This is a genomic window from Plantactinospora alkalitolerans (assembly GCF_015690345.1).
GTDB lineage: Bacteria > Actinomycetota > Actinomycetes > Mycobacteriales > Micromonosporaceae > Plantactinospora > Plantactinospora alkalitolerans.
Window position 1 is genome coordinate 1 of sequence record NZ_JADPUN010000139.1, and the last position, 48,872, is coordinate 48,872.

Genomic DNA, 48,872 nt, shown 5'->3' on the forward strand with positions numbered 1-48,872 from the left:
ACGGCGTCGTACGCGGCCTTCTTTCCTCCGCTGCCGTTGAACAGCAGTGGGCTCTCGCCGGACCGCCACGAGTCCGAGTCGCGGATGCCCCACACGGTGATGCCCTTGCAGCGGGCCACCGCGAGACAGTCGTTCGTCACGTTGCGGTACGCGTCGGCCGGCGCGTTGCGGATGTCCAGCTCGGTGATGTGCACGTCCACGCCGAGCGCGGCGAAGCTGGACAGCGTGGTCCGGTAGTTGCTCGGGTAGTTCGAGCCGCCGGTGAAGTGTGACTGGAGGCCGACACAGTCGATCGGCACGCCGCGTTGCTTGAAGTCCTGGACCATCCGGTAGACGCCCTGGGTCTTGGCGTCGTTCCAGTTGTCGATGTTGTAGTCGTTGTAGCAGAGCTGGGCGTTCGGGTCGGCCGTGTCCGCGGCGCGGAAGGCGGCCTCGATCCAGTCGTTGCCGGTGCGCTGCAGGTTGGAGTCGCGGCGGGCGCCGCTGCTGCCGTCGGCGAAGGCCTCGTTCACCACGTCCCACCATGCGATCTGGCCCCGGAAGTGGGTGGCTACCTGGGTGACGTGGTTGAGCATGGCCTGGCGCAGGGTGCTGCCGCTCATGTTCTGCATCCAGCCGGGCTGCTGGGCGTGCCAGGCGAGGGTGTGCCCGCGTACCTGCATGCCCCGGCTGCGGGCGTGGCTGACGATCCGGTCCGCGTTGCCGTAGCTGAACTGGCCCTGCTGCGGCTCGGTCGCGTCTGTCTTCATCTCGTTCTCGGGCGTGACCTGGTTGAACTCGCGGTTCAGGATCGTGGTGTACGCGCTGTCACCGAGCCTGCCCGCGGCGACGGCCGTGCCGAAGAAACGGCCCCGCTCCGCGGCCGACGCACCCAGCGTCGTCGCGGCACTGGCCGTGTTGGGCAGGGCCATGGCACCGGCGGAGGCGAGGACGGCCACCGCGCCGATGACGACCGCGAACCGGCCTCGGAGTCGTGCTCTGGGGCCCACGTCGGCACCGAGGAATCTCTTGATCATTTGTGCCCCTTCTTAGGAGGCCGGACGGATCGTTGGTGGTGGACCGTCCGGGCGTCACGGTGTGCGAGCAGTCAAAGCGCCGCGGGTACGCCGCGCTGCGGCCGCGGCTGCGCGGCGATCGATGCTGATGGATTGAGAGTCTTGCACCGGTCGATGGAACGGTCAACATTTCCGGAAAATTCGGCCGAGACTTCCGGTGAGTTTCTTCGGCACTCCGCTCGATGACCAGTAGATAGTGGACCCACTTGGCTGTGCCGGACTCCGATGATCTCGGAACATCGAACGGCGAACCCCGAAATCTTTCAGCACCGGTGCCGGCTGCTCTGGCGGGTCCCCGGTCAGCGGCCGGTCGGCCTCCGGTGTGCCACGACGAAGGTGCTGCGGGCGGCGGCCGCCGCCACCACCAGGGTCGCGAGGACGGACAGCGTCATCGGATCGACCACCAGGCCGAGCGGGGCCAGGGCGAGGAGGACGACCGCCGCGATGAGGTGCGTCTTCGGGCGGATGTCGAAGATGGCCTTCTTGAACAGCACGTACCCGATCAGGAACAACGCCGGGCCACCGAGCACGTTGGCGATGACGGCGGGATCGGCGGCCCCGGTCGGATGCTTCAGCGCGAGGTCGTCACCGACCGCCGTGACGATGATGCCGGCGACCATCGGGATGTGCGAATAGGTGTACGCGGACCGACCGAGCCGACCCGGCTCGTCGGACTCGTTGATGACCGCCTGGGCGGCGTCGGCGCTGCGGTCGAAGTAGATCCACCACAGCGCCACGGTGGCGAGGAAGGCGGCGGCGAAGGTGGTGAGGGTGGCTGGATCGCGGGGCAGATCGCCGAAGACCAAGCCGGTGACCAGGATGGACTCGCCGAGCCCGATGATGATGAACAGTCGGGCCCGCTCGGCCAGGTGGGCACCGCTGATCGACCAGTCGGACGGCCTGGACCAGCCCATCCTGGGGATGTAGAACCCCGCCACCGCCGCCGTGGTGTCGATGGCCAGGGCGGCCGTCCACAGGGCCAGCCGGGCCGAACCGTGCACCATCCCGCCGACCAGCCAGAGCGGGGCGGACGTCACCCGCCAGATCAGCATCCGCAGGAAGTTCTCGCGCAGCGCCGGCTGCTCACCGAGAGTCGCGACGACGAAGATGCACCGGCCGACCTCGAGCGAGACGTACGCCCCGGCGAACCAGAGGCCCCGATCCCCGTACGCCTGTGGGATGGCGGAGGACATCACCAGGCTGATCCCCATCAGCGCGATCAGCATGACGCGTACCACGGGGCGGTCCGGATCGAACCAGTTCGTGATCCAGGCGGTGTCGACCCAGACCCACCAGACCGCGAGCATGAGCACCGCGACCTGGAACGCGCCGAGGGGTGTCAGTCGGCCCAGCAGCAGCTCGGTCAGCTGGGTCACGGCCAGCACGTAGACCACGTCGAAGAACAGTTCGATGTGGGTGACCTGGCTCGACTCCCGCTGCCGCAGGACCCTCCACCGGTTGTCCCGCCTGGTCAACCTGCCTCCACCGGGGGTCGTCCGGCTCCCCGTGGTACATCAACTGGGCGATAAGCCGTAATGAATGCTAAAAGCGTGTTCTAGTATAAATCATCCAACGTAGCCGGGATACCGGACGACACGGACACCGGGCGACGTGGTCGTCCGAGGCGTACCAGGCGGGCTCCGGGGTGGCTTCCGGGGCCACCCAGTCGCTCCGCCGGAGCTGTTTGCGGGTCGGTCAGGACGGGGATGCGAAGCACTCGATCGCCGGTTGACCCGTACCGGGTCGGGACCGACGGTTCGCCGGACGAGCGGGCGGACCCGAGGTTCGCCCCGATCGAGGGCCGTACCGACCGCAGGGGCTGCTCGCACCCGCGGACCGGATCCGGCCGCGCCAGCTCTCGTGACAGGCGAAGTCGACCAGGTCGTACGAGACGGGGGATCGCCCCAGCGGAGGAAAGATGCCAGTTCTTGCCAAGAAGATCCTGACCTGGCTGTTCGTGGGGTTCCTGGTCTTCTTCATCGCCTTCCGGCCGGACGGCGCCGCCGACCTGGTCGAGACGATCGGGGGAATCCTGATGGCGATCGCCCAGGGAATCGGCGACTTTCTCACCCGCCTGATGGCCTGAGGTCGGGTGGGGGAGTCACCGCAGCGCCGCGAGGGTCTCGGTGGCCACCTGGAGATCCTCCCTGGGCTCGATGACCAGGACCGGCACGCCGGCCCCCTTGGTCGAGACCACCGAATCAACCTCCGGGTTGCCACCGGAGGGCGGTCCGACACCGAGCAGGCCGAGCCCGGCACAGATGTCGCGTCGCACCTCCGGCTGGTCCCAGCCGATCTCACCGGTGAAGACGACGGCGTCCAGCCGGTCCAGGCTGGTCGAGGCGGCGGCCAGTTCCCGGCGTACCCGATGGGCGTAGACCGCGAGCGCGAGCGCCGCGGCGGGATCCTCCGGCGCGGCGGCGACCAGGTCCCGGGTGTCGGAGGACCGGCCGTCGGAGAGGCCGAGCAGTCCGGACCGGTGGTTCAGGCCCTCGCTCAGCTCCGCCAGGTCGAGCCGGTCGTCGCCGAGCAGCCAGAGCAGCATCCCGGGGTCGACCGCGCCGGACCGCTTCGACATCGGTATCCCGTCCAGCGGAGTGAATCCCATCGAGGTGTCGACGCTGCGGCCGTCCCGGACCGCGCAGACCGATGCGCCGCCACCGAGGTGGGCCAGCAGGAGCTGGACCCCGTCCACCGGTCGGCCGAGCAGTTCCGCGCTCCGGCGCAACGCGTACGCGTAGGAGAGGCCGTGGAAGCCGTAGCGGCGTAGCCCCCAGCGTCGGCGCCACTGCGCGGGCAGCGGGTAGGTGGCGGCGGCGTCCGGCAGGTGCGCGTGGAAGGCGGTGTCCGGGCACAGCACCTGCGGCACGCCGGGAAGCTGGTCCCGGATCCGGTCGAGCAGGTGCAGCGCGGGCGGAAGGTGCAGCGGAGCCAGGGTGTCCAGCCGGTCCAGGTCGGCGCGGACCGCGTCGTCGACCCGGGTCGGAATCCGGATGAGGTCGCCGCCGTGCACCAGGCGGTGGCCGACCGCGTCGGGCGGGTCGTGTGCTCCCACGAACTCCCGTACGGCCCGGTCGGCCCCGGCCGAGCCGGGGGGTTCCGCGCGTTCGAGCCCGTCGACGACCTCACCGTTGCGGACGTAGTCGAGCCGGAGACTGGCCGAACCCGCGTTGACGGTCAGTACCACCGGGAGGTCCGGGGACCGACCGGCCGATCGATCGGTTGCCGCGGCCGACATTCGCCCGCCCCCTTCCCGCACGCCAACGCCGCAAACCGTCCGGCGCGCCGTCGTCGTGATCACCCGTCGCGCGTCCGTCGCGTCGGACGTCGCGCGTCCGTCGGACGTCGCCTTACCCAGCGACGTCCGGTTCACTCCTGCGCGCCGAGCGGCTTCAGGGCGGCCGGGTGGCACCGGACCCGTGGTGGGATCATGGGTGCCGGGTAAGGAGGGCGCAGCCATGTCCCAGCCGAACACGCAGGAGACCTGCCAGGCCGAACAGACCAGCGCCTGTACGGTGCGCGAGGTTCTCGACCGCGTGGGCGGTAAGTGGAGTATCGGGATCATCATCGCGGCCAGCGACGGTCCGGTCCGGTTCACCGAGCTGGAGCGATCCATCGAGGGAATCAGCCGACGCATGCTCACCCTCACCCTGCGTCACCTCGAACGGGACGGGCTGCTGACCCGTACCGTCTATCCCACGGTGCCGCCGAGGGTCGAGTACGTCGCCACCGAGATGGCCCGGGAACTCTACGAATCCCTGGTCAGCCTCACCGGCTGGGCACAACGCCACCGCGAGGCGATCGCCGCCGCCCGGGAGGCGTACGACCGCGAGCGTGGGCGGGCCGGCTGACCCGCCGATCCCGGCCGGGCCAGCCCGCCCCGCCCCCAGCCGGGCCAGCCGGCAGCTCGACTCAGCTCTCGTGGCTGTCGATCCGGGCCCGGACCTCCGCGTGCTCGGCGAGCAGGTGCAGCAGGTTCGAGCCGTCGATCAGCTCCAGCGGCTTCCCCGAGGCGAACTCGAACGACTCCGGACCGTAGCCGCTGGTCGTGACGAGGATGCCCTTGGTGGCCCCCTCGCCCAGCACGGTGCCGAAGAGGTCCCGCACCGCCGAGACGTCCATCGGGCCACGGTGCCGTCGCGCCTGGATGACCACCTTGCCACCGAAGATCGGCCGAGGATCGAAGGCCACGAAGTCGACGCCGCCGTCCGGCGCCGCCCGGGTCGTCCTGGTCTCCAGGCCGAGCTTGCCGAACAGGTCCCGGATCACCTTCTCGAACTCGGCGAGACTCATGGTGAGCAGGTTCGCCCGCTGGTCCAGGTCGGCCAGCACGTCGACCTCGTCGACAAAGCGCTTGTCGACGACGTCGAACTCCAGCACCGGCCGGACCTCCACCAGATCCTCGGGCCGGGTCGACATCGTGGCCCGCAGATGCCGCAGGCAGGCTGCCGGAAGCACCTTGCCGAGGTTGATCGCGGTGAACGAGTCCCGGCTGGTGCGGAGCGTCACCAGGCACGGGCGCACCGCCTGGCCGGTTCCCGGATGGGTCGTCTCGACGATGCCGTTGAAGACGATCGTCTCCACCAACCGGGTCCGGTCGGCCTCGAACAGCTCGTGCACCGTACGCAGCGCCACCTGGGTGATCACGTCCGCGTACCGGCGGTGGGTGTCGTCCGCCGACCGGGCCGTCACCTGCACCTCGTCGCGCGCCTTGAGGTACCGGTACTCCTGGATCCTCGGGACGACGTCGACGGTCGGCAGCAGGTACTCGACGACGATCAGTCGGGAGTCCGGAACGTACGCGAGCCGGTAGCGCTGCGGGAAGTCGTCCGGGTAGACCGAGTTGCCGAGTACCAGTCCGAAGTACTTGACCACGGCGTTCGGCTCGGCGGCGGCCAGTGCCGCACCGAACTGCTCGATCTCGGCGTTGTGGCTGGCCACCTGCGCGTCGAGCTGCTGGCAGTGCCGCTCGTACTTCCGCCTGGCCTGGGCGAGTCGCTGCTCCCGGGCCGCCTCGGCGGCGGCGTACTTCGCCTTGGCCTTCTCGAACGCCTGTTCCGCCTCGGTCAGCAACTGCTGGTACCTGGCCTCGCCGCCGAACATCTTGCCCAGGGCCTTCGGCTCGGGCGGCGCGAACCGCCGCCAGTCCGGCGCCCGCAGCGGTACGCCGAGATCACCCGGCTGGAACTGCGGATAGCTGGCCTTCTTCTTCAGCCGTTCGAGGTCGATGTGGTCGTCGATGTCCAGCGTCGTCTGCAACAGGGTGTCGAGCTCGTCCAGCTGGGACTGGAGATTCGCGTTGGCGGCGGCCACCCGCGCCGACCGGGCCTCGATGTAGAGCCGTTTGCGTTCGCGCTCGTCCGTCTCGGCCGCGCGTTCGGCGGCCCGCCGCGCGTGTTCGGCCTCCCAGAGCATCTGCTGGTGCTGCTGGTACGGGGTGGTCGACGCTCGTTGCTGGGCGTGCACCTGCTGCGCGTGCGCCCGTTGCATCTGCCCCATGATGCCCATGTGCGTCCCCGATCGCCGTTCGAACACCGGTTACCGCGCGTTACCGGTGCCATCCCTTCCCCCGAGTTGCCGTCCCTTCCCAGCCCGACGTCGACCGTCGTCCTCGACGCATGCACATTTTGGTCCAAGGTGACGGGTCCGTCCAGCGGGGACCCCAGGGTAGCGCCACGGGGCGAAGCGGTCGCTGCGAACCGGAACGCCCCAGGTGACGCCGGGGGTGGCCAGTCTCCGGGCCCGGTCGGGCGGTGCTAGGGTGCCGCGCGTGACCGACGCAGACGTGCACCTCGTCGCCCAGCCGCGCCTCGACACCGTCGTGACGGAGTTTCAGACCGATACGCGGCGGCTCCGCAGCGACTATGCCGGGATGGCCTGGATCGGCGACCGTCCAGATCCGGAGAGCGGCCTGCAGGGCCCGGACTACCGGCAGCGGAACGTGGACTCGCAGCTCTTCCTGCCCGACACCCACTGGTACGACGTGGACGCGCTCGACGACGTCGAGGTGCAGGTCACGGTCGGTTTGCTTCAGGTGGCCAGTACGGCGCTGCGGACCCAGGGACTGGTCGGCGCCGTCGCCGAACCGGTCGTCGAGTTCTTCGAGCACCCGGAGGGGCTGCCGGGGGTGGGACTCTGCCTGGGCCTTCGCGGTCAGATCTTCTCCAACCTCGGCCTGAGCTACCGGGTGACCGTGCTGTCCGGTCCCGACGCGGTACTCCGGCGGGGCGACGTCGACCAGTCCGAGGACGAGGACGCCGCCACCGACGAGTGACGAGCGGGCACCGGGGAACCTCCGGTCACTCCCGTAGTCGCCAGCCCTTTCCCCGGTCCGGTGCCGGGGTCGGCGCCGCCTCCGGGTCCGGGTCCGTATCTGGGTCCGTATCCGGGTTCGGGTCCGGTCCGCCGGTCGCGGCGGCGACCCTCGGCCGGCGGACGTACAGCCAGCCGGCGACCGCCAGGCCGCAGAGCAGGCCGATCGCCAGTCCGACGGCGAGCGGACCAAGTCCCTGCCCACTGTCGTCACCGACCGGGGCGGCGTCGTCCGGCGTGTCCGTTCCGGTGCCCGCCGGGCTGGCCTGTGCGGGCGGCGCGGCCGGCGGCGCCAGGGTCAGCACCGGGGCCGGGAACTCCGGCCGGGGAACCTCGGCGGACGGTGGTTGGTTCCAGTTCGTCACGTGGCCGTCCGAGTACGTCTGCACCACGCCGAACGTCATCTGGTCGGTCTGCGGCATCGGTCCCAGCGACACGATCAGTTCGGCTCCGCCGCCACTGGCCGCCGGGGCACCGGAGCGGGTCCAGACGATGCTGGCGACCACCTCGGTCACCTGTCCGTGGTGGATCCCACCGATCGTCTGGTCGATCTTCCGCATCGTCATCCGGGGCGCCCAGTCGGGAACCGACAACGGATACGTCTCCGCGACCGGTGCCGACTCCGGCATCAGCAGCTCGACCTTGGTGGTGTACGCCGGCGCCCGGTCCTCGGTCACCCGGAAGGTCAGCTTCGCCGCGTCGCCCTGTACGGCCTGCCCCGGTGTCATCGTCACGTCCGCCATCGCGGGCGCGGCGCCGAGGGTCGCCGCCACGACGGCGGACGCGACGACGCCGAGGACCCCGCACAATGCCCTGTGACCCACTGAGACAGTCCCTTCGTCCGGCCGACACTCCAGGTAGTTCGGCCCCGGGGCGGAAAAGGTTCAACCGACGGGCCGGTATGTTACGCCGCCGTTCCGGCGAGCGGCTCCGCGCCGGTCAGGGGTTCTCTTCGGAGGATTCCGGATCCATCTGACAATTACGGGTACGCCCGGATCCTGACTCGAAGTCCACCGTTAGGAAGAACGTGCATCGACCCGTACGCGCACTCTTCGCCGCGGCCGTCTCGCTGGCCGTCGTCGTTCCGACCGCGTCCTGTGCGAGCGGGCCGGAACCCGGAGCGGCGCCGTCCGCCTCCGCCTCGGCCAGCTCGCATGGCGGGCACGTCGGCCCGCTCCGGGTACCGGAGGCGGCGCTGCGTAGCGGTGAACGGTTCGTCGACCTCACGATGCCGCAGCCGTACCGGCCGGTGGCGCGCAACGGCGGCAGCGACGAGTACCGGTGTTTTCTGGTCGACCCGAAGCTGACCCAGCAGGGGTACCTGACCGGCAGTCAGTTCCTGCCGCAGAACGCCGACATCGTCCATCACGCGATCTTCTTCCGGCTCAGCCCCGCCGACACGGCGCCGGCCCGCCACCTCGACGCGAGCAGCCCGGAGCCGGGCTGGACCTGCTTCGGCAATGCCGGCATCGGCGACGCGGCGTGGGTCGCGCACTGGGCACCGGGGGCGAACGAAACACTGCTCGAACCCGGCATCGGCTATCCGATGCCACCGGGCAGCCAACTTGTGATGCAGGTGCACTACAACCTGCTCGGCGTCGGCGGCGGTGCGGTCGGGAGCGACCAGTCGGGCATCCGGCTGCGGCTGCTCGACGGCGCCACCGCCGTGGATCCGCTGGTCACCGAGCTACTGCCGGCGCCGGTCGAGCTGCCGTGCACCGAGGACGAGCACGGCGAGTTGTGCGCGCGCGAGGCCGCGGTGCGGGACGTCCGGCACCGGTTCGGCGCGGAGTCAGGCGAGCAGGCGGAACAGCTGAACAACCACTGCAACCAGGGTCGTGCCCCGGTGGCCGGCGACACCCAGCACTGTGACCACGAGGTCCGTGCGGCCGGCAGGATCCACGCGCTCGCCGGACACATGCACCTGCTCGGCCGTGCGATCAAGATCGAACTCAATCCCGGTACGGCGGAGGCGCGGACCCTGCTCGACATCCCGACGTACGACTTCGACGAGCAGTCCATCCGGCCGCCGGCGACGCCGGTCGCGGTCAGGCCGGGCGACGTCTACCGGGTCACCTGCACCCACGACGTCACGCTGCGCCAGCGGCTGCCGCAACTCCGTGCCCAGCCGGCCCGGTACGTCGTCTGGGGCGAGGGCACCAGCGACGAGATGTGCCTCGGGCTCGTCATCCTGTCCCGACCGGCGTGAACGCCTCCGGGCCGGTCTGAACGACTCCCGGACCGGCCTGAACGAACCAGCGGACTCGGCTCGGGTCGGATCGAAACGATGTCGCCCTCAGGACACGTCGCTTCAGGACATGACGACGTCGAAGGCGGTCGAGCGGACGTCCGGGACCGGATGGCGCCGAAGCTCGTGCAGGAGGTCCCGCCACGGCTGGCTCCAACCGTAGCGGCCGCCGGCCCGGCTCAGCGACACGGCGAACAGCCCGGTGGCGAGGTCGCCATGCCCCGCGAGCCGACCGGCCGCGCCGAGCAACGTGGAACCCGGCCACCGGTCCCCGCCGGTCCGTACCCGTCCGGCAAGACCCTCGGCGAGCCGGTCGGCCAACGCAGGCCGCTCGGCCACCAGTTCGACCACCTCGGCGAGATCCGCCGCCAGATCGTCCGGTACGGCCGAGTCCAGCCGGGCGAGATGGCTGAGCAGCAGGCCGGCGGCGGGTACGAACTCCGGGTGCCCGGCCAGCATCCGGGCGGCTTCGCGTACCGGCTCCCGGTCGGCCTCGGGCCCGGCGTCTTCGGCCCACCGGATCGTGTTCTCGACCAGGAACTCGACCCGGCGCCGGGCTGATCGGTCGGCGGACGGTCCACCCGGATCGGCGTCGAGGCCGTCGAGCCGGACCAGCGCCGCGAGCGCCGCGCCCAGCGGGCGTCTCACGGTCGCTGCGGCCGAGTGTGCTGCTGGTGATGTCGTCGTCGCCGGGGCCGGGCGTGTCGAAGTCGTCGCCGTCGGCGCGTCCGGCTGGCTGTCGAGCAGCCGGGTGATCGCGTTCGCCACCGTGGGCCAGGTCCGTTCGCTGTCGAGTTGGGACACCGCCGTGACGACGAGCCCGACGAGGTCCGGAGCCCAGGGAGCCCAGTCCGGCAGCATCCCCCAGGCCGCGCGCGCGACGACCGGGTCGGAATGGTCGCAGGCCCGGACGACCAGTGCCGCGTACCGGGGGCGGTCCGGGGCGGCGGTGGTCCGGACCGGATTGCCCAGCAGCGCGAGCACCTCCTCCCGGCCGCCGGTGACGGCCTGTTCGACGATCTCCCAGCACTGTGGCCGGTCCAGCCGGAGCCGGGCGGCGGAGACGATCGCGGTGCGGACGTCACGGTGCTGCTCCGGCTGTTGCCACGCGTCGAGCAGCAGGTCCATCGCCTCCGGCCCGCCGAACCGGGCGAGGAGTCGGATCGCCTCCTTACGACTGGTCACCTTGCCCCGCCGCGTCGCGATGTCACCGAGGAGGCGGGGAAGCCGGGACGGCGCGGCGAACTGCACCGCCCGGCTGGCCGCGTACGTGGCGACCCGGGCGCGGTCACCGTCGGCCCTGGCGAGCAGGATCGGCAGTGCCTCGGCCGGCCGGTCGGTCCAGGGCAGTGCGCCGAGGGCGGCCTCGGCGAGGGGAACGTCCGGCGAGTCGACGTAACGGGCGAGGAGTTGCCGACCATGTTCGGGTACCCAGGCCGCGGTGGCGACCGCCAACGCACGGTCGTGGACGGGCGCCTCCGGATCGGCGGCGCGCCCGGCCAGCAGCTCCACCACGGCCCGCTGCTGACGCGGCAGCCACCGCCGCGCGTACCGGGCGTACCGGGGGCGCCACCGCTGGCCGGCGTTGAGGAACCTTCCGGGCGACACCGGGCCCGCCAGCAGCAGGTCGAGCAGATCGGTGCGGCGGCTGGCGACGACATGCTCGACCTCGGGGATCGTCATCGCCGAGAGGTCGATCCGGAGGACCTCCGCCACCCGCTCGGACCGGGTGGACGGGTCGTCGAGCCAACGTCCCACGGCCTGTTCGAACACCCTCGGGATGACGTCGGGGCTGATCGCCTGGCGCAGCATGTCCTGCAACCCGGGCAGCCGCCAGCCACGCCGGCCCAGGCTCCAACTGACGGCGAACAGCGACTGGTAGTTGCCGCGCGCCATGTCGGCCGCCAACCACGGCCGTACGGTGGCGAAGAACTCCTGCTCCTGGCCCCGCCGCAGCCCGGCGGCCAGCTCGCGTAGCGGTGGCTGACCGCGCAGTTGGAACAGCCGGTCCAGCGTCCGCCACGACCAGTCGCGGAGGGCGGACCGGCCCGGATGGTGCCGCAGCACCGCGACCGCCAGCCGGCTGAGTGCGGAACGGGTGGCGGCGGAGGCGTCCCGGGCCTCGACCGCGGCCACGACGATCTGGTCCAGGGTCTCGACCGAGCCGGAGCCGAGCAGCCGGGGCAGCTCGGCCAGGGTCAGCAGGGCGCGGACCCGGACCGGATCCTGGTCGTTGCGCAGTCGGAGCAGGCGCTCGACGGCGACGGCGACGGCCTCCGGGTCGGCGCTGCGTTTGGCGGCGAGCAGCAGCAACTCATAGCCGGTCCCACGATCGTCCGCGCTGGCCCGCCGGGTGGCGGCGGTCAGTACCGGTTCGGCGTCCGGCCACGGCAGGTGGGCGGTGTACCGCAGGGTTGCCGCCTCGTCGTCCTGGATCCGTGCCAGCCCGAGGATGCGCCTCGCCTCCCGGTGCCGCCAGCGGTGCGGCAGGACCGTCAGCAGCCGGTCACCGGATACCAGGTTCTCCACCTCCACCTGCGCCATCGCCGCGTCGTAGAGCGTCCCCCGCCGGCTCGGTGGCAACGCTTCGAGCAGGCGGGCGAACGCCGCCTCGTCGTCCCGCAGCCGACCGGCGAGTCCGACCAGGTTGACCGGGTCGAGCCGGCTCAGCCGGTCGAGCAGGGCGGTGGGCAGGGTGTTGCGACACAGCCAGGCCGCCCGGCCGGGGGCGGTCAGCAGCCGTACCATCCGGTGCGGGTCGGCGGCGGTCAGCACCCCGTAGTCGGCGAGGTTGCCGGGCAGGTAGGTCGACGGGGCGAACCGGTCCAGCAGGTCGAGAACCTGCCGGGGCGCCGTGGCGGCCCCCTTGAGCAACTGCTGGCCGCAGTGCTGCCACCAGCGGTCCAGGCCGGCCTTGTCGAGCCCGGGAAGCAGCTCTTCCGCGTGCCGGAGCACGACGTCGCGGTGTCGACGGACGAGCCGCGACCAGCTCGGGATCGCATGGTCGAGTTCGGGTAGCAGCCGCTGCACGGTGTCGGCGCCGCAGCTGGGCAGCAGCCGGGCGGCCTCCGGCTCGCCGTACCGGTTCCGGACCAGTTCGACGAGTGCGTCGGCGAGGTCGGGCCGCCGCACTCCGGCCAGCGTCCGGTAGACCAGTTGGCGGGTCAGCGGGGGCGCGTCGGCCATCAGTTCGACCAGGTCGGGGACGGTCAGCCAGTTCGACCGGAGCGCGGCCCGGACCGCGAGCGCGTGGATCTGCGGGTCGTCGTCGGCCAGCCCGGCCCGGACCGCTGCGGCGTCCTGGCTGATCAGCGCCATCATCAGCGCCAGATGGCGCTGGTAGTGGTCGCCGTCGCGCAGCTCGGTCAGGATCCGATCGAGCACGCCGTCGGCGGCCATCGCCGTGACGATCGGTGCGAGCCGGCGACGCCGTTGCGAGTACGGCAACGGTTCCAGTTCGCGCAGAAATTCATCGGTCGAGGTCGGCACGGTGATCATTGTGCCCACCGGCCGCCCTGGACCGCCTCTGGGTTTCTTCCCAGGGGCGTCGCCGGGCCCGGAGTCGTTCATACTCGACACCCGGACCGGCGGCGCGGCACCTTCCGGCGGTTCCTAGCATTGTGAAGGCTCTCCGCCCGACTGGCGGTGGAGGGCGGCGAGCGGCTGGACGTGACGGACCAAGGGACAGATGGCAAAGACCGGTAACGACGGGAGTACGTCGGCGCGACCCATCCGACTTCCCGATCAGCAGGGTGCGGTGGACCGTGGCGCGACGAACAACGGTGCGGCGACGCTCGTCGGCGGGATCATCGAACGGGCCGGTCGGGTCGCCCGGCCGAACCAACGGCTCGGCCAGGTCATTCCGCGCCGTCCCGAGGGAATCACCGCCAACCAGTGGAACTCGGCCAGCCGAAGCAGCTTCGATTTCCTGGTGTCGGACCCCGGTGGCCGGGCGGCGTCCTACGCCGTCGAGTTCGTCGACCCCGACGACCAGACGGTGCAGGCACAGCGCGGCGACCGGATGAAGCATGCCGTGTGCGAGGCGGTCGGGCTGGAGCTGTTCCGGATCGAGTCCTCGACGCTGCGGCCGGAGACGCACGGCCGGCGGATCGTCGAGTACGTCGTCGACGCGCGTGCCTTCCTGGAGGCGATCGGCGACCCGGCCGAGTTCGCCGAGTTGTCGCCGAGCGGGCCGAGAAGTTACCGGGACATCGTCGGGCGGCTGCCGGATGGGCGTGACGGCCACGTCAACGATCTCGGCGCGGTGGCCCGGGCGGCGGCGGTGGACGCGTACGTGAATCGGGAACTGGTCGACCCGATCCTGCGCAGCCTGCAACTGGACTGGAAGGACGGCCCGGCCGAGGGCTGGGCGTGGCTCCAGGTGCGGCCCGGGGCGTACCTGTTCGAGCGGGTGCGGATCTGGCAGCACCGGTTCACCTGCGGCATCGAGCCCGCTCGGCTGGCCGAGGATCTCGCGACCCTGGCGGTGGGGGAGCGGCTCCGGCAGCGGGACGGTGTCGACGCGCCGCTCGTCGACCGGGATCGGCTGACCGGAGAACTCGACGTGCTCCGGCGGCGCCGGAACGAGCTGGAGAACCCGTACGCGTTCGACCACGTCTCGTTCGGCTGAGGATCGCCCCGGTTCTCGGACAGCCTGGAGCCGGGCCCGCGTGGACACGGACCCGGCCCCAGGTGTCTGACCTCCGCCGAGCGGGTCAGACGGCGGCGCAGCTCACGGTCGGCGCGGCATTACTGCCGGTTTGCGATCCGACGAACCCGAACGTGGTGCTGCCGCCGGCACCGAGACTGCCGTTGTAGTCGACGTTCCGGGCGGTGACGCCCGATCCGCTGGACGTGATGTTCGCGCCCCAGGTCGAGCTGACCGTCTGGCCGTTGGCAAAGGTCCAGCTCACCGTCCAGCCGCTGATCGCCGAGCTACCGGCGGCGACGCGTACCTCGGCCTGGAAGCCGCCGGCCCAGGTGCCGGTGACGGCGTACGTCGCCGAGCAGCTCCGCGCCCCACCGGCAGGAGTCGTCGGCACCGGGGTACGGGTCGGCGTCGCCGTCGGCGTGGCGGTCGGCGTACGCGTCGGGGTGGCGGTCGGCGTCGGGTTGCTGCCTCCGCCCGGGAAGTTCACGTCACTGCACCAGTAGTAGTTCTGGTCGGAGTGGCTGGCCTTCCAGATCACGTAGACGATGTGTCGTCCGGTACGTCCCGGTGCGCTGACGGCGATCGTGTTGGATACGCCGTTCAGTACCGGGTCGCCGGTCTCCCGGGTGCCCGCGCCCGGTGCGTACCGGCCGGTCTCCTTGACCAGTTCGAGGTTGCTCCAGCCCAGCCGTTGGGTGAGCGGGTTGAATCCCTGCCGGCTGACGTAGATCAGGAAGTAGTCCGCGCCGTGCAGGGCCTGGTCGTGGACGGTGACGTTGAAGTTGTTGCTCACGTTCGTGGCCTGCCAGTTGCCGGGATTGTCCAGTGCGGCGTACCGGACACCGCCGGTCTGCCCGGCGCTGCACAGTTGTCCGCTCGGAACGTGTCCCTGGTGGTCGCCGGCCACCCCCTCCCGGAACAGGCCGTTCCAGTTCCACATCGCGTTCGGGTCGGCCTGCCACGCCTGCCAGCACATCGGGTCCTGCGTCGCCATGTTCGGGTTCTGGAAGTCGTTGCCCCACCGCTTCCAGCATCCGTAGTTGCGTGATGCCGGATTGATCGTCGAGCCGTGGGCACCCGCGGTGTCCTGCGTGACCACCAGGGCAACGGCGAGCGCGACGGCCCCGGCCACCGCGATGGCGAGGATCCGCAGGACCGTCGGCGCGCGGTGCCGGGCTGGGTTGGAATGGTGAGCGAGAGATGACATGGGGATCCCCAGACGTCGATTGCACGAGCGAGTACGCGGGAGGCTGCCCGGCGCTCCCGCACCGACCACCCGGCTCCGGCGGCGGTGTCCCTGGACAGAGATTCACACCGTTGGATGGTGCTTGTCAATAGTTGGGAAGGCAAACAAAGTAAGTGCCCAGACCACCGAGCCAACGCGTGGTCGTCCGGTTCGGTGTGGACCCCGCCCGGCGGCTCCTTCTGCGGGCCACCGCCCCGGCGAGCCAGCCGCTGCCACGTCCCGTTCCGCTGCCGCTTCCGAACAGCCGGTACGACGTCTGCCACGGCGCATACTCCGCAGGCACGTCCCGCCACGGCGGCAGATCAGTACCGCGCTGCCTTGTTAACGGGCATAGATCTCCGGGATGGCGTCCTTGATCCGCCGCACGGTCTCAGGGACGTCCAAACCAGTCGTATCAAGGCCGACGTACCGGTAGTCAGGATCGGCGGCCTGTCGGATGGTCAGATCTTCCGGAATCAGGTCGACCATGTCCCGCCACTCCTGCGTCGTCAGCTTCGCTCGGGTGACCCGCCGGCCGTCGCGCACGTCCTTGTCGACCACGAGCTCAACCAGGAACACCGCACAGGGCAGGCGTAGCAGCTCGCGGAAGGCCAGGTAATCGGGGTAGTCGCGCAGAAAGCTGCCGGCGATGACGTTGGCGTAGCCAGCGGTCCAGAAGTTCTCCACCAGGCCGGCGACGTTGCGGCGAAGCAGGTTGAAAAACTCGTCGTCCATCAGGCACGGGTTGGTCTGCCCGAGGTCCTCAGCGTCGATTCGGGCACCGTTGGGGGTGTGGGGCAGCAGCGCACGAACGATGGTTGACTTGCCGGCGCCCTCCTCACCATTGACGAGAACGAGACGATTGTGCCGAACTGTGGGGGGCATCCGGGCACCTTAGCTCTGTTCCTCCGAGCGCGTGCTGAACGAGCACTTGAGCGACTTGGTGCCGCCGATGAAGTTCGACACGAGCCGACTTGGTTCGCCCTCGGCGGTGATGTCGGGGATCCGGGCCAGCAGTTGACGGAAAATCGCAGTGATCTCCAAGCGGGCCAGGTGAGCACCGAGGCAAAGATGGGGGCCGGGCGCACCGTATCCGATGTGTGGGTTCGGGGAACGGGTGATACGGAACGCATGCGGATCCTCGAAGATTCGTTCGTCGCGGTTGGCGGACCAGTAGAAGAGGAGGAACTTGTCTCCTTCCCGGAATCGTTGCCCGTTGAGTTCGGTGTCGCGGGTCGCGGTGCGCCGCATGTACAGAATCGGGGAGGACAGTCGAACGATCTCCTCGACCGCACTTGTCGCGTACGCCTCGAAGTCTGAACACCAGAGCTGCTTCTCCGCTGGGTGCCGGGTTAGCAGTTCGAGGCCGTAGCTGATCGCATTGCGGGTGGTTTCGTTGCCTGCCACAACCAGCAGGATGAAGAAGGAGGCGAGTTCCTGGGAGGTCAGCCGCTCGCCGTCGACGTTGGCGTGCACGAGCCGTGTGATGATGTCGTCGGCCGGTTCGGTCGCACGCACCTCGGCGAGTCGGTTGACATAGTCGGCCAGTTCGCCGCCGGCGGTCAGCAGTGCGGCGGCGGAGTTGGCCAGGTCCGGCACGTAGTCGGGATCAAATGCCCCCACGAGGATATTCGAGCGGCTACAGATGAAGTCGTAGTCCTCCTCGGGGATGCCAAGCAGGTCACATATCACGATGATCGGCATTCTTGTCGCGACCCGCTCGACGAAGTCGCCGGGCCCGTGCGCGCTGAGTTCGTCGACGATGCGCCGGGCGGTGTTCTCGATTGTGCCCCGCCAGCCGTTGACCGCTTCACGGCTGAACTGCCGGGCGACGATGCGCCGCAGTCGTGCGTGCTTCGGATCGTCCATGCTGATCATGGAGCCAAAGAACTCGTTCATCTCGGGTGGCAGGTCGATGATGCTCGTGGCGCCCTTGCCCGAACAGAAGTCACGTGGCCGACGGCTCACCTCCACCACGTCGGCGTGGCGCACGAGCGCGTAGTACCCGGAACCGGCGGGAAACCCGACGTCGGCCAGTTCGGTCTCGTGGAAGAACGGGGGCCGTTCGAGCCCGCGCAGCTCGGCGAAGGCGGCCTCCCTCGCGGGTATCGAGCGGGTCCAGAAGGAAAAATCCGAAAGGTCAACTGTCGGCATCGACAATCCTCCTCTTGGTTGCGGGTAGGCCGAGGCGGGCGCAAATCTTCTCGGCAAGATCGTTCGTCGTGCCGGCGCTGCCGTCGAACACCTCCCAGTCGTGACGTTGTGACATGCGCAGCAACTGCTTCCGGACCAACGACTGGAAGGAGGTGAAAGCCGCCACGTGGCCGTTCGGGTGGTTACGGTGCTCGCCAAGCTCACTGGGGTCGAACTCGGGCTTCCGACGTGCGGCGAGTGACGCGGGAACGTCTAGCAGGAAGACTCTGTCCGGAACGCGGACTCCGGTGAAGTAGCTTTCGGTATCGTTCAGTGAGGCCCCGTTGGAAGTAAGTTTGGCGATGAACTTGTAGAACCAGCCGTCGGCGACGACGACGTCACCGGCGCGCAGGGTCGGACCGACGACGCAGTGGTCGACCAGCGCGTAGTAGCTGGCCCGGATCAGAGCCCAATGGGTGTCGCCGAGCGTCCGGTAGGGACCTTGCAACGACTGCATCTGCAGTTCCCGAATGCTCCTGAGGTAGTTCGCGAGGTAGGGGTCGGCGTTGTGGACCCCGCCGTGCCTGACGAAGCGGACAGACACGCCACCGGTTTGCAGCAGGTCGATCAGTCGTTCCGCAGTCGTCGTCTTGCCGGCGCCGTCGATGCCCTCAAGCGCGATGAACATCGGTCGCTCCGGAGAGGTGGGGCTGCACGCCGCCGGTCGTGAACACGTCCCGGGCCTCCTCGATGGGGAAGTCGGAGTCGAGATAGGCACCGACGCGGATCCAGTCGTGGCCGATCTGGATCGTGCGGTCCCACGCGTCAGCGGACGTGAACGACGCCGGAAACAGGCTCGCGCCGGTACCCTCTCGAACTCGGCGGATGAACTCGTCGAGCGAGTTGGCAACCGCCGCGACGGATGCCGGCGAGTCCGCCGACGTTATGCTGTCGTCGATGGCGTCGGCGGCCTTGGCCAGCTCGTCCGGGATCACCCGGAGCTGGCCCAGCCTCGGGATCAGCCCACTGTCCGGTGGCAGTGGGCTTACCCCGTAGGCGCTGAGCAGAGCGCGGCAGGCGCTGATGAGCATCCGCCGCCCTGCCGTTTCGGCCACCCGCCACTGCTGGTTGGCCTGCGCCCCGGTGAGATCTTCACGGGCGTTGTCCACCATGATGTTGGACCAGACGTGCGCCATCCCGGCGGCAGCGAACCGTTGCGCCGGAAGCGGTAGGAGCGCGACGATCGGAGGATCATCGTCCGGACGTACCGCGCCGTGTATTCCCAGAATCGGTAGGGACGTGCTCGGTATCGGTGTGGAGGGTTGCTCGGCCCCGTACGGTTGGGCGATGGTGATCGCGGCGCCATTACGCCACCGCAGCCGCAGCAGGCCGATCCGGTAGAACTCGGCGACGATTGCCCCGACCACGGCTGGATCAGATCCGCCGCACCTGAGCAGGTCGTTGAGGGGCATTGGCGCGACGACTGAGCGCCATACCGCGGCGGCCTGCGGGCTGAGCACGAAGACGTCCCGCCGGTCGCGAATGACGTGCAGTTGGGTGCCGATCGCCCAGGTGGTGACCGCGGGAGTCCCGATCACATCGATCATGCCCGAATCGGCGGTGCAGCCGGCGACGCCGAAGTCATCGACCAGCTCCGCGGCGGCCATGACCCTGGCGGACTGCTGTGTCGTCCCGGGCCGCATCGTGCCGTCGTCGGTCCCCTTCCGGGTCAACGACCAGTACCGCTCGGCAAACTCGGCGGAATCCTCGCCGATCCGGTCGAACTGCTGCGAGAGCCACTTCGATTCGACGTAGGTTTCGCCGTGGGCCGCAACCCACGCCTTGGCCGCCTGGGTCAACGCGATCCGGGTCCAGGCGGCCGCTTCGACGGTCTGCCGCATCGCGTCGAGAGCAACCACCTGACGCATCGCCTGGCGTGCGTGATGGGCGAACCATGGTGCGACGATTCCAGGAAGCTGGTCGGCGGGCAGCGCGCGATGGGCACGGTCGACGACGTCGTGCCCACGCAACGGGAACGAGCGGCTCAGGCGTTGGCATCGGTTAAGAAGATCCACCGGTATGCGGGGAAGCCCGGCCCCGCCTCTGCTGGCCAACCGCGTCACCAACTCGGCCTGCTCGCGTGCCTGGCGTAGTGACCGGGTCCGCACCTCGACCCGCCGTCCATCGACGAACAGGATCGACGGCATCGTCGGGTACTCGTGTTCGTCGTCGTACAGGAGCAGCAGGTCGATGTCAGAGGAGGCATTGCCGAACCCTTCGGCGATGGAACCCTCGAGCACGACCCCGGCTCCGGAGGGCACATCCACCACGGCGAGGGTCTGGTCCAGCAGCCATTGCAGGTACTGTTCGTCGAGAATCACGTCGACTCCAATCTCATTGCCTCAGCTGGTTCTGGCGTAGAGCTCCGGTAGACGACGAGGTCGGCGTAGGCGCCTGAGTGCAGTTGATGCCACATGTACCGCCTTCGGATCTTTCCGCTCGACGTCCGCTTGAGCAGACCGCTCGGCCCGGCGATTATCGTGATGGCCACGTCCTCGCCCAGCTCGCGGCGAAGCGCGTCCGCCGCCTGTGGCACCCACTCGCCGCCGCGCGTCTCGACCAGCAGCGCGATTCCGTTGCCGCGGTCGTCCGAGGTACTGACCGCCGCGCACCGTCCGCGTGGCAGCCCGGCAGCTACGGTGAGTTGTGCCTCGAGCCCTTCCACGTAGACGGCGCGGCCACGGACTTTCAGGCTTTCACCCATCCGGCCGAGGACGAACAGCTCACCGTCAAAGAGAAGGCCCGCGTCACCGGTTCTGACTGCACCGTCGACGAAACGTGTCGACGTCTCGTCCCGGTCGTCGGCGTAGCCGCTGGCGATCGAGACGCCTCCGACCGCGACCTCGCCCAGGTATCCGTCGGGCAACTCCTTGCCGTCCTCGTCGACGATGGTGACCGAGGCGCCGGCCGCCGCACGACCGGAGCTGACCAGCCAGCCGGCCGCCGCGTCGCTGGTGTCGTCTCCCAGCCGCGCGGTCCCGACGACGGTGACCGGCCGGCCGAACTCGAGGGAGTCCCACCCGGGACGCACGATGAGCGGTTCCCGCCCGTCGTGGGCTCCGGCGACGAAGAGCGTCGCTTCGGCGAGCCCGTAGGCCGGCGCAAAGGCACGCCGGTCGAACCCACGGTCCGCCAGGAGCCGCGCGAACGTCTCCAGGGCTGCGGCGTCGAGCAGTTCCGCGCCGGTGACCGCGCTCTTCACCCCGGACAGATCGAGCCCGTCGAGTGTCAGCCCGGCCAGGCGCTTGGCCGCGTACGCATAGCCGAACGGGGGAGCAGAGGTTCTCACCGCCCTGCCCGCGTTCAGTGCCTCGAGCCAGCGGCGCGGATCGCGAACGAACTGGTCGGGCCGCATCAGCCAGAGATCGGTCTGTGCGGCGACCGTGCTGAGCATGCATCCGATCAGGCCCATGTCGTGATAGAAGGGGAGCCACGACGCGGTGCCCTCGTGGTCGTCCCAGCCCAACCACGTGCGAATGGCATGCACGTTGGCGTCGAGATTCCGCCACGACACCCGAATGCCGCGCGGACTGCCCGTCGAGCCCGAGGTGAATTGCAGCAGCGCGAATTCGCCAGGTCGTTGAACGGCCACATCACCGTGTGGCGTGGGAGCCCACGGCACGCCCGCCATGCCCGCTTCGACCATCGCCGCCGCTGTCACGTCGTGCAGCAGTTCGGGTGCCAACACCGCACTCGGGCGCGCCTGGCGCAGGATGGCAGCGACGTGGGCCACGTATTCGCGGCGCGGCTGGACCGCGGGCGGTGGGATCGGGCAGACGACCGCTCCGGCGGCCCAGACTCCGAAGAAGGTCGCCAGGCTCGCATGGTCTGTCGGCAGGATCAGGCAGACCACGTCGTCGGCCACAATGCCCCGCCGCACCAACTGGTTTGCCACACCCCGGGCATTCGCGGCGATCCGCTCGTAGCCGGAGAACTTCCAGTCACCGGCGTCACCGGCGAGGTGAACGCCGTGGTCAGTACTGGGCATGTCGATCCATCGGGTGAGATCAGACTTCATCGCGTTCCAATCGGTACGCCGGGAAGACGGTGTCAAGTGGATGGATGATCGGTGGATGCCACCTCGTCGGGCAGGATCTGGATCTGCCCGGTGCCACCGTCCATGTAGAGGTGCATCCCGGTCTCGACGTGGTGGGTCAACTGCTTGATCTGCACGACGGTGGGTACGCCGAGTTCGCGGGCCACGATGGCGACGTGCGTGAGCGGGCTGCCCCGCTCGATGAGCAACCCAGCCGCGGAGGGCAACGCCGCGACCCAGCCCGGGTCGGTGCGATAGGTGACGAGAATGTCCCCGTTGACGTCCCCGGGAGCGTCCACCACCAGCGCCCGCGCGCGGGCCGTGCCGGGACTCGCCGCGATGCCGCTCAGCGTCTGTGGAGCGGCCGAGTCCCGAGTGCCCTTGCCAAGGCCGCGCCAACCCGCGTCGTCGAGATTTGCCAGCCAGTGGACCGCGCCCCGCGTGGTGAACCTGGATGGCGCTGTCATCTCGCGGTTCGCCGTCTCCTGGGCCCGGCGAGCGGTGACCAGGGATTTCAGGTCGGGGTCGATGACTGTGGCTTCGAAGCAGCCGCGGATCTCGTCGATGCTGAGGTAATAGACGTCCGTGGGGCTGTTGAGCGCACCGCTTCGGGCCAGGTCCGTACCGATGGCGCGCATCATCTTCTTCGCGGTGCCGAAGGCGCGGGTCCGGCAGAACCGCAGGTTCTCCCGGGCTGCGAGCGAGCGGCGCACCTTGCCGCGGATCCGTTCGTACACCCATCGGCGCGGCCATGACAGGTTCTGGTGCAGGTATTCGTCGGCGTCGTGGCCGCCGTCGCGGTGCACCGCGTTTTCCGCCAGCGCGTTGCGTAGGAGCACGAAGAACGCCGCCGGGTCTTCGCGCAGATCGGGCACCTCGAGCTTGAGCTCGTCGAGGCTGCGGTACCCGTAGGTGCTGATGTAGGCGTCGACCTCGTCGAGGAACTGTCGGTACCCCTTCGCCGCCAGCGCCTCGTAGACCTCGGTCGGCTCGGTGTCCCGGACTACGGACTCCATCGCGGGGTCTTCGAGGACCTGCCGCGCCAACTGCACGATGCGGTGTGCCGGCTCAATCGACTCGATGGCGGTCCCTGGGCTGCTGACTGCCCAGCCGAACCAGGCCGGTGCGTCCGGCAGCCAACGCTTGGTCAGCACGTTCAGTACGCCGAACGAGATGCCGATGACCGAGTCGAGGATCGCGACCCTGCCCCATTTGGCAACCAGGGTCCGCTCGAGGGTCTGGTAGCGCTGGAAGACCTGATCGGCCGGGAGCAGGTGGTACTCGATACCGTCGAACGCCGGCTGCCTGCGGTTGAAGTAGCGCAGGAAGTTCTTCACCGTCCGCTCCACACGCAGGAACTGCCAGAAATAGGCGATCCGGGTGCGTATCGTCACCCGCACGGCCTGTCCGCGTGAGGAGCAGGTGTAAGGGTGCTGCTGCTCGGCCAGTTCGGCGTCCAGGCTCTCCTCGACGCCGAGTGAGATTTCCAGACTCTGCTTTCCGATCCCGTACAGCGGTGACAGCCGGACCAGCCGGTACCAGTTCAGCAGGTTGTAGTACACGTGCCCGTGGAAGTATCCCAGCAGGTGCGGAAGCCAACTCTGCATCTGTTGCTGCTGCTCCGCCGGGACCTTCAGGGTACGCGCGTACTCGGCGTACACCTCCTGGTAGACGCGGCGCGCAAAGCTGTAGGTCAGCGGTGAGGTGATATCCCGGAAGCTCTCGATGATGTTGGAGTTGTCCCAGATGCGCAGCTCGGAGTCAGGCCGCCGCGGGTCGCCGAGCTCACCCGCCGGTTCGTCCGGCAGGGTGGTGATCGGCCGCGACTGGAGCACCCACAACGTGCCGGCGTTGTCGATGGCCCACTCCACGTCCTGCGGCGCGCGGCAGAGGTGTTCTACCCGGCCAGCGAGGTCGCCGAGTGCGCTGATTTCCGCATCGGACAGCGCGACCTCCAGATGACCCTGGGCGGTCTCTGTCACCCGGCAGCCGGCGGCCGCCGGGTCAGCGTCGAACCGCTCCTGCTTGTCGCCGACCACCGTGTCCAGCACGGTGTTCGTCGCGTCGAGCACGACCGTGTCGGCGTCGACCGCGCCGGACACCAGTCCTTCGCCGAGGCCGAAGACGGCGCTGATGACACGTTCGCCACGTGTCCCGGTCATCGGATTGGCGGTGAACAGCACCCCGCTCTTGTCCGCCACCACCATGGTCTGCAGGATCACCGCCACCCTGGCGCTGGTGGGCGGAAGGCCGTGCCCGAGCCGGTAGTGCAGCGAGCGGGCCGAGAAGGCCGACGCCCAGCATTCCCGTACGGCGTCGATGACCTGGGCCAGGCTGGTGACGTTGAGAACGGTGGTGAACTGTCCGGCGAACGAATGCTTCGGCCCGTCCTCGTCGGCGCCGGACGAGCGGACCGCGACCGCGCCCTCGCCCACCTCCCGGTACGCGTCCCGGATGGCGAGGCGGGTTGCGGACGTCAGCTCGCTGGCGGCGATCCATCCGCGGATCGTGTCGGCGACTGCCTCGGCCTCGCCCGTGTCGCCGGCGCCGACGCGCTGTAGTGCTGTTGTGATCCGGACATCCAGACCGGTCTCCCGCAGATGCTCGTCAAAGACGTCGAGGCCGATGACCGCCCACGGTGGTACGGCGAAGCCGGCCTCTGCGAGCAGACGCAGCGACTGGCCCTTTCCACCGGCCAGAGCAGCCATTTCGGGAACGTCGCTGCGTAGGGTCAACACACTCATGCACGACTCGCTTTCTGGGATGGAAGCTGACGGGCGGGCCGGCGGTCATGCACCCGCGGTCGCGAGCAGGCCGACCTGCAGCACGAACGCAAAGCTCAGGCCAGCCCAGGCTGGGCGAGGTCGACTTCCTGGGCGACTGCCCGACCGTGCCGTGCCGATCCACGCCGCGATCCACGCCCCGAACCCCAGCGGCACCGCGGCGGCGTATCCGACAACGATCGGCGGTAGCGAATGGCTGGCGTAGATCAGCGCGACGCAGCATTCCGCGACGGCGAGCAGAACTGCCAGCGCCACGAGCCGGCCCCGTGGCCCCAGGCCGTAGGGGCGGTACCCGGCATCGTCGAGCTTGCGCGAGAACTTCCAGAATTCGTACGCGGTCCAGTACAGCCCGGTGACACCGAACACCAGGACCGGGGACGCAGCCGAGTCCGCGTACGTGCGCCAGCCGGCGTAGGCGTAGACCATGATCAGCAGCGGGGCACCCTCGTACACGATCGGCAACAGGATCCGGTGACCCGGCAGTCTCGGATGGTTGACAACCCGGGGGGCGAGCAGCATCGCCGCGGTGGCGGCGAGCGCCGTCAGGAGGGCCGGCCAATGCCGCATCGTGAGTAGGACCGTGAGACCGATGGTGGCGACCAGTCCGGCCTGGAGGTGGCTCCTTCTCCCGGCGGCCGGCGAACGATCGGTCGCAGCGTCGCGGTGGAAGTCGTCGATGTCGTCGACGAGTCGCAACTGGACGAACAACAGGACGAATGTGGCAGTTGTCGCTGCCACCGCCAGTAGGTCAAGCTCGGGGCTGGGCACCGCCCGTAGGTAGAGCGACTGCAGGCTGGCGAACGTCAGAACGGTGGCAAGGCCGACGGTGTGTGGCGGAAACCGACGCAACAGGTAGCGGATCATCGGGCCTCGCGTGCGTCGAGCAGGCCCAGAACGGAGTCGATGCTCTGTTGCGGTGCGCCCAGGTAACCGGTGCGCAAGCCGTGGTTGAGCAGTCTGCGCAGGAAGGGCAGGCCACGGACGGTTGGTCTGCGTGGCATGAACACCTTGGCTGCGGTGGCGTCGAAGGTTACGGAGCGGCGGAAGTAGCTCTCGTAAAGGGCGACGACCCGCTCGTAGTAGGCACGTTCGCCGAGTGGCATCCGCGCGGTCGAGAAGCTGGCCGGCGAGACGAAACGGGGCACGTGAAAGGAAGGATACTCGGCCAGGACGTTGCTGAAGTCCAGCAAGTTGTGCTCTTGCGCCCCCACCGCATGAAAAGTGCGCCCGACGGCGTCCTCGAAACGGACGACTGCCTGGCTGATCAACTCGGCCACATAGTCGACCGGTACCAGGTCCAACGTGGCGTCGTAGTTTCCGGCCACGGAACGCACGCGCCCTTCGGTAAACGCCTTGAGCACCACATAGATGTTCTTGAAGTCACGGATGACGCCATTGCGCTCGGTGCCGACGACGATACTCGGTCGTACCACGACGACCGGGAGGCCATTGCCGGCGGCGCGGTGGACGGACTGCTCGGCGACAAATTTGCTGCGCTCGTACGCTGTGCCGAAGCGTTGACCGGCGTCCAGTTCGTCCTCACCCACCACGCCGATGCGCTCGCCGCAAACATACGCAGTGCTTACGTGGACGAGCGGAATCGGTGAGCTGGTCGTCCTGCTCGCAAACTCCAGGACCTGTTCGGTGCCGGCGATGTTGATCCGTTCATATGTGTCCGCGGGCAGACCGAACGTGGTGACCGCGGCGACGTGCACCACCCGGTCCACGGTGCGGAGAGCGTCGTACTGGTGATCGGAGAGGCCGAGCCGCGGTTTGGTGATGTCGCCGTTGACGCGCACGACCGAACCACGGGGTGCTGCTTCCCGCCAGTCGAGTGTCTTCAGCCGCCGCCCGTTGTTCCGGACCACCTCGGAGTTCGCGTGCATCAGTGCGAACACGGTGTGGCCCGCCCCGCTCAACCGTGCCACGACCTCGGATCCGACGAGGCCCGACGCACCAGTTACGAGTACCGTGAGCGTCATCAGGTACCTCCCTCGCCAGTCTGCGCGGCGACAAGGGCCACCAGGTCGCGCACGGTCGTGACGGCCAGCGCATGGTCGAGATTGATCGGCGGCAGGGCGAACCGCTGCTCGACCACCACGGCAAGCTCGATCAGGCGCAGTGAGTCGAACCCGAGATCGAAGACCAGTCGGGCGTCGTCGTAAACCGATGCTCCGCCGGTCGGCGCCATCAGGGCGACGATGTCGTGTATCGCCTCCCGCAATGGTCCTGATGAGAGTGGCACGGTTGTCATCTGCGGATGCTCTCCCTTGCGTTGGCAAGCCGAATGTGCTGCCACAGCAGCTACGTCTTGGTACGCTTTGGCGCCGCCAGTTCCATTCAGGGCTGACTTGACAATCTGCGTCCCGCCACCACCGGTTCCACTCGCATGCCGCGCTGGCCTACATCGGCGCAGGAAATAGCCAACATGGCGGCGTGGCGAGTCGGGCTGACAGGACCGACATTGCATGCCTCTTCATCGTCTCTCCCTACCCGTACCGTTCTCCGCTAGTGTGGTGGACGGATCATGGAAGTGGCTTGCCAACGGCTTGCCACGCCGTAGCCCCCAGTGACACGTGGAGGTCTCTGTGGAGTTCCGCCTGCTGGGTCAGGTCGAGGCTGAACACAACGGTGTACCTGTCGCGCTCGGTCGCCGTGGCGAGCGGCGCCTGTTGGGTGTCCTGCTGTTGCTGGCCGGGCAGGCGGTGACCGTCGATCGACTGGCCTCGCTGTTGTGGGACGACGCTCCGCCAGCCAGTGCCCGGACCAGTCTCCAGGCGCACGTCTCTCGGCTGCGCCGGCGACTGGACCCGGACGGTAATGGCACATCGGGTGTGCGGCTGATCAGCCAGCACGGCGGCTACGGGGTCGAGGTGGATCCGGCCCACGTGGACGCGCACCGGTTTCGGCTGGCGGTTGACACGGCGCGTGGGATCGACGACCTGATGGCACGCTCATCTGCCCTACGTAGTGCCATCGGCCTGTGGAAGGGTCCGCTGCTGGCAGGTGTGGCGTCCGACCGGCTCCGCGAACGGGTCGGCGCCGACCTCATCGACCTGCGACTGAGCGCAATGGAGCTCGCGGTCGAAACCGATCTCTCGCTCGGACGCCACCAGAAGGTCGTTGGTGAGCTTGGGGTACTGGCCGCCGAACATCCGACCCGCGAGCGGTTCACCGCGCAGCTGATTACGGCCCTGTTCCGATGCGGACGCCAGCACGAGGCGCTGGACGCGTACGAGCGGCTGCGGGTACGGCTCGCCAACGAACTCGGCGTGGACCCGGATCCAGATCTGCAGCGCCTGCGGGCCGCACTGCTCCGTCATGACACCGGCCTACGCCTGACGGCCGGGCAATCAGCTACGCCGACACCGGCGCAACTGCCGGCCGACATACTGGGCTTTGTGGGGCGCCGCGATGCGCTCGATCAACTGGACGCACTGCTCAGCACCAGCGTCCAGGAGCCGACGGCAGTCGTCATCTGCGCGATGTCGGGTACGGCGGGGGTAGGCAAGACCGCGCTCGCCGTGCATTGGGCCCACCGCGTGGCCGACAGGTTCCCCGGCGGCGAACTCTACGTAAACCTGCATGGTTTCGATGCCACCAGGTCAGCCACCAGCCCGACCGAGGCACTCCGGGGGTTTCTCGATGCCCTGGGCGTACCGCCGCAGCGAATTCCGGGCTCCCTTGATGGACAGGTCTGCCTGTACCGCAGCCTACTGGCCGGACAAAAGATACTCGTCGTGCTGGACAACGCACGAGACGTCGATCAAGTACGGCCCCTGTTGCCCAGCTCAGCGGGCTGCCTGGCGGTGGTCACCAGCCGCAACGAGCTTAGCGGCCTGGTCGCCGCCCAGGGAGCCAACCTGCTCACCCTGGACCCACTCAGCCAACCGGAGGCACACCACCTGCTGATGCGCCGCCTCGGCGCCGGCCGGCTCGCGCGCGAGCCGGCCGCGGTCGACAAGATCGTCGCTCGGTGCGCCGGGCTGCCACTCGCTCTTGCCATAGTGGCCGCCCGCGCCGCAACCCGTCCGGGCTTCCCGCTGGAACTGCTGGCGACCGAGCTTCATGACGCGGACAGTGTGCTCGATCCGCTCGCCGTCGGATCCGCCGACACCGACGTGCGAACCGTGTTCTCCTGGTCATACAGAGTTCTCAGCCCGGAGGCCGCCCGGCTGTTCCGACTGCTCGGCCTGCATCCCGGTCCCGATGTCTCGTTGCACGCCGCCGCCAGCCTCGCCGGAATCACCCGGCAGCAGGTACGCCCGCTGCTGGCGGAACTGAGCCAGGCGCATCTGGTCACGGAGCAGAACTTCGGCCGGTACACCCTGCACGACCTGTTGCGCGCATATGCGATCGAGCTGACGCGGTCCAACGATGACGCCGCGGAACGGCGCGCCGCGACGGGCCGCCAGCTCGACCACTATCTGCACACGGCCTGTGCCGCAACGCGGCTGATGGATCCACACCGGGTCGCGATCGCGCTCTCGCCACCGCGCGCCGGGGTGATTCTCGAGGATCTCTCCGGTGCCGACGCGGCACTCGCCTGGCTCGTCTGCGAACGCCGGGTGCTACTCGCCGCCATCCACCAGGCGGGCGCCGGCTTTGAGGCGCACGTATGGCAGTTGGCCTGGGCGGTCGCCAGCTTTCTGCACCGGCAGGGCCACGGCGAGGATCTCCTGGCGGTCGAGCGGCGCGCGCTCGATGCCGCGATGCGGCTGACCGACCCGATCGGAGTGGCGCACAGCCACAACGGTCTTGGTCTGGCGTACTTCGTGCTGGACCAGGAAGACAAGGCACAGTTGCATCTCGAGGAGGCATTGGTCGCGTACGGCCGGATCGGTGACCACGGTGGCCAGGCCTGTGCACACCTCAACCTCGGGGCGGTGCTTGACCGGCATGGCCAGCACGGAGCGGCTCTGCGGCACGCTGAGCAGGCGTCGACCCTGTTCCGGATGGCGGGCCAGCGGCGCGGCGAAGCCAGGGCGCTCAGCGGGATCGCCTGGTCCCGGGCCAAGCTCGGTGACCATCGGAGTGCGCTCGAGGATTGTCGCCTTGCGCTTACCCTGTACGCGCAGCTCCCGGACCGGCATGGCGAAGCAGCGGCCTGGGACACCCTCGGTTCCATCCATCGACAGCTCGGTGCGTACGACGAGGCGGTGACCTGCTATCAACGCGCCGTGCGGCTGTCCCGGGAGGCCGGTGAGCGCCAGCGTGAGGCGGCCGGGCTCACCAAACTGGGCGACACACACCAGGCGGCCGGTGACCCGGCAGCGGCGGGTATTGCCTGGCGGCAGTCCTTGACCCTGCTGGCCGAACTCAATCATCCCGAGGCGGATCAGGTCCGTACCAAGCTGCTCGCGACCGTCAACCCCGTGACCTCCTAACCCGTGGTTGTAGACCGAGCGGACGTGTTCGTCGAAGAGTTCCCTGAACGCGTCCGGATCTCCGGCGTGCACGCGGGCACGCATACTCATCTCCACATGCTCGGACTGTCCGATCGGGTACCAGGAGTTCCCGTCGGCCGCGTACGTTCACCTCGTTGACGCGTTCGGCGAGTGTCTGGTGGTCGGCCGGCAGATGCGGTTGGGTGTCGGACAGCGGCCGGACCAGGGCGGCGGGGTCGGGTCCGCCCAGGGCGTCGTGCAGCCGGTCCAGGCTGGGCCGCGCTGCCGGGCGGCGGCGATCAGTCGCGGCTCCCAGTTCTCCAGTTCGGCGCGTAGCTCGCGGAGCAGGGCGAGGGCGCTGAGCACCTGGTCAGCCGTCGCGCCGGCGTCGCCGTCGATCCGATCGGTGCACGAGGCGTTCGTCGAGCTGGTTCAGCACGACGACGGCCTGATGCGGGCAGAGTTCGACGCGCTCATCGACGCCTGCTGGCACCGGCCGCCACCCCCGCCGCGGGCCCGGCCGCAGCCGGTCCCGCGGCCGCCGCTGTGGCCGGGCGGGCCCCTGGTCTAACCGCGCCGAAACCGTCTGGTCGTCGGGCACGGGTCCAGCCCGCGTCCGCGCCCCGGTCGAGATCTCGACCATGACGTGGAACCGCTTCGTCACAACTCGTCTTCAGTCCGTCGCGAGCAGGTGGAACAGCACATGATCCTGCCAGCTGCCGGCGATTTTCAGATACGACGGTGCCACACCGTACGGCCGGAACCCGTTGCGGAGCAGCACCTGCTGTGAGGCCGTGTTGTGCAGCAGCGTCTCCGCCTGGAGCCGGTGCAGGTCGAGCTCGCGGAAAGCGATGGCGACGGCATCGGCAACGGCCATCGTGGCGAATCCCCGGCCCTGGTGCGACGGGCTGACCCAGTAGCCGAGCACCGCGGACTGCAGTGCGCCCCGGGTGATCCCGTTGATGTTCAGTCGGCCGATCACCTCGTCCCCGTCGAGAATGACGAGCGGAACCATGGTTCCCTGGGCATGCGCTTCCAGCGAGGTCTGGAGGATCGTGCGCTGGGTGTCCAGCGTGAACCACGGGTCGTCGCGCATCGGCTCCCAGGGTGCGAAGGCCTCCCGGTTCGCGCGCAGCAGCGCGGTCACAGCAGGGGCATCGTCGACCGAGGCAACGCGGGTGGTCGGCATCTCGGAACTCCGTCTTCATGGCGAGCTGACCAGCGCGAACCATACCAGCGTGCGACCGGTGCGACGCCGTCGCTCAGCGGGCGGCCGTCTCGACCGGCCCGGGATCGGGATCTAAGCCGCCTAATCCACTCGGCGGTACGCTCGTCGTCGGAAGGAACATTTCGGCGCTCCGATCAACACTCGAGATGGGAGATTGCGCCATGCCCGACTTCCCGGTGCTTCCCCTGACCCGCACCTGTCCGTACGCGCCGCCGCCCGAGCACGTCCAACTACAGCGGGAGCCGGTGGCCCGGGTGACGCTGCCCGACGGCTCGCAGGTCTGGGCACTGAGCCGGCTCGACGACATCCGTACGATGCTGACCGATCCGCGGTTCAGCGCCGACCGTCAACGCGCGGGGTTTCCCCTGCAGCCGTCCGGACCGCGCCCCAGTGCTCCGATGCGACAAACCATGATCGGGCTCGACCCGCCGGAGCACGGTGAGGCCCGGCGCGCGGTGGTCGGCGAGTTCACCATCAGGCGGATGAACGCGCTGCGCCCGCGCATCCAGCAGATCGTCGACGAGTCGATCGATGCCATGCTCGCCGGACCGCGACCGGCCGACCTCGTCCCGGCGCTGGCGCTGCCGGTGCCGTCGCTGGTCATCTGCGAACTGCTCGGCGTGCCGTACGCCGATCACGACTTCTTCCAGAGCCGTTCCGCCAAGCTGTTGCACCGCGGTGTCCCGACCGCCGAACGTCATGTGGCGGCCAACGAGATCCGCGAATACATGGCCGAGCTGATCGTCCAGAAGGAGAAGCAGCCGGCCGACGACCTGCTCGGCCGCCAACTGGTCAAGGGCGCCGATCGGGAGGACCTGGCGGGTCTCGGATTCCTGCTGCTGCTGGCCGGGCACGAAACCACCGGAAACATGATCTCGCTCGGTGTGATGACGCTGCTGGAGCGACCGGCGGCGCTGGCCGCGCTGAGGGAGGACCCCGCCACCACGCCGGAGGTCGTCGAGGAACTGCTCCGCTACTTCACGATCGCCGAGTTCGTCACGTCCCGGGTCGCCCGGGAGGACGTCGAGATCGGCGGTGTGCTGATCCGCGCTGGCGACGGTGTTCTCACGCTCGGCAACGTCGCGAACCGTGATCCGGCCGCGTTCGTCGATGGCGACACCTTCGACACCGGGCGCGGCGCCCGCCATCACATCGCGTTCGGCTTCGGCCCACACCAGTGCCTGGGTCAGAACCTCGCCCGAATCGAACTCCAGATCGTCTTCGACACCCTGTTCGCCCGCATCCCCGACCTCAGGCTGGCCGCGACGTTCGACGAGCTGTCGTTCAAGGACGACTCCACCGTCTACGGACTGCACTCCCTCCCGGTGACCTGGTAGGAGACATGATCCGGGTAACCGCAGACCTGGCCCGTTGCGTCGGCGCGGGCCAGTGCGTACTCACCGAGCCTGCCGTGTTCGACCAGGACGAGGAGGACGGGACCGTGGTCGTTCTCGACAGCACTCCGAAGGACGAGAAGACGGTCACCCGGGTACGCCAGGCCATCCACATCTGTCCCGGCCGGGCACTGGCCCTCGTCGAGTCCGCCGCTCCCGCTCGTGCCGACACGCGCGTTGACAGCCACCTGAACCGCCCGGCGGTTGACGGGTAGGGTGGGGGACGTGCGCCTGCTGATGATGGCGGACACCCACGTACCGAAGCGGGCGCGTGACCTGCCGGTGCGGTTGTGGGCCGCGGTCGACGAGGCCGACGTGGTCATCCATGCCGGTGACTGGGTGCACGAGCCCCTGCTGGACGTTCTCGACGCGAGAGCACGCCGGCTGATCGGCGTGTACGGCAACAACGACGGACCCGAGCTGCGGGCCCGGCTGCCGGAGATCGCCCGGGTCGAACTGGCCGGCGTGCGGGTGGCGGTCGTGCACGAGACCGGCCCGGCGACCGGGCGGGAGCGCCGCTGCGCGGCCCGGTTCGACGGGTACGACCTCCTCGTCTTCGGGCACTCGCACATCCCCTGGGACAGCGAGGCTCCGGGCGGCCTGCGCCTGCTCAACCCCGGCTCGCCGACCGACCGGCGACGCCAACCCCACGCCACGTTCCTCACCGCCGAGATAACCGCCGGTCGGCTCGACAACGTGGTTCTGCACAACCTGTCGCGCTGACTTCGCCGGCCCGGGCGTGGATTCCGGGGCCGCCGGTGGGGTACCGGCCGTTCGGGCTGGAGCGTTTGGATCAGAGTGCTGCCAGACTGTGGGGGTGCATGATTTTGACGTGCTCGTGGTGGGCTCGGGTCCAGGTGGTCAGAAGGCCGCGATAGCAGCGGCGAAACTCGGTCGGCGGGTGGCGGTGGTCGAGCGGCAGCACATGGTCGGCGGCGTCTGCATCAACACCGGAACCGTGCCGTCGAAAACCCTGCGGGAGGCGGTGCTCTACCTGACCGGGCTCAGCCAGCGGGAGGTGTACGGCCAGAGCTACCGGCTCAAGGACGACATCACGGTCGCCGACCTGACCGCCCGAACCCAGCACGTGATCGGACGCGAGGTCGACGTGGTACGCAGCCAGTTGGCCCGTAACCGGGTCCGGCTGCTCACCGGCACGGCCCGGTTCCACGACCCGTTCACCCTGGCGGTGACCGATCCGGCCGGGCGGGAGTCGAAGGTGACCGCCGAGAACATCATCATCGCCGCCGGTACCCGTCCGGCTCGACCGGCCAGTGTGGACTTCGACGAGCGTACGATCGTCGACTCGGACGGCATCATCAACCTGGAGAAGGTGCCGAACTCGATGGTCGTGGTCGGTGCCGGGGTGATCGGCATCGAGTACGCCTCGATGTTCGCCGCGCTCGGCACGAAGGTCACGGTGGTGGAGCGACGCGACCGGATGCTCGAGTTCTGCGACCTGGAGATCGTCGAGGCGCTGAAGTACCACCTGCGGGACCTGGCGGTGACGTTCCGGTTCAGCGAGGCGGTGGCCGCGGTGGAGCGGCACACCCGGGGCGCCATCGCCGTGCTGGAGAGCGGGAAGCGGATCGCCGCCGACACGGTGATGTACTCGGCCGGTCGGCACGGGATGGGCAGCGAACTCGCACTCGAGAACGCCGGGCTGGCGGCGGACGATCGCGGCCGGATCCAGGTCGATCCGCAGTTCCGGACGACGGTGCCGCACATCTACGCGGTCGGTGACGTGATCGGCTTCCCGGCGCTCGCGTCGACCTCCATGGAGCAGGGTCGGCTCGCCGCGCACCACGCCTGCGGCGAACCGGTCCGGGCGATGCCGGAGTTGCAACCGATCGGCATCTACACGATTCCGGAGATCAGTTTCATCGGCCGGACCGAGGACGAGCTGACCCGGGAGAAGGTGCCGTTCGAGGTCGGCATCTCCCGGTACCGTGAACTCGCCCGGGGTCAGATCAGCGGCGACTCGTACGGGATGCTCAAGCTCCTTGTCGCGCCGGACAGCGGTCGACTGCTCGGGGTGCATATCTTCGGCACCGGAGCCACCGAGCTGGTGCACATCGGACAGGCGGTGATGGGCTGCGTCGGCACCATCGACTACCTGGTCGACGCGGTGTTCAACTATCCGACCCTGGCCGAGGCCTACAAGGTCGCCGCCCTGGACGCGATGAACAAGATGCGGCACATCGCCCGACTGCGCGACTAGGTGGGCGTTTCGGGGCGGTCATCCCGGCAAGACCGGCTGGCCCAGGTCAGGAGTAGCCGGAGGCGGTTCGGGAAGCACACGGTGACACCTGGGGCGGTTGCTCGTGAGCCGGCCTCGCCACGTCTGGCGTGAACGGAGAACTCAAATGCCGTACATCACCGTTGGTACCGAAAACTCCGCTTCGATCGATCTGTACTACGAAGACCACGGAACCGGACAACCCGTCGTACTCATCGCCGGGTTCCCGTTCGGCGGCTCGACCTGGGAGAAGCAGGTGGGTGAGTTGCTCCCGGCCGGGTTCCGCGTCATCACCTACGACCGGCGGGGGTTCGGCAAGTCCAGCCAGCCCGCCGAGGGCTACGACTACGACACCTTCGCGGCCGACCTCGACACCATCCTGACCGAACTCGAGCTACAGGACATCATCCTCGTCGGTCACTCGATGGGCACCGGCGAGGTGATCCGGTATCTCGGTACCTACGGGTCCGAGCGGGTGAACAGGGCGGTCGTGATGGCCCCGCTCGCGCCGTTCCTGCTGAAGACGGCGGACAACCCGGAAGGGGTGGACCAGAGCCTCTTCGACGGGTTCAAGCAGGCGGTGGTGGCGGACCGGTTCAAGTACCTGACCAGCTTCGTGACGGCCTTCTTCAACTTCGACGAGAACAAGGGCAAGCGCGTCAGCGAGGAGGCGTTCAGGGGGCACTGGAACATCGGTGCGGGGGCGTCGGCCGTCGCCACCCTGCATTCCATCGACGCCTGGTTGACCGACTTCCGGCCGGATCTGCCCCGTATCGACGTACCGGTGCTGATCATTCAGGGGGACAAGGACAACGTCCTGCCGTATCCGGCGACCGGGCAGCGCCTGCATCCGATGCTTCCCGGAAGCGAACTGGTGACCCTCAAGGGCGCTCCGCACGGTATCCCGTGGACCCATGCGAAGGAGTCCAACCAAGCGATCATGAACTTCCTGGCAAAGGTGCCGGCGATGTCCGGAAAGCGGTAGGTTCGTCCGGCCCCGCCCAGGTGGCCGGTACGCGACGGTCCAATGTCGTTCATTACTCTTTGTCCACGATCCGTCACTGATCTGTCGTGCCCCAGGCGGCGCCGAGCCCGTTGACCAGGGTGACGAGCACCGCCTGGCACGACAGAGGGGGGCGGGACGATGATGATCGGACGATGGCGTGGACTGGCGGTCACCCTGATCGCCGTACTGGCCGCCGCCGCCGGAACCGCCCGACTTGCCTACGGGCACGCCGAGCGGCAGGGCGAGGACGACGATGACCGCCGCTGGAGCGTCCAGCGCGAGCGGTTGACCGGCTACCAGGAAACCCCGCTCGCGCTGTCCACCACCGGCACCGGCCGGTTCGCGGTGGCGATAGACGAGCAGGCCCAGGAGATCGAGTACCAGCTCAGCTACGACGCGCTGGAGGGTGACGTCACCCAGGCGCACATCCACTTCGGTGTACGGGCCCAGAGCGGTGGGATCAGCGCCTTCCTCTGCACCAATCTCGGTAACGGACCGGCCGGCACCCAGCCCTGCCCCGCCGACCCGGCGACGGTCACCGGCACGATCCGGCCGGCCGACGTGATCGGACCCGTCGCCCAGGGAATCGCCGCGGGCCAGTTCGGCGAGTTGCTGGCTGCCCTGCGGGTCGGCGCCGCCTACGTCAACGTGCACAGCTCGCTCTACCCCGGCGGTGAGATCCGGACCCAGCTCGGCCGTCGCCACTACCACTGACGTCCCGGCAGCCACCAGGTCCGGTCGCTGCCGGAGGCGGCGGCCCGGCTGCGGACGGCGCTCCAGCTTCCCGCCGACCGTTGCGCGCCGCCGAATGCCCGAGACGCGACAATGCCCGAGCCGCGACAATGCCCGAGCCGCGACAATGCCCGAGACGCCGACGGGGCGCGATCCCGTCGCCGCGAGGCGTCACGTTCCCTGACGCCGCCGCGCTACGGGAGGGCACCGGGGCGCGCCGTCCACAACCGACGATCGCTCGGGCGTGCGCGCATCCACCGACCGGGCGGAGTTGTGGCTGCCTACCACCGGTGCTCTTGACGGAACGTTGCGTCATGGTTAATGTCCGGTAACTTTGTGATCCGCGCCACAACCACAACCGGGGGTGCCCGGGATGCTGCAGGTGCGCAATCTGGAGGTCGTCTACGACGACGTGATGCTGGTACTGCGCGGGGTGAGCCTCACCGTGCCACCGGGTGGGATAGTCGCGCTGCTGGGTGCGAACGGCGCAGGCAAGACAACTCTGCTCCGGGCGATCAGCGGCCTCCTCGAGGTACACGACGGCGCGGTGACCAAGGGTTCGGTCACCCTGGACGGGGACCCGATCCACCGGCTCCGGCCGGCCGCCGTCGTACGCCGGGGCGTCTGCCAGGTGATGGAGGGGCGCCGGATCTTCGCCGAGCTGACCGTGGAGGAGAACCTGCGGCTCGGCGGCCACACCGCCCACCGGCAGATTCCGGCGCGGCTCGACCACGTCCTCGGGCTGTTCCCGGTGCTCGCCCAGCGCCGCCGGCACACCGCCGGCTATCTCTCCGGCGGGGAACAGCAGATGCTCGCGATGGGCCGGGCGCTGATGGCCGAGCCCCGCTACCTGCTGCTGGACGAACCGAGTCTCGGCCTCGCGCCCCGGCTCGTCGCGCAGGTCCGGGAACTGATCGCGACGATCAACGCCGGTGGCGCCGGGGTGCTGCTGGTGGAACAGAACGCCACCATGGCGCTCTCGCTGGCCACCCACGGCTACGTGCTGGAGACCGGACAGGTGGTGCTCGACAAGCCGGCCGAGCAACTACTGGCCGACGACGACATCCGGGAGTTCTACCTCGGCCTGGGTGCCGCCGCCGGCGCCGGCCGCCGGTCGTTCCGGGACGTCAAGCACTACCGGCGACGCAAGCGGTGGCTGTCGTGACGGCCACCGAGCCGGACCTCGCCGCCGGCACCGCCCCGGACCGGAACGGTTCCGCCGGGGCCGACGCCGACCCGATTCTGCGGTTCGAGGACGTCCGACTGCACTTCGCCGGGGTACGCGCCATCGACGGGGTCAGCTTCAGCGTCGGCCGGCACGAACTCTTCGCGATCATCGGCCCCAACGGCTCCGGCAAGACGTCCATCTTCAACGTGCTCTCCGGGGTCTACCGCCCGCAGACCGGTCGGGTGGTCTTCGACGGCACCGATCTGGTCGGCCGCCGACCGCACGTGATCGCGGCGCTCGGTCTGGCCCGGACCTTCCAGAACGTCGAACTGTTCGCCAACCTCACCGTGCTGGACAACCTGCTGCTCGGCCGGCACCACCACCTCGGCTACGGCACGCTCGCCGCACTCGGCTGGCTGGGACGGGCCCGGCGCGCCGAGATCGCCAACCGGGCGGCGGTCGAGGAGATCGTGGACTTTCTCGAACTGGAGCGGTGGCGGCGGCTGCCGGTCGGCCTGCTGCCGTACGGGGTGCAGAAGCGGGTCGAACTGGGCCGGGCGTTGGCCATGGAACCGAAACTGCTGCTCCTGGACGAGCCGGTCGCCGGAATGAACCTGGAGGAGACCGAGGACATGGCCCGGTTCGTCCTCGACATCCGCGACGAACTCGACATCCCGATCGTGCTGGTGGAACACGACATGGGGCTGGTGATGGACCTGGCCGACCGGGTGATGGTGGTCGACTTCGGCCAGGTGGTCGCGACCGGCAGCCCGGCCGAGATCCCACACCACCCGGACGTGGTCCGCGCCTACCTGGGGGAGGTGCCTCCGAGATGACCGAGGCCGGTACGACCCCGTCCGCCACGACCCCGGACCCTGCGACCCCGGACCCTGCGACCCCGGACCCTGCGACCCCGGACCCTGCGACCCCGGACCCTCCGACCCCGGACCCTGCGGTGCCGTCGCCGGCGACCTCGGTGCGCACGGTCGCCACCCGGGTCCGCGAGCGTGCCCGGACCACTCCGGACGCGGTGGCGATGCGGGAGAAGGACCGGGGCATCTGGCAGGAGGTGACCTGGGCCGAGTACTGGGACACCGTACAGACGGTGGCGCACGGGTTGCTCGCCCTCGGTGTGCAGCCCGGGGACCGGGTCGCGATCCATGCCGAGAACCGTCGCGAGTGGCTCTACGCCGATCTGGCGACGGTGGCGCTCCGCGCCATGACGGTCGGGCTCTACCCGACGAACCCGCCCGCCGAGGTCGGATACCTGCTCGCCCACTCCGGTGCCCGGGTGCTCGTCGCCGAGGACCAGGAGCAGGTCGACAAGGCACTGGAGGTTTTCGACCAGTGCCCGGAACTGCACCGGATCGTCTACCTCGAACCACGCGGCATCCGACGCCGCTACCAGCATCCGGCGCTGCTCGACTGGACGGAACTGCTCCGGATCGGCACCGAGCACCGGGCCGCCGAGCCCGGAGCGGTCGACGGGCGGATGGCGAAGGCGACCGCCGAGGACATCGCCACACTGATCTACACCTCCGGCACCACCGGTCCGCCGAAGGGCGCGATGCTGAGCGTCGCCAATGTGGACTTCGCGATCCGGACGCTGGTCCAGTCCGGCGGCTTCACCGATCCACCCCCGGGGCCGGCCGACGTCCTGCTCTCGTACCTGCCGCTGTGTCACGTCGCTGAACGGATCTTCACCACCTGGTTCAACGCCGGTGCCGGAGTGCAGATCGCGTTCGCCGAGTCGATCGACACGGTGCAGGCCAACCTGCGGGAGGTACAGCCGACCATCCTCTTCGGGGTGCCCCGGATCTGGGAGAAGATCCTCGCCGGGGTGACCATCCGGCTGGCCAACACGTCCCCGGTCAAGCGGTGGAACGCCCGGCTGTGGCTCGGGATCGCCGACCGGATCGCCGGCACCCTGATCCGGACCGGCGGACGACCCACCGCCGGCACCCGGCTGGCGTACGGGATCGGCTGGCTGTTCTGCTACCGGGCGCTGCGGGCGCGGATCGGGATGCGCCGGGTCCGGTACGCCGCCTCCGGTGCCGCCCCGATCGCCCCCGACGTGCTGCGGTTCTTCATGGGAATCGGCATCCGGATGCACGAGGTGTACGGGATGACCGAGAACACCGCCGTCGCCACCGCCAACCGGCCCGGCCGGATCCGGCTCGGTACGGTCGGCGAGCCGCAGCCCGGAATCGAGCTGCGGATCGAGGCGACCGGAGAGATCCTGACCCGGCATCCCGGCGTCTTCACCGGCTACTACCGCGACCCGGTGGCCACCGCGGCGGCGTTCACCGACGACGGCTGGCTCCGGACCGGCGACATCGGCGAGTGGGTCGACGGCACCCACGTCAGGATCACCGACCGGGCCAGGGACATCATGATCACGGCCGGCGGAAAGAACGTCGCTCCCTCGGAGATCGAGAACGCGCTGAAGGCGTCGCCGTACCTGAAGGAGGCCATCCTGGTCGGCGACCGCCGGCCCTACCTGACCGCGCTGATCGGCATCGAACTGGAGACCGTGGGGGAGTGGGCGCAACGCCGGGGTCTGCCGTACACCACCTACCGGGACCTGTCGGAGAAGCCGGAGGTGCGGACCCTGGTCGGCGAGGTGGTCGAGGCGGTGAACGCCCGGCACGCCCCGGTCGAGCAGGTCCGGCGGTTCGCGCTGCTGCCGAAGGAACTGGACCACGTCGACGGTGAACTGACCGCGACCCAGAAGGTGCGCCGGTCCGCCGTCGCCGACCGCTTCGCCGAACTGGTCGAAGCGTTGTACCCGCCCAGCGCCGGTTCGCGATCCGGGCACGGCGGGGAGGCGGCGTGACCGAGTTCCTGGAGAGCGTGCTGCGCGGGCTCGGCACCGGCAGCGTGTACGCGCTGCTGGCCCTCGGCTTCGTCATCATCTACAAGGCGACCCGGGTGATCAGCTTTGCCCAGCCCGCGTTCATGCTGGCCGGCGCGGTACTGGTCACCTACCTCGTCGGGCCGGTCGGGTTCTGGCTCGCGGTGCTGATCGCCGCACTGCTCACCGCCGGGCTGGCGCTCGGAGTGGAACGGGTCGCCGTCCGCCCGATGGTCGGCCGCCCGGCCTTCGTGGTCGCCATCATCACCCTCGGGGTGGACGTCGCGGTCCGGGTCGTGGTCAACGGCTTCATCGGGCTGGACGTCCGGCACGTCGGTGACCCGTGGGGGCTGCGTACCGTCGCCATCCCCGGTACCGGCATCGACCTGCAACAGCGGCACCTCGGCGCGTTCCTCACCACCGCCGTGCTGATCGCGGCCCTGTTCGCCTTCTTCCGGTTCACCCGGATGGGCCTGGCCATGCGGGCCGCCGCCTACGACCAGGAGGCGGCACTGGCCCAGGGCGTGTCGGTCGGCGCGGTCTTCGCGCTCGCCTGGGGGTTGGCCGGTGGCCTGGCCGCGGTCGCCGGAACCTTCGCCGCGGCCGGAGCGAGTGTCGACGCGGGGCTGTGGCTGATCGCGCTGACCGCCCTTCCGGTGATCATCCTGGGCGGACTGGACTCGCTGCCCGGTGCGGTGGTCGGCGGGCTCGCCGTCGGCACGATCCAGGAACTCGCCGCCAGCTACCAGCAGCACGCGCCCTGGCTCGGCGGCAACGTCTCGGTGATCACCCCGTACGTGCTGATGCTGCTGGTCCTGCTGGTCCGCCCGTACGGACTGTTCGGCACCAGGGAGGTGGAACGGGTATGAGCGCCACCGGACGGCGTACCCGGCTGCGGGGACGGCCGCTGTTGCACACCTCGTACGCCAGCGAACTGGCCCTGTTCGACACCCCGGCCAAGCGGACCTCGGTGGGCATGCTGCTGATGCTCGCCGTGGCCCTGCCATTCCTGCTTCCCGACGAGGTGCTGCAACTGCTCGCCGTCTGCTGTGTGGCGGCGATCGGGGCGATCGGGCTCGGCCTGGTCACCGGGTACGCCGGTCAGGTGTCGCTGGGGCACGCGTTCTTCCTGGCCATCGGCGCGTACACGGCGGCGGCGATCAGCGGCGACCCGGACGGACGGGTGATCGGGTTCGGGGTCACCAACATCGGAGTCTGGCTGCCCGCGGCCGGCCTGGTCGCCGGGCTGGCCGGGGTGCTGGTGGCGCCGCTCGCCACCCGGCTGCGCGGGCTGTATCTGGCGATCGTCACCCTCGGCCTGGTCTTCATCGGCCAGCACGTCTTCAGCGAGTGGTCGGCGCTGACCGGCGGTGCGGGCGTCGGCCGTCCGGCGGCCACCCTGGAGTTCTTCGGCCAGCCACTGGCCGCCACCGGTGCGCTCGGCACCCGCGACCAGAAGCTCTACTGGCTGATGCTGCTGTTCCTGCTGATCTTCGCGCTGGCCGCGGCCAACCTGGCACGGTCGAGGATCGGCCGGGCGTTCACCGCGATCCGGGACCGGGACATCGCGGCCGGGGTGATCGGGGTCAACCTGGCCCGGTACAAGGCGATCGCCTTCGCGGTCTCGTCGGCGTACGCGGGCTGCGCGGGCGCGCTGCTCTACACCGTGACCGGCTTCTTCGACCCGAGTTCGTTCAGCCTGCTGCTGTCGGTGCAGTACATCGCCATGGTGCTGATCGGTGGGGCGGGCACCATCTCCGGTGCGATCGCCGGGGCGTTCTTCATCACCCTGCTGCCCCGGCTGACCCGGGAGATGCAGGCGTGGGTGCCGTTCCTCAGCGCCCAGCCGAACGAGGTGCCCAATGTCTTCCAGGTGGAGACGATCCTCTACGGCGTACTTCTCATCGTCTTTCTTCTCTTCGAGCCCCGGGGCCTGTTCGGGATCTGGGTCCGGGTCCGCAACTACTGGAAGGCATGGCCGTTCTCCTACTGAGCTGCTCCCTTCTCGACCCCTGTGAGGTAGCCATGGGAAGGCACAGATCATCCATTTCCGACGTACGCCGGATCGGGTCCGGAACCCTCGCCCTGCTGCTCTGCGGCGCGCTCGTCGCCTGCCGGGGCGGCGACGCCGAGACCGACGCGTCCGGGTTGAAGACCGATGTCGGCGTCACCTCCGAGCCGTGCCCGGAGGCGGTGGACAAGAACAAGGGCTGCATCTACCTGGGCATCATCTCCGACCTCACCGAGGGCCCGTTCCGGGCGCTGGCGGTGCCGATCACCGACGCCCAGAAGGCGTTCTGGAAGCGGGTGAACACCGCCGGTGGGATCGGCGACCACGAGGTCGACGTGACCCGGTACATCCGGGACAACAAGTACAACCCGCAGACCCACAACCAGGTGTACCAGGAGATCAAGCCGAACGTGCTCGCCCTGGCCCAGACCCTCGGCTCACCGACCACGGCCGCGATCCTGGCCGACATGAAGGCCAGCAACGTGGTCGCGGCCCCGGCCGCGTGGACCTCGGCGTACGCCTTCGAGGACGTCATCGTCGAGTCGGGCGCCAACTACTGCCTGGAGTCGATGAACGCGCTCGACTACGCCCGGGAGGCGTACGGCGTGAAGTCGGTGCTGGCGGTCCACCTCGCCGGGGACTACGGGGACGACGCCGCGGCCGGGGCGAAGCTCGCCGCGCAGTCCCTCGGGTTGACCTTCAACGCCGTGAAGACCGACTCGGGCGCGGACAAGCAGGCCGGCGCCATCGGGGCGATCCTGTCCGGCCGACCGGACCTGGTGATCCTGACGATGGGCCCGGCGGACGCGGCGGCGATCGTGGGACAGGCCGCCGCTCGGGGCTTCACCGGACGGTTCATCGGCACCAGCCCGACCTGGAACCCGGCGCTGTTGCAGAGCGCCGCCGCGCCCGCCCTGCTGGCCCGCTACGAGCAGACCGCACCGTGGGACTCGTGGGGCACCGACACACCCGGCCACCAGGCGCTGCGGGCGGCGCTGGGCGGGGTGACCCCGAACGAGGGGTACACCTCGGGCTGGGTGTGGTCGTACCCGATGAAGGCCGCGCTGACCAAGGCGGTGGCGGGCGGCGATCTCACCCGAGCCGGGCTGGTCGCCGCGGTCAAGTCCCTGACCTCGGTGGACTACGAGGGGATGCTGCCGGCCGGTGCGGGCAACTACGCCGCCGGCCCGAACGAGGGGGCGGTACGGGTGACCGCCGTCTACCGTCCGGACCGGGCCGCCCCGACCGGGACGAAGCAGGTACGACCGCTGTTCACCGGCCCGACCGCGAAGGCGTACACCCTGGACGGACCCTGCTACGCGAAGTTGTGAGGCTCCCGCCATGATCGACCGGCTCGGCGGCGGCGGACGCCGTCGCCGACGAGCCGGGACGAGCTGGCCGCGGTCGGCCGGTCAACGGGCCAGCCGGTCGACCGCGGCCACCACCGCGCCCGCACCGTCCTCGCCGGCCAACCGGTCGGCGAGGAGCCGGGCCCGGTGCCCGAAGGCCGGCTCGGTGACCGCGGCCCGGATCGCGGCGCCGAGCCGGTCCTCGCTGATCCGGTGGAACGGGATCACCTCCGGGCTGACCCCGAGGGCGGCCAGCCGGGCGGCCCAGAACGGCTGGTCGGCGAGGATCGGCACCGGCACCGCCGGAATTCCGGCCCGGAGCCCGGCGGCGACGGTGCCGCAGCCGGCGTGGTGGACCAGGGCCGCCATCCGGGGGAAGAGCCAGCCGTGCGGCACGTCCCCGACGGTCAGCACCTGGTCCGACCCGCTCCCCGATTCCGGCCGGACGACGCTCGCCGGGTCTGCGCCGTCCACGAGTCCGGCGCGGAGGTCCCGCATCGATTCGCTTCCCGGGTGCGGTCCGGCGCCGATGCCCTGCACCACGCCGCGTACTCCGGCGCGCCGGAGCGCGCGGCTGACCAGGCTGTGCAGCTCCCCGCCGGTGTCGGCGAGGCTGCCGAAGCCGACGTACACCGGCGGCGGGCCGGCGGCGAGGAAGTCGAGCAGGGCGGCGGGCGGCCGCCACTGCGGGGCGGCCAGCGGCCACCAGTAGCCGACCACGTCCAGGCCGGAGCGCCAGTCCACTGGCCGGGGCAGCACCGCCGGGCTGAAGCCGTGGGTGATCGGCCAGCCGGTGGCCTCGGCATGCCGCTCCAGGGCGGCGATGTCGGCCGGCGGCAGGCCCAGCCGGGCGCGAAGCCGCCGCGAGGCGTCCGCGTAGACCTGGCGGACCAGCCGTTGGCCGAGCCATCCGGCGGCCCGGTTGCCCCAACTGCCGAGCGACCGTATGCCGAGCAGGATCGGTGGAAACGCGCGGGTGGGATAGGTCGGCTGGAGGAAGACGCCGAGGCTGGGGATGCCGTGGTGCTGCGCCACCGAGTAGCCCAGCGGTGCGGTGGTGCTGGAGAGCAGCAGCAGGTCGGTGCCGCCCTCGGCCGCGGTCGCGATGCCGGCACCGAGGTCGCCGACGAACCGGCCGCCGAGCCGGACGAACTCGACCACGCCCGGTGCCCCGGGCAGGGACGACAGTCGTCGTCCGGCGGCCGCCGTCCGGAGGGCCGGGAGGTCGCCGGGAATCGGCCGGAACTCCAGCCCGCAACCGGTCACCAGGTCGGCGTACCGGGCGGGTGCGGCGATCGCCACCCGGTGGCCGGCGGTCAGCAGCCGGGCGCCGAGGCCGGTGTAGGGGGCGACGTCCCCCAGGGAACCGGCGGTGACGATCAGAACCCGCATCCGGACCTCCCGGCGGGCCGAAGAGGTGTTCGCTGGTGGCGCGGGGCGCCTGAACCCGCTGGCCACGCGGGGTATCCGGAGTCTACGCCGGTGCCGCCGCCGTTGACCGCTGTCGGCGGAACGGAGGCGTACCGGTCCGGCCGGGAACGGAGGCGCGCCGTCCGCCGGGACAGAAGGCGTACCGGTCCGGCCGGGAACGAAGGCGTACCGGTCCGGCCGGGTCGGGTGGCGGACGAGCCGGGGCCGGAGCGGACGAGCCGGGGCCGAAAAGGTGGCAGGACGGTGGTGGTCCGAGGATTCTTCGCACTTTCTCCGGGTAGATGGCCGGATGACGTTCAGTCCCGGGCGGTACCAGGTCAGCCGTAAGGAGGCGTCCGAGCCGCCGATCGGCGGTTCGGGAGGGCGACGTCCCCGTGTGATGATCATCTACGCCAGCGCTGGTGCCGGGCACGACGGCGCGAGCCGCGAACTGGCCCGCCGGCTCCGCGAGCGTGGACTACGGGCGGACTGCGTGGACCTGGCCGACATCTTCCCGTGGGGACTCGGACGACTGCTCCGTGGCACCTACCACGGGATGTTGAGCCGGCTGCCCTGGATCTACGGGCTGCTGTTCTCCATCGGGGGCAACTTCAGTCGGGCCGCGCCGATCACCCGGGCGTTGCTGCGACCGGTGTGGCCACGGGTGCTCCGGATGCTGCCGCCGGACACCCGGGCCGTGGTCTCGACGTACCCGGTGGTCAGTCAGATCGTCGGGCCGCTGCGCCGCGAGGGCCGGCTCGCCGTACCGGTGATCACCTATCTGACCGACTTCGCGGTCAACCCGATCTGGGTGTCCCCGGGTATCGACGTGCACTGCGCCGCGCACGACACCACCCGGACCGAGGCGCGGGCGCTCGGCGCCGGCGAGGTCCGGGTGGCGGGTCGACTGGTCTCCGCCGGCTTCCGTCCCGGAGCCGAGGAGGACAAGCGGAACGCCCGCGAACGGCTCGGGCTGCCCCTCGACACGCGGCTCGCGCTGCTGGTCGCCGGCTCCTGGGGAGTCGGCGCGGTGGCGCGGACGGCAGCCGAGATCGCCCGAACCGGGGTGGCGGTCCCGGTGGTGGTCTGCGGCCGGAACACCGCGCTGTACCACCGGCTGAAGCGGAAGCGGATCGGACACGTCTTCGGATGGGTCGACGACATGCCCGAACTGCTCCGGGCGGCGGACGTGCTCGTGGAGAACGCCGGCGGACTCACCGCGCTGGAGGCGATGGCCTGCGGATTGCCGGTGGCCACCTACCGACCCATCCCCGGCCACGGCAGGGCGAACGCCGACACCATGAGCCGAGCCGGGGTGGCGACCTGGGTGCGCCGCTCCGCCGACCTGGGCCCGATCCTGGTCCAACTCGCCGACGGTGCCGAGGGCCAGCGGCAGCGGGCGGCCGGACTCGCGCTCTTCGACGCCGACCCGGCGGCGGTGGTCGCCGACGTCGCCCGTGGCGTCGAGGCAGCGTCGTCGCCCCGGAAACCGGTGCCGGTCGACGATCCGGTGCCGGTCGACGATCCGGCGTTGGTCGACGATCCGGCGCTCGTCGACAGCCCGGTGGCGGTGCCGGCCGAGGTGACGACGGGACTGACCGCCGCGCCACCGCGTCGAACGCTGACCCGCTGGGTGGGACTGCGGGCCAGCATGGCGAAGAAGCGGATCGGCGCGGACGAACCAGGGGCCGATGGCGGCAGCCAACCGGCCAACCGGCCGGACCGGCAAGGCTGAGGTGCAGGTCGCCGACCCGCCTCCCTACCTCGACGGCAGCGGAACCAGGACGGCGCCCCGCCGCCCCGGCGTCCCGACCCTGGATTCGGAGGTCGCCCGATGAACAGCATCGCCATCGTTCTGGGGTTGGCCTCGGCCGCGTGCTTCGCGGTGAGTTCGGTGCTGGAGCAGCGTGCCGCCAAGCGGGAACGGCCGACCCGGACCATCGACCCACGACTGCTGATCCGGCTGCTGCACCGCCGACTGTGGCTGCTCGGCTGGATCCCGGACGCCTTCGGCACCATGCTGCAGGCGCTCGCGCTGCGTTTCGGCGCGCTCGCCCTGGTCGAACCGCTCCTGGTCAGTGGTCTCTTCATGGCGATCCCGCTCGAGGCGGCGCTCGAACGCCGCCGGGTGCACCGGCGGGACATGCTGGTGGTGGTGATCGGGGTCATCGGGCTCACCGGCTTCCTGGTCGCCGCCAACCCGCGTGGCGGTGTGCAGGAGCCGAAGGCGTTGGCCTGGGTCGGCGTCGGCATCGCCGTCGGAGTGCTGGTCACGATCTGCCTGCTGCTCGCCTGGCGGACCCAGGCGGCGACCCGGGGGCTGATGCTGGGAATCGCCACCGGCCTGCTCTACGCCACCGCCGCGGCCCTGCTCAAGAGCGTGATCGAGAAGCTGCCGGATCATCCGGCCGAGGTCTTCACGGACTGGCATCTCTACGCCCTGATGGTGGTCGGCGGCGCGGCGCTGACCCTGAACCAGAACGCCTTCCAGGGCGGCCCGATCGCCGCCCCGCTGACCGCGATCGCGCTGCTCGACCCGTTCGCCAGTGTGCTGATCGGGGTCACCGCGTTCGAGGAGAAACTCTCGCTCCAGGGGCCACGCCTGATCGTCGGCCTGCTCGCCGTCGCGGCGATGTGCACCGGTATCTGGATGGCCCGACGTACCCAGTCAAGCTGACACGCCGACCGGGCGGGCGTGGCCGGGCGGACCGACCCGACCCGATGGGACGCAGGTCATCGGGGGGTCGAACACGCCGAGAGGAATTCGGCGGCCCGCACCGCCGAGGGTGGGAAGTTGGGTACGCTCGGTGAAGATTACTTAGCGCGAGCGATGGGTTACTACCAATCCGGCGCGGCGGTCTGGCTGGGCCCGGGCTGACAGATTGACCTCGCGAGAGGCGGCAGCGTGCTTGATCTGACCGACGATGTTCCGGGCCGTCCATCTGCGGATCGGCCGGGCGGACGCCGGCAGCCGGACACCGTGGTGGCCGGGGAGAACTTTCCGGTCGCACTCCGGGTCCTACCGGCGCGGACCCGTCGGCACCTGCTCGCCCTCTACGGGTACGCCCGGTTCGTCGACGACCTCGGTGACGAGCCGGACGACGCCGGCCGGGACGAGCCTCCCGCCGTCCGACTCGCCGCACTGGACCGGTTCGAACGCGAGGTGCGTGCGCTGTACGCCGGCCACCCGCCACGGCATCCGGTGCTGGTCCGACTGGCGCCGACCGTGGTCGACCGCCGGCTGCCGCTCGACCCGCTGCTCCGGTTGATCGAGGCGAACCGCCGTGACCAGGTCACGACCCGTTATCCGACGTTCGGTGCCCTGGTCGAGTACTGCCACTTCTCCGCCGACCCGGTCGGCGAACTCGTACTGCACGTCTTCGACTCTCCGACACCCGCCCGGATCCAACTCTCGAACCGGGTCTGCACGGCGTTGCAGGTCATCGAGCACCTGCAGGACGTGGCGGAGGACCGGCGCCGGGGGCGGATCTACCTACCGACCCAGGACCTGGTGGCGGCCGGGGTGGCGGAGGAGGACCTCGACGCGCCGCGGGCCGGTGACGGGCTGCGCGCCGTCGTCCGGCGGCAGGC

The 48,872-nt window shown here is 69.7% G+C and carries 40 protein-coding genes and 1 pseudogene; 22 read left to right on the forward strand and 19 right to left on the reverse strand.

All coding sequences use genetic code 11. From position 1 onward, the window contains the following. Together I0C86_RS13190 and I0C86_RS13195 are read right to left on the reverse strand one after the other, a co-directional pair. A partial coding sequence (locus I0C86_RS13190; protein ID WP_196201531.1) for an endo-1,4-beta-xylanase occupies positions 1 to 1,016 on the reverse strand: 1,016 nt, incomplete at its 3' end. A 338-nt stretch (positions 1,017 to 1,354) separates the two neighbouring features. Beyond that, a complete protein-coding gene (locus I0C86_RS13195) occupies positions 1,355 to 2,530 on the reverse strand; it encodes a low temperature requirement protein A (protein WP_196201532.1) in 1,176 nt (391 codons plus the stop codon). A 443-nt stretch (positions 2,531 to 2,973) separates the two neighbouring features. Between I0C86_RS13195 and I0C86_RS13200 the strand changes: the two genes are divergently transcribed. Then, positions 2,974 to 3,141, forward strand: a complete 168-nt coding sequence (locus tag I0C86_RS13200; RefSeq protein WP_196201533.1) for a hypothetical protein — start codon at positions 2,974 to 2,976, stop codon at positions 3,139 to 3,141. Positions 3,142 to 3,156: 15 nt separating this feature from the next. Here I0C86_RS13200 and I0C86_RS13205 read toward each other — a convergent pair whose 3' ends face one another. Beyond that, a complete protein-coding gene (locus I0C86_RS13205; protein ID WP_323373616.1) occupies positions 3,157 to 4,242 on the reverse strand; it encodes an acetate/propionate family kinase in 1,086 nt (361 codons plus the stop codon). A gap of 271 nt (positions 4,243 to 4,513) precedes the next feature. Between I0C86_RS13205 and I0C86_RS13210 the strand changes: the two genes are divergently transcribed. Beyond that, positions 4,514 to 4,906 (forward strand): winged helix-turn-helix transcriptional regulator, encoded by a 393-nt coding sequence (locus tag I0C86_RS13210; RefSeq protein ID WP_196201535.1) that lies wholly within the window; start codon positions 4,514 to 4,516, stop codon positions 4,904 to 4,906. Between the two features lie 61 nt (positions 4,907 to 4,967). Here I0C86_RS13210 and I0C86_RS13215 read toward each other — a convergent pair whose 3' ends face one another. Further along, a complete protein-coding gene (locus I0C86_RS13215; RefSeq protein WP_196201536.1) occupies positions 4,968 to 6,545 on the reverse strand; it encodes a restriction endonuclease in 1,578 nt (525 codons plus the stop codon). 280 nt (positions 6,546 to 6,825) lie between these two features. Here I0C86_RS13215 and I0C86_RS13220 point away from each other — a divergent pair, with 280 nt between their 5' ends. After that, positions 6,826 to 7,329, forward strand: coding sequence for a hypothetical protein (locus tag I0C86_RS13220; protein ID WP_196201537.1), 504 nt, complete (start codon positions 6,826 to 6,828; stop codon positions 7,327 to 7,329). 25 nt (positions 7,330 to 7,354) lie between these two features. Here I0C86_RS13220 and I0C86_RS13225 read toward each other — a convergent pair whose 3' ends face one another. Then, positions 7,355 to 8,191, reverse strand: a complete 837-nt coding sequence (locus I0C86_RS13225; RefSeq protein WP_196201538.1) for a YcnI family copper-binding membrane protein — start codon at positions 8,189 to 8,191, stop codon at positions 7,355 to 7,357. Positions 8,192 to 8,394: 203 nt separating this feature from the next. Here I0C86_RS13225 and I0C86_RS13230 point away from each other — a divergent pair, with 203 nt between their 5' ends. After that, a complete protein-coding gene (locus tag I0C86_RS13230) occupies positions 8,395 to 9,576 on the forward strand; it encodes a monooxygenase (protein WP_196201539.1) in 1,182 nt (393 codons plus the stop codon). Between the two features lie 102 nt (positions 9,577 to 9,678). On the opposite strand, the gene I0C86_RS13235 is transcribed toward I0C86_RS13230, so the two are convergent. Then, a complete protein-coding gene (locus I0C86_RS13235) occupies positions 9,679 to 13,104 on the reverse strand; it encodes a hypothetical protein (RefSeq protein ID WP_196201540.1) in 3,426 nt (1,141 codons plus the stop codon). Positions 13,105 to 13,303: 199 nt separating this feature from the next. On the opposite strand from I0C86_RS13235, the gene I0C86_RS13240 reads away from it, so the two are divergent. Further along, positions 13,304 to 14,245 carry a DUF2726 domain-containing protein gene (locus I0C86_RS13240; RefSeq protein ID WP_196201541.1) on the forward strand — a complete coding sequence of 314 codons (942 nt, stop codon included), beginning with the start codon at positions 13,304 to 13,306 and terminating at the stop codon, positions 14,243 to 14,245. A gap of 85 nt (positions 14,246 to 14,330) precedes the next feature. On the opposite strand, the gene I0C86_RS13245 is transcribed toward I0C86_RS13240, so the two are convergent. The 11 genes and pseudogenes from I0C86_RS13245 to I0C86_RS45015 form a co-directional block, all read right to left on the reverse strand. Beyond that, the gene (locus I0C86_RS13245; RefSeq protein ID WP_196201542.1) at positions 14,331 to 15,473 is read right to left on the reverse strand and encodes a lytic polysaccharide monooxygenase; all 1,143 of its coding nucleotides are present in this window, start codon (positions 15,471 to 15,473) and stop codon (positions 14,331 to 14,333) included. A 119-nt stretch (positions 15,474 to 15,592) separates the two neighbouring features. Then, a pseudogene (locus I0C86_RS45725) lies at positions 15,593 to 15,807 on the reverse strand (transposase); the annotation flags it as partial. Positions 15,808 to 15,833: 26 nt separating this feature from the next. After that, positions 15,834 to 16,376, reverse strand: coding sequence for a hypothetical protein (locus I0C86_RS13250; RefSeq protein WP_196201543.1), 543 nt, complete (start codon positions 16,374 to 16,376; stop codon positions 15,834 to 15,836). A gap of 9 nt (positions 16,377 to 16,385) precedes the next feature. Continuing rightward, a complete protein-coding gene (locus I0C86_RS13255; RefSeq protein ID WP_196201544.1) occupies positions 16,386 to 17,645 on the reverse strand; it encodes a cytochrome P450 in 1,260 nt (419 codons plus the stop codon). Beyond that, positions 17,632 to 18,312, reverse strand: coding sequence for a dTMP kinase (locus tag I0C86_RS13260; RefSeq protein ID WP_196201545.1), 681 nt, complete (start codon positions 18,310 to 18,312; stop codon positions 17,632 to 17,634). The genes I0C86_RS13255 and I0C86_RS13260 overlap by 14 nt, the downstream gene beginning before the upstream one ends. Continuing rightward, entirely contained in the window at positions 18,296 to 20,005 is a 1,710-nt protein-coding gene (locus I0C86_RS13265; protein ID WP_196201546.1) for a nucleotidyltransferase domain-containing protein, read from the reverse strand. Before I0C86_RS13265 ends, I0C86_RS13260 begins: the two co-directional genes overlap by 17 nt. Next, the gene (locus tag I0C86_RS13270) at positions 20,002 to 21,702 is read right to left on the reverse strand and encodes an AMP-binding protein (RefSeq protein WP_196201547.1); all 1,701 of its coding nucleotides are present in this window, start codon (positions 21,700 to 21,702) and stop codon (positions 20,002 to 20,004) included. Before I0C86_RS13270 ends, I0C86_RS13265 begins: the two co-directional genes overlap by 4 nt. Before the next feature lie 32 nt (positions 21,703 to 21,734). Further along, positions 21,735 to 24,464 carry a phosphoenolpyruvate synthase gene (locus I0C86_RS13275; RefSeq protein ID WP_196201548.1) on the reverse strand — a complete coding sequence of 910 codons (2,730 nt, stop codon included), beginning with the start codon at positions 24,462 to 24,464 and terminating at the stop codon, positions 21,735 to 21,737. A gap of 45 nt (positions 24,465 to 24,509) precedes the next feature. After that, a complete protein-coding gene (locus I0C86_RS13280; protein ID WP_196201549.1) occupies positions 24,510 to 25,367 on the reverse strand; it encodes a hypothetical protein in 858 nt (285 codons plus the stop codon). Beyond that, positions 25,364 to 26,485: an SDR family oxidoreductase gene (locus tag I0C86_RS13285; protein ID WP_196201550.1), complete on the reverse strand. Its 1,122-nt coding sequence runs from the start codon at positions 26,483 to 26,485 to the stop codon at positions 25,364 to 25,366. Before I0C86_RS13285 ends, I0C86_RS13280 begins: the two co-directional genes overlap by 4 nt. After that, a complete protein-coding gene (locus I0C86_RS45015) occupies positions 26,485 to 26,973 on the reverse strand; it encodes an acyl carrier protein (RefSeq protein ID WP_323373617.1) in 489 nt (162 codons plus the stop codon). Before I0C86_RS45015 ends, I0C86_RS13285 begins: the two co-directional genes overlap by 1 nt. A gap of 118 nt (positions 26,974 to 27,091) precedes the next feature. On the opposite strand from I0C86_RS45015, the gene I0C86_RS13295 reads away from it, so the two are divergent. Together I0C86_RS13295 and I0C86_RS13300 are read left to right on the forward strand one after the other, a co-directional pair. Then, positions 27,092 to 29,890, forward strand: a complete 2,799-nt coding sequence (locus I0C86_RS13295) for an AfsR/SARP family transcriptional regulator (protein ID WP_323373618.1) — start codon at positions 27,092 to 27,094, stop codon at positions 29,888 to 29,890. Positions 29,891 to 30,068: 178 nt separating this feature from the next. Beyond that, positions 30,069 to 30,461, forward strand: coding sequence for a hypothetical protein (locus I0C86_RS13300; protein ID WP_196201553.1), 393 nt, complete (start codon positions 30,069 to 30,071; stop codon positions 30,459 to 30,461). Between the two features lie 102 nt (positions 30,462 to 30,563). On the opposite strand, the gene I0C86_RS13305 is transcribed toward I0C86_RS13300, so the two are convergent. Further along, positions 30,564 to 31,079, reverse strand: a complete 516-nt coding sequence (locus I0C86_RS13305) for a GNAT family N-acetyltransferase (RefSeq protein WP_196201554.1) — start codon at positions 31,077 to 31,079, stop codon at positions 30,564 to 30,566. A 200-nt stretch (positions 31,080 to 31,279) separates the two neighbouring features. Between I0C86_RS13305 and I0C86_RS13310 the strand changes: the two genes are divergently transcribed. The 12 genes from I0C86_RS13310 to I0C86_RS13365 all read left to right on the forward strand — a co-directional run bounded on the left by I0C86_RS13310 (position 31,280) and on the right by I0C86_RS13365 (position 43,853). After that, on the forward strand, positions 31,280 to 32,455 hold the full coding sequence (locus I0C86_RS13310) for a cytochrome P450 (protein WP_230394097.1): 1,176 nt from the start codon (positions 31,280 to 31,282) through the stop codon (positions 32,453 to 32,455). Positions 32,456 to 32,460: 5 nt separating this feature from the next. Further along, the gene (locus tag I0C86_RS13315; protein WP_323373619.1) at positions 32,461 to 32,727 is read left to right on the forward strand and encodes a ferredoxin; all 267 of its coding nucleotides are present in this window, start codon (positions 32,461 to 32,463) and stop codon (positions 32,725 to 32,727) included. Positions 32,728 to 32,737: 10 nt separating this feature from the next. Beyond that, positions 32,738 to 33,235, forward strand: a complete 498-nt coding sequence (locus I0C86_RS13320) for a metallophosphoesterase family protein (protein ID WP_196201556.1) — start codon at positions 32,738 to 32,740, stop codon at positions 33,233 to 33,235. Between the two features lie 94 nt (positions 33,236 to 33,329). Beyond that, positions 33,330 to 34,733: a Si-specific NAD(P)(+) transhydrogenase gene (gene sthA, locus I0C86_RS13325; RefSeq protein WP_196201557.1), complete on the forward strand. Its 1,404-nt coding sequence runs from the start codon at positions 33,330 to 33,332 to the stop codon at positions 34,731 to 34,733. Positions 34,734 to 34,878: 145 nt separating this feature from the next. After that, positions 34,879 to 35,736, forward strand: coding sequence for an alpha/beta fold hydrolase (locus I0C86_RS13330; RefSeq protein WP_196201558.1), 858 nt, complete (start codon positions 34,879 to 34,881; stop codon positions 35,734 to 35,736). Positions 35,737 to 35,895: 159 nt separating this feature from the next. Further along, positions 35,896 to 36,471 carry a CHRD domain-containing protein gene (locus tag I0C86_RS13335; RefSeq protein ID WP_196201559.1) on the forward strand — a complete coding sequence of 192 codons (576 nt, stop codon included), beginning with the start codon at positions 35,896 to 35,898 and terminating at the stop codon, positions 36,469 to 36,471. Between the two features lie 391 nt (positions 36,472 to 36,862). Then, positions 36,863 to 37,654, forward strand: a complete 792-nt coding sequence (locus tag I0C86_RS13340; protein ID WP_196201560.1) for an ABC transporter ATP-binding protein — start codon at positions 36,863 to 36,865, stop codon at positions 37,652 to 37,654. Then, on the forward strand, positions 37,651 to 38,493 hold the full coding sequence (locus I0C86_RS13345) for an ABC transporter ATP-binding protein (protein WP_196201561.1): 843 nt from the start codon (positions 37,651 to 37,653) through the stop codon (positions 38,491 to 38,493). The genes I0C86_RS13340 and I0C86_RS13345 overlap by 4 nt, the downstream gene beginning before the upstream one ends. A 119-nt stretch (positions 38,494 to 38,612) precedes the next feature. After that, a complete protein-coding gene (locus I0C86_RS13350; protein ID WP_323373620.1) occupies positions 38,613 to 40,493 on the forward strand; it encodes an AMP-dependent synthetase/ligase in 1,881 nt (626 codons plus the stop codon). After that, positions 40,490 to 41,380 (forward strand): branched-chain amino acid ABC transporter permease, encoded by an 891-nt coding sequence (locus tag I0C86_RS13355; RefSeq protein WP_196201563.1) that lies wholly within the window; start codon positions 40,490 to 40,492, stop codon positions 41,378 to 41,380. The genes I0C86_RS13350 and I0C86_RS13355 overlap by 4 nt, the downstream gene beginning before the upstream one ends. Next, positions 41,377 to 42,504: a branched-chain amino acid ABC transporter permease gene (locus tag I0C86_RS13360; RefSeq protein ID WP_230394098.1), complete on the forward strand. Its 1,128-nt coding sequence runs from the start codon at positions 41,377 to 41,379 to the stop codon at positions 42,502 to 42,504. Before I0C86_RS13355 ends, I0C86_RS13360 begins: the two co-directional genes overlap by 4 nt. 32 nt (positions 42,505 to 42,536) lie before the next feature. Beyond that, positions 42,537 to 43,853, forward strand: a complete 1,317-nt coding sequence (locus tag I0C86_RS13365; RefSeq protein WP_196201564.1) for an ABC transporter substrate-binding protein — start codon at positions 42,537 to 42,539, stop codon at positions 43,851 to 43,853. Between the two features lie 81 nt (positions 43,854 to 43,934). Here the strand turns inward: I0C86_RS13365 and I0C86_RS13370 are convergent, their stop codons facing one another. Further along, a complete protein-coding gene (locus tag I0C86_RS13370) occupies positions 43,935 to 45,263 on the reverse strand; it encodes a glycosyltransferase (protein ID WP_196201565.1) in 1,329 nt (442 codons plus the stop codon). Between the two features lie 328 nt (positions 45,264 to 45,591). On the opposite strand from I0C86_RS13370, the gene I0C86_RS13375 reads away from it, so the two are divergent. The 3 genes from I0C86_RS13375 to I0C86_RS13385 all read left to right on the forward strand — a co-directional run. Further along, entirely contained in the window at positions 45,592 to 47,016 is a 1,425-nt protein-coding gene (locus I0C86_RS13375) for an MGDG synthase family glycosyltransferase (protein WP_196201566.1), read from the forward strand. Positions 47,017 to 47,115: 99 nt separating this feature from the next. Continuing rightward, complete coding sequence (locus tag I0C86_RS13380; protein ID WP_196201567.1) at positions 47,116 to 47,958, forward strand: DMT family transporter; 843 nt, start codon at positions 47,116 to 47,118, stop codon at positions 47,956 to 47,958. A gap of 228 nt (positions 47,959 to 48,186) precedes the next feature. Then, on the forward strand, positions 48,187 to 48,872 hold a 686-nt coding region (locus I0C86_RS13385; RefSeq protein ID WP_323373621.1), incomplete at its 3' end, for a squalene/phytoene synthase family protein.

Bases quoted from the DNA above. Each gene is read 5' to 3' on its own strand.
- I0C86_RS13255 (WP_196201544.1), bottom strand. From the start codon at position 17,645: ATGCCGACAGTTGACCTTTCGGATTTTTCCTTCTGGACCCGCTCGATA.
- I0C86_RS13215 (WP_196201536.1), bottom strand. From the start codon at position 6,545: ATGCAACGGGCGCACGCGCAGCAGGTGCACGCCCAGCAACGAGCGTCG.
- I0C86_RS13280 (WP_196201549.1), bottom strand. From the start codon at position 25,367: ATGATCCGCTACCTGTTGCGTCGGTTTCCGCCACACACCGTCGGCCTT.
- I0C86_RS13240 (WP_196201541.1), top strand. From the start codon at position 13,304: ATGGCAAAGACCGGTAACGACGGGAGTACGTCGGCGCGACCCATCCGA.
- I0C86_RS13330 (WP_196201558.1), top strand. From the start codon at position 34,879: ATGCCGTACATCACCGTTGGTACCGAAAACTCCGCTTCGATCGATCTG.
- I0C86_RS13270 (WP_196201547.1), bottom strand. From the start codon at position 21,702: ATGAAGTCTGATCTCACCCGATGGATCGACATGCCCAGTACTGACCAC.
- I0C86_RS13365 (WP_196201564.1), top strand. From the start codon at position 42,537: ATGGGAAGGCACAGATCATCCATTTCCGACGTACGCCGGATCGGGTCC.
- I0C86_RS13250 (WP_196201543.1), bottom strand. From the start codon at position 16,376: ATGCCCCCCACAGTTCGGCACAATCGTCTCGTTCTCGTCAATGGTGAG.
- I0C86_RS13260 (WP_196201545.1), bottom strand. From the start codon at position 18,312: ATGTTCATCGCGCTTGAGGGCATCGACGGCGCCGGCAAGACGACGACT.
- I0C86_RS13370 (WP_196201565.1), bottom strand. From the start codon at position 45,263: ATGCGGGTTCTGATCGTCACCGCCGGTTCCCTGGGGGACGTCGCCCCC.
- I0C86_RS13375 (WP_196201566.1), top strand. From the start codon at position 45,592: ATGACGTTCAGTCCCGGGCGGTACCAGGTCAGCCGTAAGGAGGCGTCC.
- I0C86_RS13335 (WP_196201559.1), top strand. From the start codon at position 35,896: ATGATGATCGGACGATGGCGTGGACTGGCGGTCACCCTGATCGCCGTA.
- I0C86_RS13340 (WP_196201560.1), top strand. From the start codon at position 36,863: ATGCTGCAGGTGCGCAATCTGGAGGTCGTCTACGACGACGTGATGCTG.
- I0C86_RS13305 (WP_196201554.1), bottom strand. From the start codon at position 31,079: ATGCCGACCACCCGCGTTGCCTCGGTCGACGATGCCCCTGCTGTGACC.
- I0C86_RS13210 (WP_196201535.1), top strand. From the start codon at position 4,514: ATGTCCCAGCCGAACACGCAGGAGACCTGCCAGGCCGAACAGACCAGC.
- I0C86_RS13315 (WP_323373619.1), top strand. From the start codon at position 32,461: ATGATCCGGGTAACCGCAGACCTGGCCCGTTGCGTCGGCGCGGGCCAG.
- I0C86_RS13275 (WP_196201548.1), bottom strand. From the start codon at position 24,464: ATGAGTGTGTTGACCCTACGCAGCGACGTTCCCGAAATGGCTGCTCTG.
- I0C86_RS13310 (WP_230394097.1), top strand. From the start codon at position 31,280: ATGCCCGACTTCCCGGTGCTTCCCCTGACCCGCACCTGTCCGTACGCG.
- I0C86_RS13245 (WP_196201542.1), bottom strand. From the start codon at position 15,473: ATGTCATCTCTCGCTCACCATTCCAACCCAGCCCGGCACCGCGCGCCG.
- I0C86_RS45015 (WP_323373617.1), bottom strand. From the start codon at position 26,973: ATGCAATGTCGGTCCTGTCAGCCCGACTCGCCACGCCGCCATGTTGGC.
- I0C86_RS13285 (WP_196201550.1), bottom strand. From the start codon at position 26,485: ATGACGCTCACGGTACTCGTAACTGGTGCGTCGGGCCTCGTCGGATCC.
- I0C86_RS13360 (WP_230394098.1), top strand. From the start codon at position 41,377: ATGAGCGCCACCGGACGGCGTACCCGGCTGCGGGGACGGCCGCTGTTG.
- I0C86_RS13200 (WP_196201533.1), top strand. From the start codon at position 2,974: ATGCCAGTTCTTGCCAAGAAGATCCTGACCTGGCTGTTCGTGGGGTTC.
- I0C86_RS13380 (WP_196201567.1), top strand. From the start codon at position 47,116: ATGAACAGCATCGCCATCGTTCTGGGGTTGGCCTCGGCCGCGTGCTTC.